This is a genomic window from Haemophilus influenzae (assembly GCF_001457655.1).
GTDB lineage: Bacteria > Pseudomonadota > Gammaproteobacteria > Enterobacterales > Pasteurellaceae > Haemophilus > Haemophilus influenzae.
Map to the genome: position 1 here is coordinate 1,384,118 of NZ_LN831035.1, position 57,671 is coordinate 1,441,788.

Below are 57,671 nucleotides of genomic sequence, written 5' to 3' on the forward strand. Positions count from 1 at the left end.
CATCGCCATCCACCACTAATGTTTCTAATACCAATTCACCACCTTTTACCAATTGATTTTTCAATTGGCTTAAATGATCTAATGGGGATTTACGATGATAGAGTACGCCCATTGAAAATACAGTGTCAAATGCCGCTAATGGTTGCATTTGCTCAATACCAAGTGGGATAAGATTTGCTCGACGATCATTATTAAGCAGTTTGCGTACAGCTTCAAATTGGCAAAGGAAAAGCTCGGTAGGATCAATCCCTACCACCATTTTTGCGCCTTCACCTACCATTCTCCACATATGATAACCGCTGCCACAGCCCACATCTAAAATAGTGCGACCTTGCAGTGGAGCTAAATGAGGAAGAACACGATCCCATTTAAAATCTGAACGCCATTCACAATCTACATGAATGCCGAAAAGATGATAAGGTCCTTTTCGCCACGGCATTAATTGTTTTAAATGATGGATAATTCGTTGTTTTTCACCTTCTGAAAGGGGAAAAGTGCGGTCAGATTTCACCGCACTTTTTAGATCGATTTCATCAGCATGTAAATCTGGTAGAAAATCAACAATTTTGCTCCATTTCGCATAATCGCCATGAGTTTGAGTTTCCCATTCTTTCAATTGGAGTGGTAAGGTTTCTAACCAGTCCGATAAATTTGTAGTAGCAATTTGTTGATAAAAAGGGCGAAAGTCGATCATTTTGCTTCCTTATAAGCCTTTTCTGCTTTATCAAAGGTATTAAGAATATCTTGTTCTGGTTTATTGGAAAGTAATGAAATAACAATAATTGCAAGGCTGGCGAAAGCAAAGCCTGGGATCATTTCATATACTTTAAACCAATCAGTATCAGCTGGAACAACTTCTTTCCAAGCAAATACTGTCACTGCGCCTACAAGCATACCGGCCATTGCGCCCGATGATGTCATTCGTTTCCAGAAAAGAGAGAAAAGTACCACAGGGCCAAACGCACTACCAAAACCAGCCCAAGCAAATTCTACAAGTTTTAATACTTTGCTGTTTTCATCTTGTGCGATCCAGATAGCAAGTGCGGCAATAACTAACACCATTATTCTGCCAAGCCATACGAGCTCTTTTTCTGAAGCCTTAGGGCGAATAAAACCTTTGTAGAAATCTTCTGTGATTGAGCTTGAAGAAATTAATAATTGAGCACTTAATGTACTCATTACAGCGGCTAAAATAGCGGAAAGTAATATGCCCGCGATCCAAGGATTAAATAAAAGTTTAGCTAATTCAATAAATACTTGCTCTGGTTCATTATTGACTGTGCCTGCAATAGCTGGATTGGCAAAGAAATACGGAATAGCGAATAAGCCAATGCCAATTGCGCCTGCTAAGCAAAGCACCATCCAACCCATACTAATACGGCGTGCTTTGATAAGTGATTTGACAGAATCCGCAGCCATAAAGCGTGCTAAAATATGCGGTTGCCCGAAATAGCCTAATCCCCAAGCCGCAAGACTTAATAAACCAAGTGGTGTGGTAGAAGTAAATAAATCCGTGAAATCTTTATTTACGGCAGCCTCAGCTTGTTCTAGTACTGCGGAAAATTGAGCGGTATCGGCGAAACTCAATAACACAAAAACAGGGGTTAAAATTAATGCAAAAATCATTAATGTGGCTTGAATGGTATCTGTCCAGCTTACCGCAAGGAAACCTCCGATGAACGTGTAAGCAATGGTTGCCGCTGCGCCGTACCAAAGTGCGGTGGAATATTCCACAGAAAATATATTTTGGAATAATTTTGCGCCAGCCACGACACCAGAAGCACAATAAATAGTAAAAAACACTAAAATAATAGTGGCAGAAACAAGTTTTAATAATTTGTGTGATGAACCAAAACGATTGTGAAAATATTCTGGGAGAGTGAGCGCATTATTATTTAATTCTGTATAAACACGCAAACGACCAGCCACTAAAAGCCAGTTAAAATAAGCCCCGATAGTTAAACCAATAGCAATCCAGCCTTCAACTAAGCCTGATAAATATACCGCACCAGGTAAGCCCATTAAAAGCCAACCAGACATATCTGACGCACCTGCAGACATTGCAGTAACAAAACTGCCTAAACGACGTCCACCGAGAATGTAATCTGATAAATTATTCGTGTAATAATAGGCGAGTACGCCAATCAGCAACATCCCGAAAATATAAATAGTAAAAGTAATAAGACTTGGGTCGAATCCAAACATTATATAAGTCCAAAATGGGTTAAAAATTTCAGAAAGGGTGCATTTTACCTTATTTCGGGCTATTATTCTATTTAGACTAAATATTTGATGAAATTTAAGAAATTAGGAATATAAAATGGATGCTGTCGAGTTATTGATGAACGTAACGCCTAACGAAACACGCATTGCGCTAGTAGAAACAGGAATGTTGCGCGAAGTGCATATTGAACGCCAAGCTAAACGAGGAATTGTCGGAAACATTTATAAAGGTCGTGTCACTCGAGTGTTACCAGGAATGCAGTCGGCTTTTGTTGATATTGGTTTGGAAAAAGCGGCTTTTTTACACGCTGCGGACATTGTATCCCATACAGAATGTGTAGATGAAAATGAACAAAAGCAATTTAAAGTTAAGAGCATTTCAGAATTAGTACGAGAAGGGCAGGATATTGTTGTACAAGTGGTGAAAGAGCCGCTAGGTACAAAAGGTGCACGTTTAACAACGGATATCACATTGCCATCGCGTCATCTTGTTTTTATGCCTGAAAATAGCCACGTAGGCGTTTCACAACGCATTGAAAGCGAAGAAGAACGCGCCCGTTTAAAAGCATTAGTTGAACCTTTTTGTGATGAACTCGGCGGTTTTATTATTCGTACCGCCACAGAAGGGGCAAGCGAAGAAGAATTACGTCAAGACGCTGAATTTTTAAAACGCTTATGGCGTAAAGTTTTAGAACGTAAATCTAAGTACCCAACCAAATCAAAAATTTACGGCGAGCCAGCACTTCCACAACGTATTTTGCGCGATTTTATCGGCACAAACTTAGAAAAAATTCGTATCGACTCTAAACTTTGCTTTGGCGAAGTAAAAGAGTTTACCGATGAATTTATGCCTGAATTAAGCGATAAACTTGTTCTTTATTCTGGCAATCAACCTATCTTTGATGTGTACGGGGTTGAAAATGCGATCCAAACAGCCTTAGATAAACGTGTTAATCTCAAATCGGGCGGCTATTTAATTATCGAGCAAACAGAAGCCATGACCACCATTGATATTAATACAGGCGCATTTGTGGGGCATCGTAATCTAGAAGAAACCATCTTCAATACCAATATTGAAGCAACTAAAGCCATTGCACAGCAACTCCAACTACGTAATCTTGGTGGCATAATCATTATTGATTTTATTGATATGCAAACAGATGAACATCGCAATCGAGTATTGCAATCTTTATGTGATGCGCTTTCTAAAGATCGTATGAAAACTAATGTGAATGGCTTTACGCAATTAGGCCTTGTAGAAATGACTCGTAAAAGAACCCGCGAAAGCCTTGAACACGTGCTATGCGATGAATGTCCAACTTGTCATGGACGTGGTCGGGTGAAAACTGTTGAGACAGTTTGCTACGAAATTATGCGTGAAATTATTCGGGTGTATCATTTATTCAGTAGTGAACAATTTGTTGTTTATGCCTCGCCAGCAGTTTCAGAATATCTTATTAATGAAGAATCTCACGGTTTACTGCCAGAAGTGGAAATGTTTATTGGAAAACGAGTAAAAGTAAAAACAGAACAGTTTTATAACCAAGAACAGTTTGATGTGGTTGTAATGTAAACTCTATTTCAATAAAGTGCGGTAAAAATTTTTGAGACTTTCACCGCACTTTTTATTTATAAAAACAATATTTCCTTTATATTTTATCTATATGACGTAAAATTAGGCAGCTTTAGTTGATACGCCTCCCTCCACTACATCACATTAAAAAGCGGTATCGCCGTGAATGCAGGCAAAAACAGCAAAATTTCCTATCAAATGGGGGCTGGCTGGGTTTGGTAAGCTAAACTGCCAAAAAACTTACCGCACTTTTTGCATTTATACATCGCCACGATAATTTCGTGGCGGTTTTTTATGGCAAGTTTTTACAATCTTTTATTTAAATCCAGTATTTCTATGGCAAGAACAAGAGATGAACCTTTATTTTCCCTTAGATTTGTATAGAATAGCCAAACATTTTTTTATTTTAACGAGAGAAAATGATGACAGAGACATCTTTGGGTGCTGAAAATACTCGCACTCACAATTTTATTACCCAAATTATTGATGAAGATTTAGCTTCGGGTAAACATAAAAGCGTTCATACCCGTTTTCCGCCAGAGCCGAATGGCTATTTGCATATTGGTCACGCCAAATCGATTTGCTTAAACTTTGGCTTAGCAAAAGAATATCAAGGTTTATGTAACCTACGTTTTGATGACACCAATCCAGTGAAAGAAGATGTGGAATATGTAGATTCCATTAAAGCCGATGTGGAATGGTTAGGCTTTAAATGGGAAGGCGAACCGCGTTATGCGTCTGATTACTTCGATGCACTTTATAGCTATGCCATTGAATTAATTAAAAAAGGCTTGGCTTATGTGGATGAACTTTCGCCAGATGAAATGCGTGAATATCGTGGCACATTAACTGAAGCAGGTAAAAACAGCCCATATCGTGACCGCACTATTGAAGAAAACTTAGCTTTATTTGAAAAAATGAAAAATGGCGAATTTGCCGAGGGTAAAGCAAGTTTACGCGCAAAAATTGATATGGCATCGCCATTTATGGTCATGCGTGATCCTGTAATTTATCGCATTAAATTTGCCAGCCATCATCAAACAGGCGAAAAATGGTGCATTTATCCAATGTACGATTTTACTCACTGTATCTCTGATGCCATTGAGCGTATTACTCACTCGATCTGTACATTAGAATTCCAAGATAACCGTCGTTTATATGACTGGGTGTTGGAAAATATTAGTATTGAACGTCCATTACCGCATCAATATGAATTCTCACGTTTAAATTTAGAAGGCACATTGACGTCTAAACGTAAGTTATTGAAATTAGTAAACGACGGCATTGTAGATGGTTGGAATGATCCTCGTATGCCAACCATTTCAGGTTTACGCCGTCGTGGTTATACATCTGCTTCGTTACGTGAATTCTGCCGTCGTATTGGTGTGACGAAACAAGATAACGTGGTGGAATATTCTGCACTTGAAGCCTGCATTCGTGAGGATTTGAACGAAAACGCACCACGCGCAATGGCAGTGATTGATCCTGTTCGTGTGGTAATTGAAAACTTTGAAGGCGTGGAAGTTTTAACTGCCCCAAATCATCCAAATCGTCCAGAATTAGGCGAGCGTCAATTGCCGTTTACTAAAGAGCTTTATATTGATCGAGCAGACTTCCGTGAAGAAGCAAACAAACAATATAAACGCTTAGTGTTAGGCAAAGAAGTGCGTTTACGTAACGCTTATGTGATTAAAGCTGAACGTGTCGAAAAAGATGCAAATGGTGAAATCACCACGATTTTCTGTACTTATGATCCTGAAACCTTAGGTAAAAATCCAGCAGATGGTCGCAAAGTAAAAGGGGTTATTCACTGGGTTTCTGCTACGCATAATCATCCAGCTGAGTTCCGTTTGTATGATCGCTTATTTACCGTGCCAAATCCAGGGGCTGAAGATGATATTGAAAGCGTATTAAATCCAAATTCTTTAGTGATAAAACAAGGTTTTGTAGAGCAAAGCTTGGCTGCGGCAGAAGCAGAGAAAGGTTATCAATTTGAACGTGAAGGTTATTTCTGTGCGGATAGTAAAGATAGCCGTCCTGAACATTTGGTATTTAACTTAACAGTAAGCTTAAAAGAAGGCTTCTAATTTTAATTAACCAAGTGCGGTCAAAATAAATGTGATTTTGACCGCACTTTTTATTTGTATCAACTATGCAATCCAATATGCAACTTGAACCCAATTTCTGGCAAACAAAATCCCTGCTTGAAATGACTGAATCTGAATGGGAAGCCTTATGTGATGGCTGCGGCAAATGCTGTTATCGCAAATATATTCAAGGGCGAAGTAAACGCCAAAAACTCTATTACACCCGAATTGCTTGTAATCTTTTAGATGTGGAAACAGGAAAGTGCGGTAATTATTCAGAGCGTTTTAACATTGAAACCGATTGCACCAAACTCACCAAAAAGAATTTACCTGATTTTCATTGGCTGCCTGATACTTGCGCCTATCGTTTGCTTTATGAAGGAAAAACACTACCTGAATGGCATCCGCTTATTTCTGGCTCTCCCCATTCTGTAAAAAATGCGGATATTTTGATTAAAAATGGTATCCACGAACGCGATGTGATTGATTGGTTTGAATTTATTATTGACGAAGATCACACTTTTAAATAAAGCCAGTTGTCATCAATTTCAGCTTAGCTATAATCCCTAACAATAGTTATACAGTTGTCATGTGGTGTCTATGCAAATCTCGGATTCTCTCAAACAAAAAGCAGAAAAATGCGGTATCGCGCTTTCTCACTATGATATTGATGGGCATCTTATTTTTGCGGATGAAAAGACGGTTTTAACTTTTGTTGAGCTTTTGCAGCCTCCGCCAAAAGCGAAAGGACAGTTTGACGATGTACTGGCTGCATTTGAAAATGAACCGATTGATTATCGACTCAATCGTCTAGATCTCCCACCATCTGCGGAATATCGTTATCAGCTGATTGATGAATCTAATGCTATTCTGTTAGAAAAAATACTTTCAAATTTATCCGCACTTTCTTTGCCTCCACTTCCTTTTGGCTATTATCAATTATCTATTTTTTCTGACACTGAACAGTATCGCGTTCGTTTACTTATTTCTCCTAAAACAGCTTTTCAACCATCCGTATTAAAAAATAAAAAAGTGTGGGGCGTGAATGTGCAACTTTACAGTTTACGCTCAGAACAAAACTGGGGGATTGGCGATTTTGGCGATTTGGCTGCTTTGATTGAACAAAGTGCAAAACAAGGGGCGGATTATGTGGGAATTAATCCATTACATTTGCCATATCCTGCTGTGCCAAATTGGGCTAGTCCTTATAGTTCATCCTCTCGTCGTTGGTTGAATTTCTTATATTTGGACATTCCTGATTTACCCGAATTTAAGCGTTGCCGTTCAGTACAAAATTGGTTTAAGCGTGAGGATATTAAAGCAAAAATTGCTGCTTTACGTGAAAGTGATTGCGTCGATTATTCTTCAATTTTGGCTTTAAAATTAACCGCACTTGAGTCCCTGTTTTATTTCTTTCAGCGTAGTCAATCCGTTGAAATTGTGACACGTCGAAAAATCTTTGCTGATTATTTAAAAAGCAAAGGGGAACCTTTGTTGTTACAGGGCTTATTTAATGTCTTGGATTTACAAGAACACGCTGACCATCAAGCAGAAGAAAATACCATTGGTTGGCTTGGCTGGCGTAAGGAATGGCAGCATTTAAGTGCGGCAAAAAGAAAAGCCCTATTAAAAATACACCATGAGCAAATCCAATTTTTTGCTTGGTTGCAATGGCTTACAGAAGAACAACTTTCCGCATTACAAAATCTTTGTAAACAGTCTGGCATGAAGTTGGGTATTTATGGCGATTTAGCCGTAAATAGTTCTCGTGGCAGTGCTGATGTATGGAGCGATCCTGATTTATATTGTGTAAATGCCTCTATTGGTGCGCCACCTGATCCGTTAGGCCCAGTCGGGCAAAATTGGAATTTGCCACCTTATAATCCAACAGTGCTAAAAGCACGTGGCTTTACACCATTTATCGATATGCTACGTGCCAATATGCAATATTTCGGTGTGCTACGCATCGATCATGTTATGGGCTTATTCCGTTTGTGGTGGATTCCAAAAGGAAAAACCGCGGCTGACGGTGCTTATGTGCATTATCCTTTTGATGAATTAATGGCGATTCTTGCCATTGAAAGTGTACGCAATGAATGTTTGATTATTGGTGAAGATCTCGGCACTGTGCCTGATGAAGTGCGGTGGAAATTAAACGAGTTTCAAATTTTCTCTTATTTTGTATTGTATTTTGCCCAACGAAATGGCGAATTTCCTCGTATATCTGATTATCCTCGAAATGCTTATGCCACTATTGGTACACATGATGTTCCCTCATTACAAAGTTTTTGGCATTGCCGTGATTTAGAATTATTTAATCAACTCGGTATTCTGAATGGGGAAGTGCTCAAGCAAAAATATGATCAACGTGTTATGGATAAACAAGCCTTATTAAATAGTTTACATCGTGATAATTATTTACCGCCGCATTATGAAGGTGATGCACTTTCTATGGCGATGCACGATTATTTAAATCGAATGATCCATTATTATTTAGCGGAAAGTAACAGCCGATTGATTGGTGTGCAATTAGAAAATTTACTTAGCCAAGAAATCAGTTCTAATTTACCGGGCACCTCAAATGAATACCCAAACTGGTGCAAGAAACTTGCTCAACCGTTAGCGTTTATTTTTAGCAATGAAGCTTTAAAAACGTTCTTTGTGCAAATTAACCAAGGGCGAAATGTATAAGGAGTAAATATGACAACCGCAGTAACACAAGCAACTATTGATGGTTTTTTTGATGCGAGCAATGGTGATCCTTTTGCTACGCTTGGTATGCACGAAACCGAGCAAGGAATTGAAATCCGTACGTTATTGCCAGATGCCAATCGAATGGTGGTGATTGAGCGTGAAAGTGGTAAAGAAATAACGGAACTGGATTGTGTCGATGAGCGTGGATTTTTTGTTGGTGTTATTCCAAATTGTCGTCAATTTTTTGCTTATCAATTACAGGTTTTTTGGGGTAATGAAGCACAAATTATCGAAGATCCTTATCGTTTTCATCCAATGATTGACGATTTAGAACAATGGCTACTTTCTGAAGGATCTATGCTTCGCCCATATGAAGTGCTTGGTGCACATTTTATGGAATGTGATGGTGTGAGCGGGGTGAATTTCCGCTTGTGGGCACCTAATGCAAGACGAGTTTCTATTGTAGGCGATTTCAACTATTGGGATGGTCGCCGCCACCCGATGCGTTTCCACCCGAAAAGCGGTGTGTGGGAATTATTCCTGCCGAAAGCCAGCCTTGGTCAGCTCTATAAATTTGAATTGATTGATTGCTATGGCAATCTTCGTTTGAAAGCGGATCCTTATGCCTTTAGTTCGCAACTTCGCCCTGATACAGCTTCACAAATTAGTGCATTACCAAATGTGGTGGAAATGACGGAACAACGTCGTCAAGCAAATCAAGCAAATCAACCGATTTCTATTTATGAAGTGCATTTAGGATCTTGGCGTCGTAATTTAGAAAACAATTTTTGGCTAGATTACGATCAAATTGCTGATGAATTAATTCCTTATGTAAAAGAGATGGGCTTTACCCATATAGAATTTTTACCGCTTTCTGAATTTCCGTTTGATGGTTCTTGGGGCTATCAACCACTTGGGCTTTATTCGCCAACCAGTCGTTTTGGCTCACCTGAGGCATTTCGCCGTTTAGTAAAACGTGCTCACGAAGCAGGCATCAACGTGATTTTAGATTGGGTGCCAGGGCATTTCCCAAGTGATACCCATGGTTTAGTCGCATTTGATGGCACAGCCTTGTATGAACATGAAGACCCTCGCGAAGGCTATCATCAAGATTGGAATACCTTGATTTATAACTATGGACGCAACGAAGTGAAAAATTTCCTGTCCAGCAATGCCCTTTACTGGCTTGAACGCTTTGGCGTAGATGGTATTCGCATGGATGCTGTGGCTTCAATGATCTACCGCGATTACAGCCGTGCGGAGGGCGAGTGGATTCCAAACCAATACGGCGGACGTGAAAATTTAGAAGCCATTGAGTTTTTAAAACACACCAACTGGAAAATTCACAGCGAAATGGCGGGAGCAATTTCTATTGCGGAGGAATCTACCTCTTTTGCAGGCGTAACCCACCCAAGCGAAGACGGCGGCTTGGGCTTCAATTTCAAATGGAATATGGGCTGGATGAACGATACACTGGCTTATATGAAGCTTGACCCCATTTACCGCCAATATCATCACAACAAAATGACCTTTGGAATGGTATATCAATACAGCGAAAATTTTGTTCTACCACTTTCTCACGATGAAGTGGTTCACGGTAAATATTCACTTCTTGGCAAGATGCCAGGCGATACGTGGCAAAAATTCGCTAACTTGCGTGCATATTACGGTTATATGTGGGGCTACCCAGGCAAAAAATTGCTCTTTATGGGGAATGAATTTGCCCAAGGTCGTGAGTGGAATTATGAAGAAAGTTTGGACTGGTTCTTGCTTGATGAAAATATTGGCGGAGGTTGGCACAAAGGCGTATTGAAGCTGGTTAAAGACCTCAATCAAATTTATCAAAAAAATCGACCGCTCTTTGAGCTCGACAACTCCCCAGAGGGTTTCGATTGGCTTGTCGTTGATGATGCGGCAAATTCTGTGTTCGCCTTTGAACGTCGCAGTTCAAACGGAGAACGTATTATTGTCGTCAGTAACTTTACCCCTGTGCCTCGCCACAATTACCGCATCGGCGTGAATGTTGCAGGAAAATACGAAGAAATTTTAAATACCGATTCGATGTATTACGAAGGTTCAAACGTGGGCAATTTTGGTTGTGTCGCAAGTGAAAAAATCGAAAGCCACGGACGAGAAAATTCGATTTCAGTGTCCATTCCGCCGTTAGCAACAGTTTATTTGAGATTGAAGGCGAAATAATCCGAATAGATAAATTGTAGGGGCGAATTACATTCGCCCTGATAAACCACCGATGTTTTTGGGCAAATGTCATTTGCCCCTACAAAAGCGATAAAAATATGTTCAAAATCTACAACAACGGCAATCCTATTCCAATGGGATACTCACAAGCGGTCGAAAACAACGTGCAAATTACCAATTTCGCCCTGTTTTCCGCTGCGGCAATAGGCGTAGAACTTTGCCTTTTTGACGAACAAAATCAAGAAACACGCTTGCCGATGGTGCGTACTAAAAATGTGTGGCATTTGGCGGTAACTGGCGTGAAAACTGGTACGGAATATGGATTTCGTATTCACGGCGAATTTGCCAACCCGAATAAATTAATGCTCGATCCCTATGCGAAAGCCGTAAATGGTAAACCTGATTTAAGTAGCGAAGAAAGTTGTTCTTGGTTCTTGCTTTCGGATAATCGCGACAACGCGCATCTTGCCCCAAGAGCGGTTGTGATTTCGGAAGATTTTAATTGGGAAAATGATACTTTACCCAATACGCCTTGGGCTGAAACCATTGTGTATGAATTACACGTTAAAGGGTTTAGCCAGTTAAACGAGAAAATCCCTGCGGCGTTGCGTGGTACTTATACTGGATTAGCACATCCTGTGAATTTGGCGTATTTGAAAGAATTAGGCGTAACTGCGGTGGAGTTGCTGCCTGTAAATTTCCATATAAATGAACCGCACTTACAGGCACGAGGCTTACAAAATTATTGGGGATACAATCCCTTAGCGATGTTTGCGGTGGAACCTAAATATGCGGCAACAAATAATCCATTAGCTGAATTTAAAGCGATGGTAAAGGCGTTTCACAATGAGGGTATTGAAGTTATCTTAGATGTGGTGTTTAACCATTCTGCAGAATCAGAGCAAACTTACCCAACATTCTGCCAGCGTGGTATTGATGATCAAACTTACTATTGGCGCAACGATCAAGGGCGTTATATCAATTGGACAGGCTGCGGCAATATGCTCAATTTATCCTCTGATGTAGGGCGAAAGTGGGTGGTGGATTGCCTGCGTTATTGGGTGGAGCAATGCCACATTGATGGTTTCCGTTTTGATTTAGCCTCCGTGCTTGGTCGTGATACACCAGATTTTAATTCGTCAGCTCAGCTTTTTACTGACATAAAAAATGAGCCAAGTTTACAAAATATTAAATTGATTGCCGAGCCTTGGGATATTGGACATTACGGTTATCAAGTCGGCAATTTCCCAAGTTATTTTGCCGAATGGAACGACCGATTCCGTGATGATCTCTGCCGTTTCTGGCTATGGAAAAGTGGCGAAATCGGTGCATTTGCAGAACGTTTTGCAGGCTCTATCGATTTATTTAAGAAAAATGACCGCTTGCCACATACTACACTTAATTTTATTACCGCTCACGATGGTTTTACGCTTAAAGATTTAGTGAGTTACAACCAAAAACATAATGAAGCGAACGGCGAAGAAAATCACGACGGCAGAAACGAAAATTACAGTTACAACCACGGAGTAGAAGGTTCTACAGAATCCCTTTCTGAACCGCAAAAAAGTGCGGTGGAAAATAACCGCACTTTTGCACAAAGTGGATTATTAATGAGTTTATTGCTGGCGAATGGCGCACCTATGCTTTTGGCGGGCGATGAGTTCGGCAACACTCAATATGGTAACAATAATGCTTATTGCCAAGATAACGAGATTACTTGGCTGAAATGGGCAAATTTTAACGAAGAATTATTTGAACTGACCAAGCAAACGATCGCACTCCGCAAAAGAATGGGCAGTTTAAACCAAGATCAATGGTGGTCGGATGAGAATGTGCAATGGCTTAACATTGCAGGCGAACCGATGACAGTTGAAGATTGGCAAAATCAACAAACCAAAGCATTACAGGTGGTTTTAGACAATCGTTGGCTTTTGTTGATTAATGCCAAAGCCGAAGGTCAGGTGTTTCACTTGCCTAATGGGAAATGGAAGCCCCAAATCGGCACACATAATGTAACCCTTGAAGAACAAGCCGAACTTAGTTCAATGGGCTTTTGTATGCTGAATGACGAATAACAATAAGACTATGGAGATCCTTATGAAATCTGGCGACCTTAACAAATATGATTTAGTTAAAAACACTTTGGTGCTTGTACTTGCAGGTGGACGTGGTTCACGTTTACACGAATTGACAGATAAACGTGCAAAACCAGCGCTTTATTTTGGTGGTAATCGTCGCATTATTGATTTCGCACTTTCTAATTGTATTAACTCAGGTTTAAACCGAATTGGGGTCGTGACTCAATATGCGGCACACTCCTTGCTTCGTCATTTGCAAACAGGATGGTCTTTTTTACCACAAGAGAGAGGGGAATTTGTCGATATGTTGCCAGCTCGTCAGCAAATTGACGATTCTACTTGGTATCGTGGCACGGCGGATGCGGTATATCAAAATATGGCTATTATTAAAAATCACTATCGCCCGAAATATATTTTGATCTTAGCGGGCGACCATATTTACAAACAAGATTACAGCGTGATGTTAATGGATCACGTCAATAGTGGGGCAAAATGTACTATTGGTTGCATTGAAGTGCCCCGTTCTGAAGCACACGAATTTGGCGTAATGGCTGTAAACGAAAACTTGAAAGTAAAAGCTTTCGTGGAAAAACCAAAAGATCCGCCAGCAATGGTGGGTAAACCTGATGTTTCGCTTACTTCAATGGGGATTTATGTGTTTGATGCGGATTATCTTTACAAAATGTTAGATCGTGAAGTTGGCACCCCGAACACCAGCCACGATTTCGGTAAAGATGTATTGCCAAAATGTTTAGAAGAAGGCGCGCTTTATGCTCACCCATTTAGCCGTTCTTGCATGGGACGCAACACCGAGGGCGAAATTTACTGGCGTGATGTAGGGACACTTGATAGCTTCTGGCAATCTAATATCGACTTAGTCTCTGAAAATCCACAATTAGATATTTACGACCAAAGCTGGCCAATTCGTGGTAATCCGGTTCAGGCTTATCCGTCTAAATTCTTCTATAAACACTCTAACGTGCACCCAGTAGATAACTCATTGATTGGCGGGGGCTGTGTGATTACCGATGCATCGATCAGCAATTCCGTGCTTTTTGATCGCATTAAAATTGATTCCTTTTCAAAAGTCGATCACTGCGTGGTGTTACCACAAGTTAAAATCGGTAAAAATTGCGTGTTGAAAAATTGTATTATCGACCGCGAATGCGAAATTCCTGATGGTATGCAAATTGGTGTGGATATGGAAGAAGATAAAAATCGCTTCCGTATTAGCTCAACAGGCAAAGTCATTCTTGTAACCCCGAAAATGCTAAAGATACTTGAGGGACACGAGATTGGCGAAGAAGGTCATTTAGATTAGTTAGGAAAAGTGCGGTCAAAATTAACCGCACTTTCTGAATCCCTCTTTAGCAAAGAGGGGGGGCTGATCGAGCATTATTCATATTTATAGGGAAAATAAAAAACTCAATGAAAATACTACACGTTTGTTCGGAACTCTATCCGCTCTTAAAAACAGGCGGGCTTGCCGATGTTTTAGGGGCATTACCCCAAGCACAGAACCAAATTGGGCTAGATGCTCGCGTTTTATTGCCTGCTTATCCCGCAATTATAGCAGGCATTCAGAATACTCAAGTGGTTGCCGAATTTGACAACTTCGCTGGGCACGTGGTGTTGCGTTATGGAGAATATAATGGTGTCGGGATCTATTTGATTGACGCACCGCACTTATACGGTCGCGAAGGCAATCCTTATCACGATGCCTATTACAACGACTACGGCGACAACTACAAACGTTTTGCTTTGCTCGGTTGGGTGGGGGCAGAATTAGCCACAGGTTTAGATAGCTGGTGGCGTGCAGAAGTGGTACACGCTCATGATTGGCACGCAGGTTTGTGTGCAGCATATCTGTTCAACAAAGGTCGCCCTGCGAAATCGGTGTTCACCATTCACAACTTGGCATATCAAGGGCAGTTTTCTTATCATCATTTGTATGAAATCGGCTTGCCGACAGGGATGTTCCACGTAGAAGGCTTGGAATTATTTGGGCAGATTTCTTACTTGAAATCAGGTTTGTTCTATTCTGATGCAAGCACGGCAGTTAGCCCAACTTATGCAGAAGAAATCACGACACCAGAATTTGCCTACGGTTTGCAAGGCTTGCTTTCTGGCTTAAAAGCTCAAGGTCGTTTGGTGGGGATTTTAAATGGTGTGGACGAAAATATTTGGCATCCGAACGTGGATCAATACATTCCGCACCATTACAAGCTCAAATATATGGCAGGCAAAAAGAAAAACAAAGCCGAACTGCAAGCCTATTTCAATTTGCCACAAGATGAATCTGCCTTGGCATTTGTGATGGTTACCCGTTTAACCGAGCAAAAAGGTGTTGATTTATTAATCGAAAGTGCAGACGAAATCGTCAAACAAGGCGGTCAGTTGATGATTTTAGGTTCAGGTGCACCGCACTTTGAACAAGGTATTCGTGAGCTTGCTGAACGTTATCCGCAAAATATTGCGGTAAAAATCGGCTACGATGAAGCCCTTTCGCATTTAATGGTGGCAGGTGGCGATGTGATTTTAGTGCCAAGTCGTTTCGAGCCTTGTGGCTTAACCCAACTTTATGGTTTGCAATATGGCACACTGCCACTTGTTCGTAAAACAGGTGGTTTAGCGGATACGGTGGTGGATAGCACTTCAGAAAGCATCAAAGCTCGCACCGCAACAGGTTTTGTGTTTGAAAGTGCAACGCCTGAAGCTCTCCGCCATTGCTTGCAACGTGCCTTTGCCTTATGGCAAAAACCGCGTGCATGGGCGATGGTTCGTACAGATGCAATGGAACAAGACTTCAGCTGGCGTAAGGCTGCAGAGCAATATAGAACACTTTATGAACGCTTGTAGTTTTATTCGTAAACTTTCTTAACAATCACACCGCTTGTGAAAGAATATTTTGCAAGCGGTGTGGTTGTGCTTGTTTTTTGCAAAGATAAGCATAAAATTCGAACTACTTTTGTAGGCTGTGTAAACAACATTCACGCATTCAAAGAGCGGTCAAATTTTGATTGATTTTTGCAAACGTGCGTGAATTTTGAAAATTCACACACCCTACGTTAATCATTTCTTAGCATTCTAATAGAGGTTTTACCTATGATAATGGATAACTTTGATTCTCCATTCCAATATAATCGTCCTGAAATGACCGTTGAAGCGATTAAAAAATCAATCGTTTACAAACTTATTTTCTTAATCGGTCGCTCTCCACGTGAAGCCAGCCAACGCGATTGGCTCAATGCAACACTTCACGCTGTGCGTGATTTAGTAACAGAGGGTTGGATCACTACTGCTCGCCAAACTCGAGCAGAAGATTCTCGCCGTGTTTACTACCTTTCAATGGAATTTTTAATCGGGCGTACGCTATCTAATGCAATGATTGCAGAAGGCATTTATGGATTAGCACAGGAAGCACTTTCTGAATTAAATGTGGATTTAGAAGAAGTTTTAGAAAAAGAAGTAGATCCTGGCTTGGGCAATGGTGGTTTAGGTCGTTTAGCCGCTTGTTTTATGGATTCTATTGCGACCCTTGGTTTACCGGGTATGGGCTACGGTATTCGTTATGAATATGGTATGTTCCGCCAAAAAATTGAAAATGGTCAGCAAGTCGAGCGTCCTGATGCATGGCTTGAAAAAGGAGCACCTTGGGAATTTATTCGTCCATCTAAACGCTTTACCGTAGAATTTGGTGGAAACATTCATTTCGAAGGCAAAAAATGTATTTGGCAAGATACCGAAAAAGTAACCGCACTTGCTTACGATCAAATGATCCCAGGTTATCAAAATAATTCTGCAGCAACATTACGTTTATGGTCGGCACACGCAGGCGAAGTGTTTAACCTTGCCGACTTCAACCGTGGCGAACATTTAGCCGCATTAGAAGAGCACTCCGCAAATAAAAATTTATCACGTGTACTTTACCCTGATGATTCTACTTGGAATGGTCGCGAATTGCGTTTACGTCAAGAGTATTTCTTAGTCTCTGCATCGCTTCAAGATATTTTACGCCGTCACAAACGCACCCACGACAGCCTTGAAAACTTGGCGGATAAAGTGGCGATCCACTTAAATGATACCCACCCAGCGTTAGCGATTCCTGAATTAATGCGTATTTTAGTGGACGATGAAGGTTTCGAGTGGAAAAAAGCGTGGGAGATGACGCGTAACATTTTCTCTTACACCTGCCATACTTTAATGTCCGAAGCGTTAGAAACTTGGCCTGTGGAAATGATGGCAAAAATCTTGCCACGTCATTTACAGATGATTTTTGAAATTAACGATCACTTCTTAGAATATGTCCGCACTTATGTAACGACTGACAACGATTTTATCCGCCGTGTTTCTCTTATCGAAGAAGGCTACCAACGCAAAGTGCGTATGGGATGGCTATCCGTAGTAGGTTCACACAAAATCAACGGGGTTGCCGAAATTCATTCCGATTTAATGGTAACTTCAACCTTTGCAGATTTTGCTCGTATTTTCCCAGAACGCTTTACCAACGTAACAAACGGTATCACACCGCGTCGTTGGTTAGCCGTGGCGAACCCACAATTAGCCGCATTGTTTGATAAATATATCGGTTCAGAATGGCGTTGTGATTTAAGTCAAATCGAAAAACTTAAACCATTTACGCAAGAAAAAGCATTTAAAGAGGCTGTTGCTGACATTAAATTTGCTAATAAAGTGAAATTAGCGGAATACGTAAAACGCGAGTTAGGGGTAGAGCTTGATCCGCACGCCTTATTTGACGTGCAAGTAAAACGTATTCACGAATATAAACGCCAAATGTTGAACGTATTACATATTATCGCTCGCTACAATGAAATGCTTGCCAGCCCTGAAAAAGATTGGCAACCGCGCGTATTTATTTTAGCAGGTAAAGCAGCTTCGGCTTACTATGCTGCGAAACAAACGATCCATTTAATTAATGATGTTGCTAATGTCATCAATAATGATGAGCGTTTGAAAGGCCGTTTAAAAGTTGTATTTATTCCAAATTACAGCGTAAGCCTTGCGCAGTTGATTATTCCTGCAGCAGATATTTCTGAGCAAATATCCCTTGCTGGTACTGAAGCATCAGGCACCAGTAATATGAAATTTGCCTTAAATGGAGCATTGACACTCGGTACACTTGACGGTGCGAACGTAGAGATCTTGGAAAACGTGGGTGAAGATAACATCTTTATTTTCGGTAACACAGTGGAACAAGTTGAACAACTTCGTCGAGAAGGGTATCGATCATTTGAATACTATCAAAACGATGCTCAATTACGCACAGTCGTGGATCAAATTATTGAGGGTAAATTCTCACCCGAAGATCCTCAACGTTATCATCAATTATTACAAGGCTTGCAATACCACGATTATTATCAAGCTTTTGCTGATTTCCGTAGTTATGTAGAAACTCAAAAAGCCGTAGATGAAAAATACAAACAACGCGACCAATGGATTGAAAGCACTATTCAAAATATCGTGAATATGGGCTTCTTCTCGTCTGATCGCACAATTAAAGAGTATGCGGAGAGAATTTGGAAAGTTGAGCCTGTTCAATTAGATGATTAATAATAAAATTAAAAACACCACAAGTTTTTTACTTGTGGTGTTTTTTTATGGAAAGTGCGGTAAATTTTTGAGATGTTTTTATGTGGGATTTTTCGTGATCCCTATCACAATATCTTGTAAAACCACTTAAAAACGTTACCTATTTTCATTCAATTAATGATACATTTGCATCCGTTTGACTTTTTGTCATTTTAACGATGAATAGGCGAAGGTTTGTTCATTAATTTCATTAACCCAATCATCAATCAGAGGGAAACAGTATGTTAATTGGTGTACCTAGAGAGCTGCTTGAGAATGAGAGCCGTGTGGCGGCAACGCCGAAAACGGTTCAGCAAATATTGAAATTGGGCTTTGACGTGATCGTGGAACACGATGCAGGTTTTAAAGCTAGTTTTGAAGATCAAGCATTTTTAGACGCGGGCGCGAAGATCGGTACGTCGGCTGAAATTTGGCAATCGGATATTATCTTCAAAGTAAATGCACCGACAGATGAAGAAATCGCTCAAATGAAGGAAGGCGCAACGCTTGTGAGCTTTATTTGGCGCATGCAAAATCCTGAGTTAATGAAAAAACTCACCGCGAAGAAAATTAATGTGTTAGCAATGGATGCGGTGCCTCGTATTTCTCGTGCGCAAGCATTGGATGCGCTTTCTTCTATGGCGAATATTTCTGGTTATCGTGCTGTCATTGAAGCTGCGCATGAATTCGGTAGCTTCTTTACTGGGCAAATTACTGCTGCAGGTAAAGTTCCACCAGCAAAAGTGTTGGTTATTGGTGCGGGTGTGGCTGGTTTGGCGGCAATTGGTGCAGCAAATAGCCTTGGGGCGATTGTTCGTGCTTTTGACTCTCGTCCTGAAGTGAAAGAGCAAGTTCAGAGTATGGGCGCGAGCTTCTTAGAAATTGATTTCAAAGAAGAAGGTGGCAGTGGCGATGGTTATGCGAAAGTGATGTCGGAAGAATTTAACCGTCGTGCGATGGAGCTTTATGCAGAACAAGCTAAAGAAGTCGATATTATTATTACTACGGCAGCCATTCCGGGTAAACCAGCGCCTCGTTTAATCACCAAAGAAATGGTGGATTCAATGAAACCAGGTTCGGTGATTGTGGATTTAGCAGCTGCAACTGGCGGTAACTGTGAATATACACAAGCAGGGAAAGTTGTTACAACTGAAAACCAAGTGAAAGTGATTGGTTATACAGATTTCCCAAGCCGTTTACCGACGCAATCTTCTCAACTTTATGGCACAAACTTAGTCAATTTATTAAAACTTTTGTGTAAAGAGAAAGATGGCAATATCAATATTGATTTTGAAGATGTGGTTCTTCGTGGTGTAACTGTTGTTCGTGATGGGGAAGAAATTCCACCAGCACAAATTCAAGTGTCTGCACAACCAAAACAAGAAACCAAAGCTGCACCAGTGGCAGAGAAAAAAGAGTCTAAACCAACAGATCCTCGTGTGAAATACGGTGTGATGGCTGGTGTTGGCGTGTTATTCCTTTGGTTAGCTTCTGTGGCGCCCGCTGCATTTTTATCACATTTCACCGTATTTGTTTTAGCTTGTGTGGTAGGTTATTACGTGGTTTGGAATGTTAGCCATGCACTTCACACACCATTAATGGCAGTAACAAATGCAATTTCAGGCATTATTATTGTAGGTGCATTATTACAAATTCGTCAGCCAACAGGCAATCTATTTATCGATGCGTTAGCTTTTGTGGCGATTTTGGTGGCAAGCATCAATATTTTTGGTGGTTTCCGTGTCACACAACGTATGTTAGCAATGTTTAGAAAAGGTTAAGGAGCGCACAATGTCTGAAGGTTTAGTACAGGCTGCGTATATTTTAGCAGCATTACTTTTCATTATGAGCTTGGCAGGACTTTCTAAACATGAAACTGCTAAAGCAGGTTGTTGGTTCGGTATTGTTGGTATGACCATTGCCCTTATCGCAACCATTTTTGGCCCTCATTCTGAAGGAACATTTTGGATCATTATTGCGATGATCATTGGTGGAGTAATCGGTGTTCAACGTGCATTAAAAGTAGAAATGACTGAAATGCCAGAACTTGTGGCGATTCTTCACAGTTTCGTTGGTTTAGCGGCTGTACTCGTTGGCTTTAATAGCTATGGTTTACACCATGAGGCATTAATGCCAGAAGGGTTAGATGCAGCAGCACAAGCCGCATTTGTAGCTGAACAAGCAGTATTAACGAATATTCATAATGTCGAAGTATTTTTAGGTATTTTTATCGGTGCAGTCACTTTCACTGGTTCTGTTGTCGCATTTGGTAAATTAAGCGGAAAAATTAATTCAAAAGCATTAATGTTACCGCATCGCCATAAATTAAATTTAGCCGCACTTGTGGTATCTGCATTATTGATGGTTGCATTCTTGAATAATCCAGAAAGCATTTTCCCTGTGTTATTAATGACAGCGATTGCGCTTGCATTTGGATGGCACTTAGTGGCATCAATCGGTGGGGCAGATATGCCAGTTGTGGTATCAATGCTTAACTCATATTCTGGTTGGGCAGCAGCTGCAGCAGGTTTTATGTTGAATAATGATTTGCTCATCGTTACAGGTGCGCTTGTTGGTTCTTCTGGTGCAATTCTTTCTTACATTATGTGTAAAGCGATGAACCGTTCATTTGTGAGCGTCATTGCTGGTGGTTTTGGTAACGATGTTCAAGTTTCTTCAAGCGAAGAACAAGGCGAACACCGTGAAACTACAGCGGAAGAAGTGGCTGAATTGTTGAAAAATGCAAGTTCTGTGATTATCACGCCGGGATATGGTATGGCTGTTGCACAAGCACAATATCCAGTCGCTGATATTACGGCAAAATTGCGTGAACGTGGTGTGAACGTTCGTTTTGGTATTCACCCTGTTGCAGGACGTTTACCGGGCCACATGAACGTGCTTTTAGCTGAAGCGAAAGTACCTTACGATGTTGTACTTGAAATGGATGAAATCAATGATGATTTCGCTGATACCGATGTGGTATTGGTTATAGGTGCGAACGATACGGTAAACCCAGCGGCGATGGAAGATCCAAATAGCCCAATCGCGGGAATGCCAGTGTTGGAAGTATGGAAAGCACAAAATGTGATAGTGTTCAAACGTTCAATGGCAGTGGGTTACGCTGGCGTACAAAACCCATTATTCTTCAAAGAGAATACGCAAATGCTCTTTGGTGATGCAAAAGATCGCGTTGAAGATATCTTAAAAGCATTATAAAAAACACGCATAAAAATAACCGCACTTTGGGTTGCTTAAGTGCGGTATTTTTATTTATAGCATTTAAATATTATCTTCATGATTTTCCAAAATTTCTGAACACAAGCCCAATCCAGATAAAAATTCAATAAATGCCCGTACTTTTATTGGTAAATGTCTTCTGTTTGGATAGACCACATGAATTTCTAATTTTTGTTGTTTATATTCTGGCAATATTTCAATAAGCTCGCCTTTTTCAAAGGCTCTACCTAAAATAAATTTTGGTAAATTAGCAATACCGAGTCCCGCTTTTGCCATATTTAATAAGGCAAAACCGCTATTACTTACCACTTTGGATTGGATTTTGAAACGTTGGGTTTGATTTATACGTGAACCAACCCAATTTACCTGATTCATTGCATTTTTATAAAGTAAGCCATTGTGATGTTCTAAATCATCAGGCGTTTGTGGAATACCATTCGTTTCAAGATAATTAGGCGACGCTGCAAAATGAACAGTAGTAGTTCCTATTTTACGTGAAACCAACGAGCTATCTTCCATATAACCAATACGAAGAGCAAGATCATAGCCTTCGGATAATAAATCGATTTTCTTATCATTAAATTCAACTTCAATATGCAAATGAGGATGCTTAGCCATAAAAGTGGGTAAATTTGGTGCAATAAAAAGTAAACCAAAATCACGAGGAACGGAAATCAGTAAATTTCCTTGTAATGAACTGGTAAGCTGAGTAATGCTGGAATCTGCTTCATCTAAATCAAGCAAAATGCCTTGACAGCGTTGGTAATACATCATTCCAGCTTCAGTAGGCATAATTTTTCTGGTGGTACGTTGTAACAATCGTGTTTTTAAATGTTCTTCTAATTGTGAAACTAATTTGCTTGCCATCGCCACAGAAATATTTTGTTGCTTTGCTGCCAATGTAAAACTTTGGGTTTCAATGACTTTGCAGAAAATAGAAATCGCGTTGAGTTTATCCATTTATAGACCTTTTTTGAAAAAATGCTTGATTTTGCCAACATAACTTTGCACTATACCGCCAATTTTACAAAATTCTAGTAATATTAGGTAATCAAATGAGTAAATCCTTGGTGATTGTGGAGTCGCCAGCAAAAGCAAAAACTATTAATAAGTATTTAGGTAGCCAATATGTCGTGAAATCGAGCGTGGGACATATTCGTGATTTGCCGACGGTTGGTTCTAGTACAGGTGAAAAAGCTAAACCAATTTCAACCAAAGGTATGGATGCCGAAGAAAAAGCAAAAATTAAGGCAGAAAAGGAACGTAACGCCTTAGTTAAACGTATGGGGATTGATCCTTATCACGATTGGAAAGCAAATTATCAGATTCTGCCTGGTAAAGAAAAAGTGGTTTCCGAATTAAAGTCGCTTGCTAAAAAAGCAGATCACATTTATCTCGCAACCGACTTGGATAGAGAAGGGGAAGCGATTGCGTGGCATTTACGTGAAGTGATTGGTGGTAACGATGATCGTTTTAGTCGCGTGGTGTTTAACGAAATCACTAAAAATGCCATTAAACAGGCTTTTGAAAAGCCTGAACAATTAAATATGGATCGTGTTAATGCTCAACAAACTCGTCGTTTTTTAGATAGAGTAGTGGGCTTTATGGTGTCGCCATTACTTTGGAAAAAAGTGGCACGCGGGCTTTCTGCTGGTCGAGTTCAATCAGTTGCGGTTAAATTATTAGTCGAACGCGAGCGTGAAATTAAAGCTTTCCAGCCTGAAGAATATTGGGAAGTTGCCGTCCTTACGAATAATCAAAATAAACAAGCTATACGCTTGGATGTTACGGATTATAAAGGCAAGAAATTTGATCCAAAAAATCAAAAAGAAGCACAAAGTGCGGTAGATTTTCTGAATGTTTCAGATTACGTTGTCACAGATTTAGAAACTAAGCCAACAAGTTCTCGCCCTCGCGCACCATTTATTACATCAACACTTCAACAAACTGCAAGTACTCGTTTGGGATTTGGCGTTAAGAAGACAATGATGTTAGCCCAACGTTTATATGAAGCGGGTTACATTACTTATATGCGTACGGATTCAACCAATTTGAGTCAAGATGCGCTTAATATGGCGCGTAGCTATATTGAAAATCATTTTGGTGCACAATATTTACCAGAAAAACCAAATTTCTATTCTAGTAAAGAAAATGCGCAAGAGGCTCATGAGGCTATTCGTCCATCAGATATTCGAGCATTGCCTGAATCCTTAGAGGGAATGGAAAAAGACGCAGTACGCCTTTATGATTTAATTTGGCGTCAATTTTTAGCATGTCAAATGCCGCCAGCACAATATGATAGTAGTACATTGACAGTTACCGCTGGCGATTATACCTTGAAAGCAAAGGGAAGAATTTTACGTTTTGATGGTTGGACAAAAGTATTGCCACAGATAGGTAAAAATCCTGAAGATCAAGAATTGCCTTCAGTTACTGTGTCAGAAAAACTTGCTTTAAAAGAAGTGCAACCAACACAACACTTTACCAAACCACCTGCTCGTTTTACTGAAGCGGCTTTAGTAAAAGAATTGGAAAAACGTGGTATTGGCAGACCTTCCACTTATGCGGCAATTATTTCCACCATTCAAGAACGTGGTTATGTTCGTACTGAAAATCGTCGTTTCTATGCAGAAAAGATGGGCGAAATTGTGACTGATCGCCTCAATGAGTCTTTTGGCGAATTAATGAATTACGATTTCACCGCGAATATGGAAGATACTTTAGATAAAATTGCCTCTGGTTCAGTAAATTGGAAAACTGAATTGAATCAATTCTTTAAGGATTTTTCTAGCCAGCTTTCTAAAGCTGAATTAGATGAACTTGAAGGCGGTATGCGTCCGAATAATCTCGTGGAAACCGATATTAAATGCCCAACCTGTGACAGAAATATGGCCATTCGTACGGCAAGTACGGGGGTATTTTTAGGATGCTCGGGTTATGCATTGCCGCCAAAAGAGCGGTGCAAAACAACGATTAATTTAATTCCTGAAGCGGAATTATTAAATGTTTTAGATGAATCTTCAGAAACTAAAGCATTAATGGATCGTAAACGTTGCACAAAATGTGGAACGGCAATGGACAGCTATGTAATCGATGCACATCGTAAAATCCATATTTGCGGTAATAATCCAAATTGTGATGGATATTTAATTGAAGAAGGCTCATTCAAAATTAAAGGTTATGATGGCCCTGTTGTTGAGTGTGATAAATGCGGTGCGGATATGCATTTAAAACTTGGTCGTTTTGGCAAGTATATGGGATGTACAAATTGTGATAACACGCGCAAAATTTTGAAAAGTGGCGAGGTCGCACCACCGAAAGAAGAGCCAGTACATTTCCCTGAGTTAAAATGCGAAAAATCTGATGCATATTTTGTATTGCGTGATGGTGCGAGTGGGGTATTTATGTCAGCACATAACTTCCCAAAATCCCGCGAAACACGCCCAGTTAAAATCGCTGAACTTGTGCAATATCGCGAGCGTTTACCTGAAAAATTAGCTTATTTAGCCGATGCTCCACAAAAAGACCCAGAAGAGAATGAAGCGATTGTTCGTTTTAGTCGCAAAGAGAAAAAACAATATGTCACTTCTGAAAAAGAGGGAAAAGCGACTAAATGGATTGTTGATTTCACCAATGGAAAATGGGTTGAACGAAAGAAATAAGAAGAAAAGTGCGGTAAAATCACCGCACTTTTTTGTTTTTAATACATTTTCTTATATTTTTTAGATTATCTGAGGATTAAAGGGCTGCTACAATTTCATTAATTTTATTTTTTGCGGACGCTTGGGCTTTTTCAATCGCCTCTGGCCCGAATCCAATGCCTTGTGCATAAACAAATTGCACATCTGTGATGCCAATAAAACCTAAAATTGATTTCATATATTGTGTCACTAGATTTTCTTCATCATACAATCCACCAAATGCACATAACACAATGGCTTTTTTGCCTTTTAATAAACCCTCAGAGCCGTTTGCTGTATATTGGAAAGTAACGCGCGGACGTGCGATAAAATCAAAATAGCTTTTTAATTGTGTTGGAACGTTTAAATTATACATCGGCGCACCAATTATCAATGTTTGTGCGTTTTTTAATTCTTCGATTAGTTTATCAGACAACGCCAGAAGTTGTTTTTCTTCTGTTGTTTTTGGTTCTCCACGCACAGCAATTGCAGCTGCGGTATCAAAATATGGAAGAGGTTGTTGGGATAAATCGCGTACTACAATGTTATTACCTTGTAATTTTTCGATAACATAATCAGCTAATTGATTAGTTTGCGAGTTATTTCCTGAAATGCTAGATTTTAATACTAATACGTTGCTCATTTTTATTCCTTGCTACCTAGTTAAAAGTGCGGTTATTCTAGTCTTTATTTTTAAGAGATAAAGCCTTTAGTCAGAAAAACATTATTTCCTTTTTGTAAAATATGGGCATTTATTTAACAATACTTCAAGAAAGTGATAGAATTCGCCACGCATTTTTTGCCTAATTTCGCTCGTTCAATGGTAGGAATGAAGCCAAGTAGGGCAAAAGTGCGGTTAATTTTGATAGAATTTTAAATGAACACGTCACCTTTCGTATGGGTGACCACTGTATAAGGAAAAAACAATGCCAATTATTACTTTACCTGACGGTTCCCAACGTCAATTCGATCGTCCTGTTTCTGTTCTTGAAGTCGCACAAGATATTGGTGCGGGTCTTGCTAAAGCCACTATCGCAGGCCGTGTAAACGGAGAACGTCGCGATGCGTGCGATGTTATCGAGCAAGATGCAACGTTAGAAATTATTACTGCAAAAGATGAAGACGGTTTAGAGATTATCCGCCATTCTTGCGCTCACTTGCTCGGACACGCTATTAAACAATTATTCCCAGATGTAAAAATGGCAATTGGTCCAACTATTGAAAACGGCTTCTATTATGATGTAGATTTAGATCGCTCTTTAACCCAAGAAGATATTGATGCAATCGAAAAACGTATGTTGGAATTGGCAAAAACAAATTATGACGTCGTGAAAAAACGTGTTACTTGGCAAGAAGCGCGTGATACCTTTGAAAAACGCGGCGAGCCATACAAAATGGCAATTTTAGATGAAAACATTGAACGTACTGCAACGCCTGCGTTATATCATCACTTAGAATATATTGATATGTGCCGTGGACCACACGTGCCAAATATGCGTTTCTGTCAGCATTTCAAATTACAAAAAGTCGCTGGTGCGTACTGGCGTGGCGACAGCAAAAACAAAATGTTACAACGTATCTATGGTACGGCTTGGGCGGATAAAAAACAACTTGCTGAATATTTAACACGCTTAGAAGAAGCGGCAAAACGCGATCACCGTAAAATTGGTAAAGCATTAGATTTATATCATATGCAAGAAGAAGCACCAGGTATGGTGTTCTGGCACAATGATGGCTGGACAATTTTCCGTGAGCTTGAAACGTTCGTGCGTACTAAATTAAAACAATACGATTATCAAGAAGTAAAAGGCCCATTTATGATGGATCGCGTATTGTGGGAAAAAACAGGTCACTGGCAAAATTACGCAGATTTAATGTTCACAACTCAATCTGAAAACCGTGAATACGCAATTAAACCGATGAACTGCCCTGGCCACGTTCAAATTTTTAATCAAGGTTTAAAATCTTACCGTGATTTACCAATCCGTATGGCGGAATTTGGTTCTTGCCATCGTAATGAACCATCAGGTTCTTTGCACGGTTTAATGCGTGTTCGTGGCTTTACTCAAGATGATGCGCACATTTTCTGTACTGAAGATCAAATTGAGAGCGAAGTAACTAGCTGTATCAAAATGGTGTACGACATTTATAGCACCTTTGGTTTCACTAATATCGCAGTGAAACTTTCTACTCGTCCGGAAAATCGTATCGGTTCAGATGAGATGTGGGATCGAGCGGAAGCAGGTCTTGCAGCAGCATTAGCACACAACGGTCTTGAATATGAAATCCAAGAAGGTGAAGGCGCATTCTATGGTCCGAAAATTGAGTTTGCACTACGAGATTGTTTAGGTCGTGAATGGCAATGTGGTACAGTGCAATTAGACTTCGCATTACCAGGTCGTTTAGATGCAACTTATGTGGCAGAAGATAATAGCCGTAAAACCCCTGTCATGATTCACCGTGCGATTTTAGGTTCTATTGAGCGTTTCATTGGTATTATTACTGAAGAATATGCAGGTTTCTTCCCTGCATGGTTAGCACCAACCCAAGCGGTTGTAATGAATATTACCGATAGCCAAGCTGACTATGTACAGAAAGTTGCAAAACAGCTTTCCGATGTAGGTTTACGCGTGAAAACTGATTTACGTAACGAAAAAGTGGGCTTCAAAATTCGTGAGCATACTTTACGCCGTGTGCCTTATATGCTCGTTTGTGGCGATAAAGAAATCGCAGAAGGCAAAGTGGCAGTACGTACCCGTAAAGGTGCTGATTTAGGTACATTTACAGTGGAAGAATTTGCGGAAATCTTGAAAAATCAAGTAAGAAGCCGTGAATTAACGTTATTGAATGAAGAGTAATACTTTTCGAAAATAACCAATATAATTTACTGTTTAAATAGTGAGTTCAAACGGTGATCGTTTAAGCGATCACCGTTCTTTTTATCTATTTCATATCTATTGAGATTTAATTTATTTTCTAATAAGAAGCTGCTTTTAATATGCTGACAAATCTGCCTGATTTTTTTAGAGCTTTTTGCGCCAACGCATCTATTGTGGCTTTTGTCGCTAACTGATCTAAATGTTGATAGGTATAAATGGCATCTGGATTATCTTGTTGCCAGTAACTTTCTTCAATAATCGAAGCAACTGAAACTAAAGAATCAAATTCACGTCGAATCTGAGTATGTTGTTCCGCTAGTTTTTTACGTAATAAATTTTCATCAATGCCATTTTTTACAATATCATCTAGCACCTGATTTGTAAGATGCGTAAGTTCTTCTACTCGCTTAGGATCGCAACTAAATTCAATTTTTCCCTCAATTTGTGGTGTATGAACATCTTGCATAAACCAACTATTTACAGAATAAATCCCTGAAACTTTTTCACGTAGAATTAAGCGTAATTTTTCTTGCACAATATCAGCAAGAATATTGAATAAATATTTTTGTTCCGCTCGCCAAGTATTATCTGCGGTAAGGTATATTTCTACATCAGCTCTCGGTTCTTTCAAGCCATTCATAATAAATGATTGAGTTGGTGTATGAATAATAGTTGGGACAAAGTGACGTATCTGAGTTTTTGATTCAACTGAAGCTAAATAACGTTCTGCCAATTTCTTTACTTGATTAAGTTCAATATCGCCAATAATAAAATAGGTAAAATCTGTTTTATTTAAAATATAACGTTGATAAGCGTTACTTAATTGGTTTTTATCAAATGCTAATTGCTGTGCTTGTTTTTGACTATAGACAGTTTCAATATTTGGAAAGCGTAGTTTTGAAACGGCTTGCATAAATTGTGTTTCTAAATCAATTTGTTTGAAATAATCACGGGTTTCACGTCGATATTTTTCTAAGGCAAGATCGGATATAGGCGAAGAACGTAATTTTAAGCGGAACAATGTCAGTAAATTTTCCAAATCTTTAGGTTTAGATACACCAGTAAAACCTTGTTTATCATCATCAATCACAGTTGCAATTACCAATGGATCACGCGAAAAAATTTGATTAACTGCAGAAAGAGAAAGTTCTCCAACACCTGTTTCATCAACTACACTAACGGCAGCACGCAATAAGTGATAGTCCTTATCTGGGATAGAACGTAAACCACCTTTAGTAACAGCACGAAAATGTACTTGATTTGGAGTTTTGTCACTATAGTGATAGATCAATTTACTTCCGTTACTTAAACGAAATTCATAAATATCGCCGCGATCCCAGTATTTTTCTTGGGAAAGTGAGCCTGTGTTAAATGTTAAGTGCGGTAATTTTTCGAGTTGTTTTTTTTCATCCCATTGATGTTGTTGCATTTTCATTGCATTGTTCCAACGAGTTTCTATTTCTACTACATCAAAAGGCAAGGCTTTTTGTGGCAAAGGTTGAGTGATTAATAATAATTTTGCTTTTAATACTAAGGTTTGATTTAACGTTCGTTGTAAATCAGCTAATGTAATTTGAGATAAAAAACGTTTATTGAGTTCATAACGATCATTTACGCTCAATACTACTTGCTTATTTGCCACAGAAGTAATGAGATCATCGGCAATTTTTAAACTACCAGAACGAATATTTAATTGTTTTTCATTGAGTTGAGTTAAGCGTTTAATCTCGCCGTTTAATTCATTTTGAGTAAAACCTTGTTGTTTTATACTGGCAATAAAGGCAAATAATTTATCTATCGTTTTTGAATATTGTGTATCTATAAGCTGGAGAGAAAAAATGCTTTGTAGTGTTTCTTTACCTAAATGAGTACGATAAAAATTTGCAGAATCTACGCCATTTTCTGTTTCCTTTTCCCATTTCTGTAAACGTAAGTTAAGCAATCGAGTGGTAATTTGCTGAATTAATTCTTGTTTATAACTCGCTAATGTATTGGTTTCAATTGTATTTTCAAAAAAACTTAATTCAATACTTGGAATTGTTGTGCCTTGTTCAGAAATAGAATCTAATCGCCACTTGTTGATAAGCGGAATATTAAAATCAATTTTTTCCAATGTTGTTTTAGTAATTGGGTTTTCTTGGGATAGGTTTTGTTTTAATAGTTTTACTACTTGTTTTGTATCAATATCGCCTACAATAATTACTGACATATTATCTGGTCGATACCATTTGTGGTAAAAATCAGCGACGCGTTTAGCTGAAATTGTTTTAATAATATCCATATCTCCAATAGGATCACGCAATACATAACGAGATCCTGCCATTTCAATAGCACTTTTCTTATTGCCAATACGTAACATTGGGCTTAAACGTCTCCGCCATTCTTCTTGTACTACACCACGTTCGCCATCCACATCTTTAGGTAAAAAAGTAATATTATTCATCCATTCATTGATGACATCAAAAGCTAATTCTAATTTTTGCTGATTATTGCTATCTAAATTTAAAGTATAGACTGTATTTTCAAAATCGGTGAAAGCATTAATATCTCGTGCAAATTTCATTCCAAGTTTTTCTAACGCATTAATAATTTGATTTTCTGGATATTTCTTTGAGCCATTAAATGCCATATGTTCAACTAAATGGGCAATGCCTTTTTGATCATCATCTTCGTGCATTGAGCCTGCATTAATTACTAATCGAATATAAACGCGTTCTTTGGGTTCAGTATTTTTTAATACAAAGTATTGCAAACCATTTGATAGTTTACCGTGCTGAATATTTGGATCAAAAGGTAAATCACTATTGGGCGATAGTTCCAAGGATTGACAAGCAATTAGTGAAAAGATAAGCAAAAAAAATGCGGTTGTTTTTTTCATTATTTTTACCTAGAAAAAAGAAAACTCTACGCTAAATAAAATAAGCGTAGAGTAGGGCTGGTGGATATTTCAAAAGCCCACAAGCCCTATACATTGAAAAAAATTAGAATTGATAGCCAATTTCTAGCCAAAATTCACGCCCAGGCGTATAAACACCATATTCATCGTTGGTGGAAATAGTAGTGACTTTATTTTTACGTGTTTTATTGAGAACATTTAAAATATCTACTTGCAAATAGACACTATGTTTACCACGAATGGTGGGTTGCCAACGAATGCTACTATCCCATTGTGTATGTCTGCCATAGTGATAGCTACGGAAACGTGAAATATCATCATTATTATTATCGCTATCAAGTTCTTCATAGCTACGAATTGGTGCTTTCATATACACTTTATTTGACCAAGTAATATCGTAATCTGGTATCGTCATATCAATACCTAGACGAGCAATCCAATCTTCCGTGTTACTATTAACTTGTTGTAGCATTTGACTACGAGTCATTAATTTTCCGTCTAAATAGACGGGTTCATTTGGATTAAATTCATTACTTACATCAGCTCGTTTTGTATTTAACCAATCAAAACCAAGTGACGTAGTCCAATAAGTTTTACCTAATTTCCAAGGTTCTATATTGTTAAGCTGGAAAGTATAAATATCAACACCGAATGGACGCCCATTAATATAACTACTTTTCTTTATTCCCCTTACAGTCTCTCCTCGTTTCAATATGATACGATTTTTATTATCACGATGAATATAACCGAGTTTCAGTGCTAAATTACCCATATTTTGGTCAAAACTTAAACTTAATTCATCTGCATAAGGGCTTTTTAGAGATGAAAAGTTTTGATGCTGACGTGTTGAATCATCATTAATCTTTAAGATTCTATTGGCTAATTTTAAAGAAGCAAAAGAACGACCATAATAACGATTTAAACCTAGTGTAAATCCTGTATCATCCCAAGGGTGATAACGTGCAACAAAGCGCGGGGCGATATTATTATTTTTTAAATAATCATCACGTTCAATGCGAATGCCTGGTCGAAACTCAAATTTACGCCATTTAATTAAATCTTCAGCGTAAATACCGATATTTTGATAGCTGGTTTTAACACGACCTTTTGATGTTGTGCTTTCTGATAAAGAAAAAGGATCTATAGTCCCATCATTTTTCAAAGTAGATAATATTATTTTTGAATGAACATCCTGTGGACGATAGAATTGATATTTAGTTGCCTGATAAATTCCACCAATAGAAATAGAATGCTCGGTAGAAGCTAAATAAAAAGGATCCATCACATATTCAGTAGAAAAATGTAAATTATCTTGGGTTAAACGGCTATTACCATACCCGCCTTTTTCGAAATTATACAGTGGCTCACCATCTTGATTTGACACAGATGTTGTTTCAACATTATTTGAGGATGATTTACGCTTATCTTTAAAACGATCGTATGCTAAAGTATTTGTCCAAACGCCAGAGTCAAATGAATGCACCCAAGCAAGCGTTGATCCCAATGCTTGATGATAATCGCTTACATTGTTACCTATATTTTCCTTGAAATATTTCAATTCTTTATAATTTGAATAACGTAAACCGAGTTCAATACGTTCTTTTTCTTGCGGTGTCCAATTGAAATTTAATAAAAGATTATCGGAAAGTCGTTGATGATTTTGTTTGTCTAGTTGCGCTTTGTTATTGGCATTTTTATCAAAGCCAATTAAACGATTTTGTTCAATAGATGATGTTCTGCGACTATAGCCAAAAACCATTCCTAAATTATCATTTAGTCTTTTTTCAGCCAAAATATTGAATGTTTGTTTATTGTATTTAGGTTGTAACTCTGCCGCACCAGAATCATCGGGTCTTACTTGTTTAAGTATTTTTTGTACTGAGTCTCCAGCTTCCATTTTTGCCCAAGAGGAATTTGTCGTGCGATATTTAAGTTTTATGCTATCAGTGCCGCTATATTGTTTTGTTTTGGCGATAACTGCCCCTCCCATAAATCCCCCTAAGCTAGCAGAAATATTACTATCTTGTACTTCTACTTTAGAAAGCATAGTCGCATCAAAAAAATAAGCTTGAGTGTGACTAATTCCTGGCACAACTTGCATAGCACCGTCAAAAATACTGCTATCAATAGCAAGATCATTATTTATATTGACATTATCAACAAAGTAGGCGGTTTGATTTGGATCGGCGCCGTTAATTGAAATATTTTCAGGCTTGATTTCACCACGTTGAAAACCATTTTGGTCGCTATTTTCATAACGAATATGGGGATTAGAACGAAGGTAATCAGTGATATTACCATTTGATGTAGGCGTTTTACTTATCTCGTCAGAAGAGAGCGTTTTAACGGAAGAAAGCGATTTATTATTGTCGCCATAAACAACAATTTCGGGCAATATATTTTTGTTGGTTGTTGGTTGTTGGTTGTTGGTTGTTGGTTGTTGGTTGTTGGTTGTTGGTTGTTGGTTGTTGGTTGTTGGTTGTTGGTTGTTGGTTGTTTCAGCAGTTTGCCCCATAATAAATGGACTGGCAAATGTTGAGCAGAATAACAACATTAATGGCTTTTTTTGATACATAGTATAGTTCCCTAAAATAAAAGATAGAAATAAGAATGATTATCATTATATTTTTAAAATTTATGAATACAAGGGGGATTCGACTTAAAATAGGTATCAAAGAAATAAAAAAACCGCACTTTTAAAAGTGCGGTTATATTCAATTCTGTTTTATGGAAGAAATTATTCTACCCCAACCATTACAGAAGTTGCTTTGATGATCGCGTATGCTTCTTTACCAACTTCTAAGTTTAATTCTTTAACTGCTGCTAAAGATACAGTAGAAGAAAGCACGTTACCGCCACCGATATCAATGTGAACGATTGCATTTACCGAACCGTTTCCGATTGAAACAACTTTACCTTTTAATTGGTTTCTTGCACTAATTTTCATAACATTTCCTTGTTAGTTAGGGTTTAAAAGAGCCTGTGTTTTACCTTACAAAAAACAAGTCGTAAATAAACTAAGCGTTTAAAACTTTTAAAAAATTGACCGCACTTTTATAGGCATTTTGCAGGTTTCGGCAAACCTGCTAATTTTGTGGCTTGTTTTGCAGGGCCTTCAGGAAATAAGCGTTGCAAATAACGACTGTTACCTTTATCTGCACCCAGTTTTTCAGCCATGGCTTTTACCAACATACGGATGGCTGGGGAGGTGTTATATTCTTGATAAAAGTCTCGTACAAAGTAAATCACTTCCCAATGGGCATCTGTTAATTCGATACTTTCCAGCTGTGCAATAGAGCGAGCGACATCTTCGTTCCATTGTTGGCTATTAAGCAAATAACCGTCTTTGTCAGTTTCAACTTCAATTCCATTGATATTCAACATATTAATTCACTTCTTTAAAGTTAATCATTTCGTTGTTTGAAAAATCAGTTTGATCTTCGTCCTCAAATTGCATTGGCGTGATTTGTTCTTCATCAAATGCGGTATCGCCTTCAATCCCATTAATCATTTGTCCGTGTTTGATTCCTTTGAAATCAAATAATTTTGGATCACTCATATGTGACAATGTAATGTTTTGCATTGCGCTGAACATAGTTTCTAAGCGTCCAGGATATTGGCGATCCCAAGTATTGAGCATTTCTTTTACAACTTGGCGTTGAAGATTTGGTTGTGAGCCACATAGATTACAAGGAATAATCGGAAATTCTTTCGCGATGGCATATTTCTCAATATCTTTTTCTTTGCAGTAAGTAAGCGGACGAATCACAATTTGTTTGCCATCGTCAGAAATTAATTTAGGTGGCATTGATTTCATTTTGCCGCCATAAAACATATTTAAAAATAGCGTCGCTAACATATCGTCTCGGTGGTGTCCTAAAGCGATTTTGGTTGCACCAAGTTCTGTGGCAGTACGGTATAAAATTCCACGGCGTAGGCGAGAGCAGAGCGAACAAGTGGTTTTTCCCTCTGGAATTTTTTCTTTCACAATGCCGTAAGTATTTTCTTGTACAATTTTGTAATCTACGCCAATACTTTCCAAATATTCAGGCAATACGTGTTCTGGAAACCCTGGTTGTTTTTGATCAAGGTTCACCGCAACAATATCAAATTTAATCGGCGCACTTTGCTGTAAATTCAACAAAATATCGAGAAGCGTATAACTGTCTTTGCCTCCGGATAAACACACCATGACTTTATCGCCATCTTCAATCATCCCAAAATCCGAAATAGCGTTGCCTACGTTACGGCGAAGACGTTTTTGTAATTTATTGAAATTATAGCTTTGTTTTTTCTCTTGTTGGGCTAACTGGGTTAATTCGCTCATTCTGTTATCTTTGGTTATTCATGAAAGGCGCACATTATACGTGAAAAATAGGAAAAGTGCGGTCAATTCAAAAGAAGATTTTTAAGATCCGTAAAAAATCCTGTATAATCTTTCCAATTTTTTGTTCAATTTTAACGCTTTGCAATTCAATGATTGAAACATCCCAAACTATTCCTGAACTCGTCTCTTGGGCAAAAGATCGCGAGTTTTCTTTGAATTTACCTACCGAGCGCTTGGTTTTCCTGCTGGCGATTGCAATTTATAACAACGAACGTTTAGACGGCGAAATGTTAGAAGCCGATCTTGTGGATATTTTCCGCCACACGATGAATGCTTTTGAGCAATCCACGGATGCCATTGCAACACGAGCGAATAATGCAATTAATGAATTAGTGAAACAACGTTTGTTAAACCGTTTTAGTAGCGAATTTACTGAGGGCTTGGCGATTTATCGTTTAACGCCATTAGGTGTTGGCGTATCTGATTATTACATTCGTCAGCGTGAATTTTCCGCATTGCGTCTTTCTGTACAACTTTCCATTGTGGCAGATGAAATTCAACGCGCTTCTGATTCAGCAGAAGAGGGCGTGGAGAATAACGAAAGCGAACATTTTTGGCGTCGTAATGTGTTTGCACCATTAAAATATTCCGTTGCAGAGATTTTTGATAGCATCGATCTTTCACAACGCATTATGGATGAAAACCAGCAAAGTATTAAAGATGAAATTGCAGAGCTTCTTACTAAAGATTGGCAAGCGGCAATTTCAAGCTGTGAACGTTTATTAGATGAAACATCTGGGAATTTGCGCGAATTGCAAGATACGCTAAATGCGGCAGGGGATAAACTTCAAGCGCAATTATTGCGTATTCAAGATTGTGTGATTGGGCGTGATGACTTGTACTTTATCGATCAGTTGATTACGGATTTACAATCTAAACTTGACCGTATTATCAGCTGGGGGCAACAAGCCATTGATTTATGGATTGGTTATGACCGCCATGTGCATAAATTTATTCGTACTGCCATTGATATGGATAAAAATCGCGTGTTCTCACAACGTTTACGTAATTCTATTCATCATTATTTTGATCATCCTTGGTTCTTGTGGACGGCGCAAGCCGAGCGTTTAGTTGATCTGCGCGATGAAGAAATGGTGTTGCGTGAAGATGATGCTTTAGGTGAATTACCAGAAGAATTGCAATACGAATCCCTTTCTGATTTACACGATCAAATTGTAGAGCATATGCAAGGCTTACTGATTGCTTATCGTGAAAATAACCGTCCGATTGATTTGAGTTTAGTGTTAAAAGAACAACTGGAAAATTATCCACTTTCTCGTCATTTTGATGTGGCTCGAATCATTGTTGATCAAGCAGTACGCCTTGGTATGGCGAATGATGATTTATCGGGTATTTATCCAGATTGGCAAGCAATTAATAAACGTGGTGCTGAAGTGCAAGCGCATGTGATTGATAAGTATTAATTAGTAATAAGTATGAAAGAATATAAAACAATAGATTTGTTTGCTGGAATTGGTGGCATTCGTCTAGGTTTTGAAGCATTTGGATGTAAAAACGTATTTTCATCAGAATGGGATAAGTATGCTCAAAGTATGTATGAAGTAAATTTTGGCGAAAAACCTTTTGGAGATATTAATGATATATCTCCTAGCGATATACCAGATCATGATATTTTACTTGCTGGATTTCCTTGCCAACCATTTAGTATTGCTGGTAAAGGATTGGGCTTTGCTGATACTAGAGGAACATTATTTTTTAATATAGAAGCAATTTTGAAAGCTAAAAAACCAAAAGCTTTTTTGCTGGAAAATGTAAAAATATTAACAACACATGATAATGGTAATACATTTAAAGTTATTAACGATAAATTAAATAAGTTAGGATATACGGTATATCATAAAGTATTAAATACCCTTGATTTTGGATTACCACAAAAAAGAGAGCGAATTTACATTGTGGGTTTTTTAGATAAATTGCATTTTGAATTTCCAAAGCCTATAGGAAAGTATGAAGAACTTTCTAATATATTAGAGAGTGATGATGTTGTTCCTAATAATTATTTTCTTTCAGATGAACTAAAACGGAAAAGATTAAGTTCAATTACTAAAGATGTGCCTTATCCTTCAATTTGGCATGAAAATATTTCAGGAAATGTTTCTGCTCTTCCATACTCTTGTGCATTAAGAGCTGGGGGAAGTTATAATTATCTAGTTGTAAATGGGGTACGTCGATTAACTGGGCGAGAAATGCTAAGATTGCAAGGATTTCCAGATACTTTTGAAATTAATATACCTTATTCTCAGGTACGTAAAGTTGCTGGCAATTCAGTTAGTATTCCTGTAATTAGGGCTATTGCTGGTTCAATGATTAATAGTTTAAATATGGCAACGCCTAAAATAAATCAAGCAATTCAACTTTCATTATTGGACTAAAAATGAACGATATTCAAGTAGCAAAAGAATCTTTAGATAAAATTATAAAGAAAGCAAGAGTACATTTATACAAGCCTATACAAATTGCTGAAATTCTTTATCAAGATAGAGTTAATAAAAATATTAATTTATTAGATAAAGAAACATATCGAAATATTTCTAAAAAATGGCGGGATGTTATTTGTATCCGTTTTTTAGGAAGAGTATCAACATCGTCAGCTAAATATCAAGACGATTTATTTAATGATAACGCTATGCCTCCCAAACATTTAAATATATTAGGAGAAATGAATAGAAAAACAAATGGTGGAGTAGAAAGTTATATTTATAAAAAGTTTTTTGAACGCTTTAATCAGATGTCATCAGCCTTAGAGTATAGTTATTCTCGTACTCCAGATAATTTTCATCTAAGTGAATTTCTTGCTCTTTTTTGGTTAGAACCCGGTTTAAAACGAAGTATTGATAAAGTTTATGAAATAGTTGTTTATGCGTTGTTTTCATCTTTAATAGAGGCTTTAGGCGTTAAAGTAAAAATTGATTTAGATTTATCGAATATTGATTTGTTAAAGGAGTTTGAAGATTTTACTCGTCAAATTATTTCTCTTGATAGTGAGAATACTAGTTTGGAACTTAATGCAAAAATTAATAGAGTTGGTGTAACAAATGCTTCAGATCGGGGTTTGGATATGTGGGCTAATTTTGGTATGGCAATTCAAATAAAACATTTATCATTAACTGAAGAATTAGCTGAAAACATTGTATCTTCAGTTTCATCTGACCGAATAGTTATTGTATGTAAAGAGAGTGAAGAAAAACTTATTTTGTCTTTATTAAATCAAATTGGTTGGCGTTCTAAGATTCAGAGTATTATCACTGAGGCAGATCTAATAAAATGGTACGATAAAGCATTGCGCGGGAAATCTGCATATTTAGTGGGAAGCAAGATATTAGAACATATCAGAAATGAAATAAGTTTAGAATTTCCTGCAACCGATATAGTAGATTTCAATCACTTTTTTCATGAATGTGAATACAATAAAGCATTAGATATTGAGAAATAACCTATGACAGACAACCTTCAAGATGTAATTTCCCCAAAACTCGCTGTGGCGATTGCAAATCCAATATTTCCAGCGGTAGATAGTCTATTGCGCTCGGGTCGCCATATCAGCACGGAGCATTTAGATAATCACGCATTTTTAATGGATTTCCAAAATGAATTAGACGGATTTTATCGTCGCTATAACGTGGAACTAATTCGTGCGCCAGAAGGATTCTTCTATCTTCGCCCGAAAGCAACGACATTAATTGCACGTTCAGTACTTTCTGAGTTGGAAATGCTTGTTGGTAAAGTGCTTTGTTATCTTTATTTAAGCCCAGAACGTTTAGCCCAACAAGGTATTTTTAGCACGCAAGAAGTGTATGATGAATTATTAAATCTTGCTGATGAAGGAAAATTATTAAAAGCAGTTAATCAGCGTTCAAGTGGTTCTGACTTAGATAAACAAAAATTGGCAGAAAAAGTGCGAGCTGCAATTGGTCGTTTACGTCGTTTAGGTATGATTCAAACCGTTGGCGAACAAAATAGTGGGAAATTTACTATTTCTGAATCTGTATTTCGTTTTGGGGCGGAAGTGCGTAGCGGAGATGATCCATTAGAGGCCCAAGCTAGACTCATTCGTGATGGGGAAGCGGCAACACCTGAATCCTTATCGTTGGAAAAACAAGCACAATTAGTGGAAAACGATACAGAAAGTGCGGATGAAATTGACGAAGAATTTGACGGAGAACAAGAATAATGTCTGATGTTTTTGAATTAGAAAATGAAATCGAATTAGAGAGCGATGAAGTCATTATGGAAAATGAAAACGTCGAAGAAATCGTTGACGCACCTATGCCTTTTAGCATGACGACAAATAATGGTGTAGAGCGTGGTAAATTCCGTTCTTTAACCTTAATTAACTGGAATGGTTTTTTTGCCCGTACTTTCGATTTAGATGAATTAGTTACCACGCTTTCTGGTGGTAACGGTGCAGGTAAATCAACCACAATGGCTGGATTTGTGACCGCATTAATTCCCGATTTAACCCTTTTACATTTCCGTAATACAACAGAGGCTGGCTCCACAGGCGGTTCTCGCGATAAAGGTTTACATGGTAAATTGCGTCCAGGTGTTTGTTACGCGGTATTAGATACCATTAACTCACGTCATCAACGTATTCTTGTCGGTGTGCGTCTGCAGCAAATTGCGGGTCGTGATAAAAAGGTTGATTTAAAAACGTTTTCAATTCAAGGTGTAGAATTATCTCAAAATCCGACCGCACTTTTCACAGAAACCGTGGGCGAACGTCAAGCTCGCGTCCTTAATTTAAACGAACTCAAAGATAAAATTGAAAATATCGGTGCACAATTTAAACAATATCATTCCATCACCGATTATCACGGCATGATGTTCGATTTAGGTATTATTCCGAAACGTTTACGTTCAGCATCAGACCGAAGCAAATTCTATAAACTTATCGAAGCATCTTTATACGGCGGTATTTCCAGTGCAATCACACGCTCTTTACGTGACTATTTATTGCCAGAAAATTTAGGTGTGCGCAAAGCTTTCCAAGATATGGAAAGTGCATTGCGTGAGAACCGTATGACTTTAGAGGCGATTAAGGTCACGCAATCAGATCGCAATTTATTTAAACATTTAATTACTGAAACCACTAATTATGTTGCTTCGGATTATATGCGTAATGCGAATGAACGCCGTGGCAATATTGAGGCTGCATTAGAATCTCGTCGCGAGTGGTATAAAGCAAAAGCAGAGCAGAATTTATCTCAACATCGTTTAGTTGATTTAAGTCGAGAAGCGGCTGAATTGGCAGAAAATGAACGTACTTTAGAAGTTGATCACCAAAGTGCGGTTGATCATCTTAACTTAGTGTTAAACGCTTTGCGTCACCAAGAAAAAATCACGCGCTATCAAGAAGATATTGCAGAACTCACCGAGCGTTTAGAAGAACAAAAAATAGTGGTTGAAGATGCGAATGATGCGTTAGAAGAAAGCCAAGCCCAATTTGAGCAAACTGAAATTGAAATTGACGCTGTACGAGCGCAATTAGCAGATTATCAACAAGCATTAGATGCCCAACAAACTCGCGCACTTCAATATCAACAAGCCATTACTGCACTCGAAAAGGCTAAAACCTTGTGTGGCTTAGCTGATTTAAGTGTTAAAAATGTAGAAGATTATCACGCAGAATTTGAAGCCCATGCTGAAAGTTTAACGGAAACTGTGCTTGAACTTGAGCACAAAATGTCTATTTCTGAAGCGGCAAAATCTCAGTTCGATAAAGCGTACCAATTAGTATGCAAAATTGCCGGCGAAATTCCACGCTCGAGCGCGTGGGAAAGTGCGAAAGAATTATTACGTGAATATCCAAGCCAAAAATTGCAGGCACAACAAACGCCACAACTTCGCACAAAATTACATGAACTTGAGCAACGTTATGCACAACAACAAAGTGCGGTCAAATTACTTAATGATTTTAATCAACGTGCTAATTTAAGTTTACAAACGGCAGAAGAATTAGAGGATTATCACGCAGAGCAAGAAGCGTTGATTGAAGATATTTCAGCAAGACTTTCAGAACAAGTGGAAAACCGTTCTACGCTTCGTCAAAAACGTGAAAATTTAACCGCACTTTATGATGAAAATGCGCGTAAAGCACCAGCATGGCTGACAGCTCAAGCTGCATTAGAACGTTTAGAGCAACAAAGTGGCGAGACGTTTGAACATAGCCAAGATGTGATGAACTTTATGCAATCACAACTTGTGAAAGAACGTGAACTCACGATGCAACGTGATCAACTTGAACAAAAACGTTTGCAATTAGATGAGCAAATTTCTCGTTTAAGTCAGCCAGATGGTTCAGAAGATCCGCGTTTAAATATGCTGGCAGAACGTTTTGGTGGTGTACTGCTTTCAGAGCTTTACGATGACGTAACCATTGAAGATGCGCCTTATTTCTCCGCACTTTACGGACCTGCACGTCATGCTATTGTTGTGCGTGATCTCAATGCAGTGCGTGAACAACTTGCGCAATTAGAAGATTGCCCTGATGATTTATATTTAATTGAAGGCGATCCTACCGCATTTGACGACAGCGTATTATCCGCACAAGAACTTGAGCTAGGTGTTGTCGTGCAAGTTTCAGATCGTGAATTACGCTATTCAAGATTCCCTGAAATCCCGTTATTTGGACGCGCAGCACGTGAAAAACGTTTAGAAGAATTACAAATTGAACGTGATGAAGTGGCAGAACAACATGCCCAAATTGCATTTGATGTACAAAAATGCCAACGTTTACACGAACATTTCAGCCAATTTGTTGGGTTGCATTTGTCACTTGCGTTCCAGCCAAATCCAGAAGCGTTAATGTCTGAAATTAATCGCGAACGCAATGAAATTGATCGTGAATTAAATCAATTCAATAACGGCGAACAACAATTACGCATTCAATTAGATAATGCAAAAGAAAAACTACAGTTACTCAACAAGTTAATTCCACAGCTCAATGTATTGACTGATGAAGATTTAATTGATCGTATTGAAGAATGTCGCGAGCAATTAGATATTGCAGAGCAAGATGAATATTTTATTCGTCAGTATGGCGTAACGTTGTCACAATTAGAGCCGATTGCCAATAGTTTACAAAGTGATCCAGAAAATTACGAAGGCTTAAAAAATGAATTAACTCAAGCGATTGAGCGTCAAAAACAAGTTCAACAACGTGTATTTGCGTTAGCTGATGTTGTACAACGTAAACCGCATTTTGGTTATGAAGATGCAGGGCAGGCTGAAACTTCTGAACTTAACGAAAAACTTCGCCAACGTTTAGAACAAATGCAGGCTCAGCGAGATATGCAACGTGAGCAAGTTCGCCAAAAACAAAGCCAATTTGCTGAATATAACCGCATATTAATTCAGTTACAAAGTTCTTACGATAGTAAATATCAGCTTTTAAATGAATTGATTGGTGAGATTAGCGATCTTGGCGTGAGAGCTGATGATGGTGCTGAAGAACGCGCGCGTATCCGTCGTGATGAATTACATCAACAACTTTCAACGAGCCGTCAGCGTCGGTCTTATGTAGAAAAACAACTGACATTAATTGAAAGCGAAGCGGACAACTTAAATCGTCTAATCCGCAAAACTGAACGCGATTATAAGACTCAACGTGAATTAGTGGTGGCAACGAAAGTGAGTTGGTGTGTAGTTTTACGTCTATCACGTAATTCTGATATGGAAAAACGCCTCAATCGTCGAGAGCTCGCTTATTTATCTGCAGATGAATTACGTTCAATGTCGGATAAAGCCTTAGGGGCATTGCGTACAGCGGTGGCAGATAATGAATATCTACGTGATAGTCTAAGAGTGTCTGAAGATAGTCGTAAACCTGAAAATAAAGTGCGGTTCTTTATTGCGGTGTATCAGCATCTACGTGAACGTATTCGTCAAGACATCATTAAAACCGATGATCCAATTGATGCCATTGAACAAATGGAAATTGAGCTTTCTCGTTTAACGGCTGAATTAACTGGCCGTGAGAAAAAATTGGCTATCAGTTCTGAAAGTGTTGCAAATATTATGCGTAAAACGATTCAGCGTGAACAAAATCGTATTCGTATGCTCAATCAAGGTTTGCAAAACATCTCGTTTGGTCAAGTAAAATCTGTTCGTTTGGTAGTGAATATTCGTGATACCCATGCCATGTTGTTGGACGCACTTTCTGGTCAGCAAGATGAATATCAAGACTTATTTAACGACAACTGCATCACCTTTTCTGAAGCTATGGCGAAGCTCTATCAACGTATCAATCCACATATTGATATGGGACAACGCACAGCACAAACAATCGGCGAAGAATTGTTAGATTACCGTAATTATCTTGAACTTGAAGTGGAAGTATTCCGTGGCGCTGATGGTTGGTTACGCGCTGAAAGTGGCGCTCTTTCTACTGGTGAAGCTATCGGTACAGGTATGTCAATTCTCTTAATGGTTGTTCAAAGCTGGGAAGAAGAAAGTCGTCGAATTCGAGGCAAAGATATTGTGCCTTGTCGCTTGTTGTTCTTAGATGAAGCAGCGCGTTTAGACGGTAAATCTATTTCTACCTTATTCGAACTTTGCGAACGTTTGGATATGCAGTTGCTTATTGCTGCGCCAGAAAACATTAGCCCGGAAAAAGGAACAACCTATAAACTCGTGCGTAAAATCGCAGGCAACCAAGAGCATGTACACGTTGTTGGTTTACGAGGATTCGGTGCGACAGAATAAAAAATAGAAGGGAAGTGCGGTTAAAATTTTAAGATTTTTGACCGCACTTAAGCCTTTAAGGAAGGAATAATGAAAATCTTTACATCAAAAAAAGGACAATTATCACAGCTGAAGCAGCAAAAATTTAAGCTGGAAAAGGATATTCAGCGTTTATTTGAAGAAAATCTTACCTTATTAAGTGGCTATATTTTTATTCGCTCAGAATTTTCTATTAAAAATTCGCGTATTGATACCTTAGCTTTTGATCCTGAAACTCAAGCCTTTGTCATTATTGAATATAAAAGACAACAAAATTCTAGTGTGGTTGATCAAGGGATTTCTTATCTTAATTTGATGCTTGAATATAAAGCTGATTTTATTGTGGAATATAATGAAAAGCAAAAAGCCCCACTTAAAAGAAATGATGTGGATTGGTCACAATCTAAGGTGATTTTTGTTTCACCTACTTTTAATGATTTCCAAATTCAAGCCACAAATTTTAAAGATTTACCTATTGAATTATGGGAAGTTAATCGCTTTGATAATGATATTATTACGCTCAATATTATTAATAAATCAAAATCAGCACCGAATATTAAAGCTGTTTCTATTGAAAAAAATGAAGAATTTTCTACATTAAAAGAAATAAAAGTTTATCAAGAATCTGATCACTTAAGTGATAAATCAGATTTTATTCAAGAACTATACGAAGATTTTAAACAAGGCATTTTAAATTTAGATCCTAATATCGAAATTAATACTAGAAAACTTTACATTGCATTCAAAAAAGATCGAAATATTGCAGATATTCGTATCCAACAAAAGAATTTAAAAATTTGGATTAATCTTCCTTATGGAGAGTTAGACGATCCTAAAAATTTAGCAAAAAATGTATCTAATACTGGTCACTGGGGGAATGGAGATTATGAAATCACCATTGAAAGCACCCAATATCTTGAATACATTATGAGTTTAATTAAACAAGCTATTAAGGATTAATAAATGCACAATCTTATTTTTGCCATTCTTTGCAGCGTAGCAGTTTCAGTTTTACTGAAAATTGCCCGTAAAAAAAATATCATTATTGAACAAGCTATCGCATTCAACTACATTACAGCCATCACTTTCAGTTATTTCTTACTTAAACCTGATTTTAAAGGCTTAGAGTTTACTGATTACATTGCACAAAGCGAAAATTCACCCATTTTTTTAGCACTAGGTTTATTGCTACCTAGCGTATTTATTATTATGTCAAAAGCAGTGGAGTTTGCTGGAATTGTACGTTCAGATGCAGCGCAACGTCTTTCGTTATTTCTTCCCATTTTAGCAGCGTTTTTAATTTTTCATGAAACACTAAGCCAATCTAAAATCATTGGCGTTGTATTAGCCTTTATTGGTTTATTTTGTTTATTAACTAAGCCAACTCAAGGGCAAAGTGCGGTCAATTTTAAAGGTGTTTTAGGATTAATCGGCGTCTGGTTTGGTTACGGCATCATTGATATTTTATTCAAACAAGTAGCGAAAAGCGGTGGTGCATTTCCTGCAACATTGTTTATTTCTTTCTCGCTTGCAGCTTGCGTTATGTTTATCTATTTATTCTTAAAACGTGCGCAATGGACATCATCAAGTGTAATTGGCGGCATCGTTTTAGGTGTATTGAATTTCTTTAATATTTTATTCTATATAAAAGCACATCAAAGTTTTGCTGGAAATCCGACGCTTGTTTTCGCGGGAATGAATATCGGGGTAATTTGCCTAGGTACGATAACTGGCGCATTAGTTTTTAAAGAAAAAATCAGTAAGCTAAATTGGCTAGGTATTATTTTTAGTTTATCGGCTATTTTCTGCCTATATTATTTAGATAAACTTATCGCGTAAAAGAGAGTAGTCATGGCAAAAGATTTCAGCTTTTTTATTTACGATTATGAAAGTTTTGGTGTAAATCCAGCAACAGATCGCCCTGCGCAATTTGCGGGTATTCGTACAGATGCTGATTTTAATATCATTGGTAAACCAATAATGTTTTATTGTAAACAAACCAACGATTATTTACCGGCTCCTGAAGCCGTAATGGTCACAGGAATTACGCCTCAAGAATGTAATGAAAAGGGGCTTTCAGAGCCTGAATTCGCCGCAAATATCTTAGCAGAATTTTCCCAACCCAATACTTGTGTCATGGGTTATAACAATATTCGCTATGATGATGAAATGACGCGTTATACGTTTTATCGTAATTTTATTGATCCTTATGAATACAGCTGGAAAAATGGGAATTCACGCTGGGATTTGTTAGATTTAGTGCGAGCCTGTTATGCCTTGCGTCCAGAAGGAATTAATTGGGCTTATGACGATGATGGAATGCCAAGTTTCCGCTTAGAAAAACTCACTAAAGCAAATGGTATTGAGCATGAAAATGCTCACGATGCCATGGCGGATGTATATGCAACTATTGCTATGGCGAAATTAATTAAAGAAAAACAGCCTAAATTATTCCAATATTTCTTTGAAAATCGCGGTAAAAAAGAAATCGAAAAATTAGTTGATACAGGCGCAATGACACCTTTAGTGCATGTTTCTGGAATGCTAGGGAATTATCGTGGAAATTGCACTTGGGTTGCACCTTTAGCTTGGCATCCGACAAATCAAAATGCACTCATTGTTTGTGATTTAACTGGCGATATCGATAATTTATTAGCCAAAAGTGCGGATGAATTACGGACAGATTTATATACCAAAAAATCTAAATTAGAAGAAAGAGGAGTTTCATCTGTTCCGTTAAAGCTTGTGCATATCAATAAATGTCCTATTTTAGCACCAGCTAAAACTTTGTTACCAGAAACAGCAAATCGATTGGGTATTGATCGACAATTATGCTTGGATAATCTTGCAAAATTACGAGCATCTTTTGATATTCGTGAAAAAGTGGCGGATATTTTTAATGAAGAACGTCAATTTGCATCGAATGATAATGTAGAAACTGAGTTATACAATGGCTTTTTTAGCAATGCTGATAAAAATAATATGGCTATTTTACGTAGTTTACCTGCAGAAAAATTATCTGAACATGGTTTAGCTTTTGAAGATAAACGTATCCTTGAATTATTATTCCATTATCGCGCTCGTCATTTTTATAAAACCCTCACACGCGCTGAACAAATTAAATGGAAAAAATACCGACAGAATAAACTTGAAAAAAGTGCGGTAGAGTTTGAATCAAGTTTACAACGTTTAGCTGAGGAACATTCAGATAATTCTGAAAAACTATCTTTGCTACAACAAGTATATGAATATGGTATAAAATTACTAGGTTAGTCGATACGTTGTCACATTTTGTCAAAAAGCACGTTTTAATAAAAACGTGCTTTTTTTTGTTGTTTTTCAGGGAAGAAAATATCCAAGAAATTCTCCAGATTTCACTTTACATTTTCTTTACATTTAAATTCATCCGTTCAATAACTCTATAAAATGACTCGTTACAACGTGTTATCTAGCCTTATTTTGTCTTGTTTTGCTAGTGCCTGTGACTTGTGTATAACTCTGTGATTTATTTAGTCCGTAGTTTTTGCTAACCCGATAACTAATTTCGCATAATGTATATTATGTTAAATTGTAAAAATGCAAAGTAACTTTAATTATAGGTTATAAAGAGATTATTTCTCCTCTCTTAATTAGTTATACTTAATCAAATAAGATGAACGAGTAAATTAATTTAGAGCCATACTATGATGTTTATTTACAGTGTTCGATTCATGGGTGTGAAAGTACTGCAGCATTTAAAGATTTATGCTTGATTGATAAAGATTTAGGTGATTTAGCAACTGCTACATAATCTAAATAATATAAGTTTAGATGGGTGAAAAACTACCAAGCTGTGTTTTTTATGTATCTAAGCTCTCCACTAGCCCGCTATTTTCGATTTTCTGATGTGTTATTTACTACCGTGTCAGCTAATACTTGCAACGCGTATTATCATTGAATTTCTTTATTATTTTTTGATATGACAAAGCGTTTAGGTATGATAAACGAAAAACTACTCCCCTTCGTTTCAGTACTTTCAATATTTAAATGAGAATGATATTGTAATAAAGTATGCTTCACAATAGCTAGTCCTAAACCACTTCCACCAGTTAAATGGCTACGAGATTCATCAACTCTATAAAAACGTTCTGTTAAATGTGGAATATGCTGTGGTGATATGCCAACACCATTATCTATCACGTTAAATTTAATACCCTGTTCACAAGTTTCCCATTGAATTTGAATATGACACTGTTTACCAGAATGCTTAATAGCATTATAAATTAAATTTGAAACGGCACTTCTTAGTTGAGATTCATTTCCAAAAATAATGATATTAGGCTGAATAATAAATTCAATATGATGATTATAAGTATTTAATATATCTGTATCTTTTCTTAAAGAATTTATCATGGCTGACATATCAAATTTACGAAAATCCTTATCTGAAGTTGTTTCTATTTTTGCTAAAAAATTAAATTGTTGTAATAGATGTTCCATTCGTTGGCTTTGCTCTTGCATTGCAAAAATAGCCTTTTTTTGTAGAGGGTTCTGAATATTATTATCTGCAAGAATTTCTAAGTAACCTTGTAATACGGTTAATGGAGTACGTAGCTCGTGATTAATATTACTCAAGAATTTTTGGCGTGAATTAAGTAAATGAATCATATCTGTAATATCTCGAGCGATAACTAAAATCATATGAGAATTATAAGCGTGCGACTGCACCTCAATATAACGTTGATTATAAGTTAATAGTACTAACGGTCGTCTTTTTTTTTGACTGAAAAAATAATGTTTAAATTGTTCATAAAAAATAACATCAAAAATATTTTTCTGGACTTTTTTATTCCAACAAAAATCAAACATCTGTTGCGCAATTGAATTACACCAAGAAATATTACCATTATGCTGACAGATAATAATTGCATCTGGTAAATACTTAATATTTTTATTTATTTGAGATAACAAACGTAAACTTGCACATTTTTCTTTGTAAATTTGATGACGATGGTAGGCTTCAGTTTGAGAGAATGTTCCTAATTGTAATAAAGAGAATTTATTATCTTGCTTTAAATTGAGATATTTGAGTAAACGATATTCATTAATATGATGCCAAGCTAAAATTAATAAAAGTATTATTGCAAACCAAAGAATAAAATCAGAAGTAAATAAGGAAATAATGATTGCCAAATTTATTTCAACAATAAAATTCAATATTTTTTTCATTGTTTATCTCGTAAATAACTAGAAAATCGATAACCAGATCCTCGAACTGTTTGGATATAATGTTCACATTGAAAAGGAGCTAAATTACGGCGTAAACGGCGAATATAGCTATCAACAGTGCGATATTCAACTTCTAGATCATTATGCCAAATACGATTTAACAATTGTTCTCTAGAATAAACTTTTTCAGGGTGCCTCATAAAAAAATGTAACAATTTAAATTCTGTACTACTTAAATTAATTTCCTGCTGTTGGAAAAACACTCTCTGAGCATTTTCATCAATGGAAAGTTCATCGATTTGTATAAATTGACTTTGTTGTTCATAAATTCTCCTCCATACTGCCTCAATGCGAGCTAATAAAATTTGAGGTGAAAAGGGTTTAGTGATGTAGTCATCAGCCCCTGCATTTAAACAGGCAATACAATCTTCTTCTGTACTTTTAGCTGTAAGCATAATAATGGGAATCGCAGCATAGCTTTCTTGCTTTTTAATATACTGTATAAATTGTATACCTGAACGACCAGGTAGCATCCAATCCAATAATATTAGTTTAGGATTTTCTTTTATCTTGTTTATCGCTGTTTTGAAATCGCTCGCTTCAATCACATCATAGTATTTTTGAGATAAAAACAGTGCGATCATTTCACGGATTGCACATTCATCTTCAACTATCAGAATTTTTCTCGTCATAATACTCCTTCATTTGATTTATGGCATAAAAGTGAAGTGAGAAATAATACATTCTCACCAAACTTTTACTTTTTAATAAGAGTGAGCTCAAAATAACTACCCCATTTTACCGCGAATATAATCTTCTGTACGTTGTATCTTGGGTCTATCAAAAATTTGTTGTGTTTGACCAAATTCAACTAATTCACCCAAATACATGAATGCCGTATAGTCGGAGCAACGTGTAGCTTGTTGCATATTATGAGTTACTATAACCACAGTATAATCTTGTTTTAACTCCGTAATGAGTTCTTCAATTTTCATAGTCGAAATAGGATCTAATGCCGAACAAGGTTCATCTAACAACAACACACTAGGTTTAATAGCAATCCCTCGAGCAATGCACAAGCGTTGCTGTTGTCCGCCAGATAAACTATCTCCGCTTTTATGTAATTTATCTTTCACTTCATTCCAAAGAGCGGCCTTAGTCAATGCCCATTCTACTCGTTCATTCATCTTTTCTTTTGATAATTTTTCAAACAAACGAACACCGAATGCAATATTATCATAAATCGACATTGGAAATGGCGTTGGTTTTTGGAAAACCATACCAACCTTAGCACGAATCAGAGAAATATCCATCTTTGTTGTGAGTAAATTTTCACCGTCTAAATTAATTTCACCAGTAGCTTTTTGATTTGGATATAGTTCAAACATCCGATTAAAACTCCGCAATAAAGTAGATTTACCGCAACCTGAAGGACCAATAAAGGCGGTCACTTTATTCTTAGCGATACGTAAATTAATGTTTTTTAATGCATGAAAATCCTCATAGTAGAAATTTAGATTTTGCACAGCTATTTTGGTTTCTTGTAGACTAATCATATTGCCTCATTATTTTTTATGTTGAAAGAAGAGTCGAGTGAAAATGTTTAAGCAAAGCACAAATAATGTTATTAGAGCTGCACCTGCCCAAGCTAGATTATTCCAATCTGTAAAAGGACTTGCTGCATATTGATAAATAACTACAGGTAAATTTGCGATAGGTTCATTCATATTCCAAGATAGAAATTGATTAGACAGAGCGGTAAATAATAGCGGTGCAGTTTCTCCTGAAATTCGGGCAACTGCTAATAGCACGCCAGTTAAAATCCCTGATTTAGCTGCTCGATAACAAATCATCATAATAACTTGCCATTGAGAGCAACCAAGAGCTGCCGCTGCTTCACGTAAATTATTTGGTACAAGTAATAACATATTGTCCGTAGTGCGTACCACGATAGGAATAAGCAATAAAGCTAATGCGAATGCTCCAGCCCACCCTGAAAAATGCTCGATTTTTGATACATATAAGCTGTAAACAAACAAACCAATAATAATAGAAGGGGCAGAAAGAAGAATATCATTAAGAAAACGGGTAATTTGTGCGAAACGGCTATAACGACCATATTCTGCCAAATACGTTCCTGCCAATACCCCTATAGGCGTGCCTATCAATGTACCCGCACCGACAATAAAAAACGAACCAATCAGTGCATTTAACAATCCCCCTTTTTCATTAGGGGCAGGGGTAGATTGTGTGAATAAATCAATTGATAAAGCTGGAATGCCTTTGGTAATTAGAGTGAATAATATCCAACACAACCAAAATAAGCCGATAATGACTGAAATATAGGAAAGCCCTAACATTAATTTATTGTGTGTTTTACGCCAATAAAAACGCAAGTTTTGATTAGTTTTCATCTTATTTCCCTTTTGTTTGTTGCATTTTTGTAATCATTAATCTTGATAAAATCAATACCATAGTTGTGATAACAAAGAGAAGTAATCCTAATTCCATCAATGCAGATTTTTGTAATCCACCTGCTTCATTAAATTCGTTAGCAATAGCAGATGCGATTGAGGTAGAAGGTGAAAATAAGGAATTAGGCAATTGAAACGAATTACCTATAATAAAAGTGATAGCCATTGTTTCGCCCAATGCTCTTCCCAATCCTAGCATCACACTCCCAACAAGCCCTATTCTAGTGTGTGGTACAATCACTTGTCGAACCACTTCCCAAGTGGTTGCACCTAATCCATAAGCACCTTCTTTTAACATTGGTGGTACTATACTAAAGACATCCCGCATTACGGATGCAATAAAAGGAATGATCATTATGGCAAGCACTAATCCTGCCGTAAATAAACCAACACCAAAAGGTACGCCAGAAAAAAATAATTCTAATCCAGGTAAATTCCCCAAATTGTCAATTAGTACTGGCTGAATATGTTCTTGAAATAATGGAACGAAAACAAACAACCCCCACATTCCGTAAATAATAGAAGGAATTGCAGCTAGCATTTCAATTGCAATGCTTATAGGACGTTTTAGCCAATTGGGAGCTAGCTCCGTTAAAAAAATAGCAATACCAAATGAAATGGGTACTGCGATAAATAATGCGATACCCGCCGTAATAAGCGTACCTAAAATAGGAATAATTGCCCCATATTGTTCTTGTACAGGATCCCAATATGTTTCTAATAGAAAACTCCCACCAAAACGTTTAATACTTTCCCAGCTTCCTATGACTAAAGAAATTAAAATAGCAGCAAGTAAAATAAACACAAGCAAAGCAAACAATGCCGTAGTCTGTTTGAATAATGATTCAATCCATGTTTGATTAAAATATTTCCGACTTTTTGTGAGCATAAGTATTTTCCAAAATTATTTAAGATAACCGCACTTTATTAATGTTAAGTGCTAGGTTTTGTATAAAGTGCGGTATAAAATAAAGAGATTTTTATTGTTTTAGCTCTGTTTTCCATTGACTTTTAATGGTAGACACCACATCAGCTGGAATTGGCACATAATCTAATTCAGTTGCCGCATCTTGCCCTCTTGAGAATGCCCAATCAAAAAAGGCTAATACATTTTTAGTTGTTTCAGGATTGTCAGAATATTTATTTAATAAAATAAAACTCGCCGCCGTAATTGGCCAAGATTTTTCCCCCGTTTCATTGGTTAATATAACACCCATTCCTGCCTTTTCGTGCCATTTTGCGTGACTTGCAGCTGCCATGAAACTTTCATTAGAAGGCTGTACAAATTGCCCTGCTTGATTTTGTAATGAAATCCAAGCAAGCTGATTTTGTTTGGCATAGGCATACTCTACATAACCAATGCTGTATTTCATTTGGCGAACATAAGAAGCAACTCCCTCATTCCCCTTTCCACCTTGACCTGTTAACCACTTCACTGATTTACCTTCACCAACTTGATTTTTCCAATCGTTCGAAACTTTAGATAGATAATTAGTGAAGCCAAATGTTGTTCCAGAGCCGTCTGAACGATGAATCACAATAATGTTTTTATTTGGTAAAGGAAGCGTTGGATTTAATGCAACTAAGTCAGGATCGTTCCATTTTTTAATCTTACCAAGGAAGATTTCTGCTAACAGCTTACCTGATAACTTTAATTTACCAGGTTTAATTTCAGGCAAATTAACAACAGGCACTATACCACCGATAACCGCAGGGAATTGGACTAGTTGGTGTTGTTGTAATAATTCGGATTTCATTGGATCGTCAGAGGCACCAAAATCAACCGTTTTTGCAATAATTTGCTGTTGTCCGCCGCCCGAACCGATGGATTGATAATTAACTTTATTCCCAGTTTCTTTCTCATATAAAGATGCCCACTTCGCATAAATTGGATAAGGGAAAGACGCTCCAGCACCAGTGATGCTATTAGCTTGAGCAAAAGGTAACGTACCTAAGGTTAAAACGATAATAAGATTTTTTTTCATTTTATGCATAAACATAACAAATTCTCCTTGAGTGTTATTTAGATTGCGTAGCGAAGTGTAGAAAATAATTGTGACAGTTTGATGACAATATGAAAAATTTTAAATGGATAATCAAAAGAAAGTAGTTATAAGAAAAGTACAGGTAAATTTGACCGTGTTTTTCTAGCAGAATGATATTACATTTGTCAATTAATTGATAACGATCTTTAGGTTTAATAAAAGTTGGTAAGTTTTCATGTTTACTCGATAATCTAAATTTTCATCCAAATCTAAGGAGGAAAGTAAAGACATATCTAATACTAATTTAAAATTTGTTAGTTTTATTGTGACAACGTCATATTTAATTTATAGAATTATGTAAATGATAATAATTGTTTTTTATTTTTCTTTTTAAAATTAATTAGTTATATCAAAATTTTTGATAAAAAAACTTGCAATTATCATTTGTGAATTTAAAATGATTGCCGCAAATTACGCTTTATTGCATTTTATCAATCAAAATGGAAAGGAATTAGTTATGCTTAATCAAATAATCATAAACAAGCTGAACGACCAAATTAACTTAGAGTTCTACTCTTCTAATGTTTATTTACAAATGAGTGCATGGTGTTCAAAACACGGTTATGAGGGGGCTGCTACCTTCTTACTTCGTCATGCTGATGAAGAATTAGAACATATGCAAAAACTGTTTAATTATGTAAGTGAAACTAGTGGTATGCCTATTTTAGGAAAAATTGATGCACCTAAACATGATTATTCTTCATTAAGAGAAGTTTTTGAAATAACTTTAGAACATGAAAAATTAGTCACGTCAAAAATCAATGAATTAGTTGAAGTTACTTTTGAAAGCAAAGACTACTCTACTTTTAACTTCCTACAGTGGTATGTAGCAGAACAGCATGAAGAAGAAAAATTATTTAGTGGAATTATTGATAGATTTAATCTTGTTGGCGAAGATGGTAAAGGATTATTCTTTATTGATCGTGAACTCGCAACTTTGGAATAGATAGGAGAAAATAGTATGTTATCAGAAAATGTAGTAAAACTATTAAACGATCAAATGAATTTAGAGTTTTATTCTTCTAATTTATATTTACAAATGAGTGCTTGGTGCGATCAGCAAGGCTTTGAAGGCACTGCAAAATTCTTATCAGTTCATGCTGCTGAAGAAATGCAACATATGCGTAAATTATTTACTTATTTAAATGAAACTGGCTCACTTGCTGTAATTTCTGCAATTGAAGCACCTGCACATGAATATAAATCATTAAAAGAAGTAATTGAAGCTACCTATGAGCATGAAAAATTAATTACCAGTAAAATCAATGAATTAGTAGGTAAAACCTTTGAAGAAAAAGACTACTCTGCATTTAATTTCTTACAATGGTATGTGGAAGAACAACATGAAGAAGAAAAATTATTTAGTAGTATTTTAGATAAATTAAATTTTCTTGGAGAAGATGGCAAAGGCTTGTTCCTAATTGATAAGGATTTAGGTAATCTCTCTACTAAAGCCTAATTATAGATTATCAAATCTGGCAGATCTTTTATTTAAAATAATGTGTCTGCCAGATTATTTTATTCCAAATTTTCCAAAATATTTTCTATTGCATATTTTGAGTTAATCAAGGTATTATAAAAATGAAAAGGATTTATACTGATGAACCAACCAACCAACCAACCAACCAACCAACCAACCAACCAACCAACCAACCAACCAACCAACCAACCAACCAACCAACCAAAATAATAAAACCGTTGCGGTAGTAACTTCAACAATAGGTCGTCCAGAATTATCTTTGGCTATTAAAAGCGTACAAAATCAAACTTATCCATGTAAGCATTATGTATTTGTTGATGGCAATATTTTCTGGGATAAAGCCAAATCTATATTGGAACAATTTCCTGATGTAATTCCTATTTATTTGCCAATGAATACAGGAAAAAATGGAATACTTAACGGTGCAATTAACGCAGTAGCAGCTTTTCTTGTTGAAGAAGACATTATTTGTTATTTAGATGATGACAATCAGCTACGAGAAGATCACGTGGAAAGCTTAGTAAACGTGATTGAGCAAGGTGCTGATTTTGCTTATTCCTTGCGATCTTTTTACGATTCAAATCATCAATTTATTTGCAATGATGATTTTGACTCTCTCGGAAATTGGAATACAAAAAGCGATATTTTCGTAGATGTTAAAATAGAAGATATTCAGAAACAAATACATTTTACTTTTAATGAAGTTAATGGACATATTGATACTAATTGTTACGCCGTACCTCGTGAGATTGCACAAAAAACTTCATATAGTTGGAACACACCATTAATTGGTGATCGCAGCTTTTTATCTGCCTTAAAAAGTTTGGGGTTAATAGGTCAAACTTCAGGAAAATATACCGTTAAATACAGAGCTGATTTCAATAAACTAATTGCTGTTCGTCGTGTTTTTCCTCAATTATCCTTGTCAGATGAAGATAACAATAATATTTCTGCAAAAATATTAGAAGTGATAAATCAGCAAAATATAGAATATTATGGAGGTCGCCCTTGGGCAAAGGAATAAAAAATACAATTTTTAATCAAAAAGTATAAAAAATAAAAATCAGGCTTGACTTATTTCTTTTGTACTAGTTTAATAGTACAAAATTTTCCAAAAGGATAAATATGAACATTCAAACTCAAGCCTTTATTGCGGTGACAGCTCAATCAATTCCCTATTATGCTGATACCACCGCTATTTTTAATACACTTTGCCAACCTAATTCAAATTCTCTTCTACTCGACTCTGCCGAAATAGGGAGTAAAAATAGTTTACAAAGTCTTATTTTAGTTAATGCTGCGGTTAAAATAACGTGCTTAGGTCACAACGTCACATTTAAAGCTTTAAATAAGAATGGAAAACAAGTTTTAAAAGAAATTCATCCAAAATTAACCGCACTTGGAAAAATAAGTGCGGTCAATTTTGAAGACGAATTTTCTGTACAATTTTCGCCACTTGATAATCAACTCGATGAAGATAATAAATTACAGTCTGCTACTATTTTTGATGGGTTGCGTGTTGTTTCTACTCTTTATCAACATAGCCAAACGCCTATTTTTTTAGGCGGATTATTTGCTTACGATCTCGTCGCAAATTTCATTCCAATGGATGGCATTACATTAAAAAATGATGGTATCAACTGCCCTGATTACAGTTTCTATCTTGCCGAACACTTAATTACTATCGACCATCAAAATCAACAAGCGACACTTAAAAGTTTCTGTTTTGCTCAAGAAGAACAAGTCAATATTGCGAAAACCTCGCTTTCTATCGCACAAAAACTAAAAAATATTGATCACGTTCTTTCTATTAAATCGGCAAGTGATGAAGTTAAAACAAACTTTGACGATCCTGAATTTACTGGTATCGTAAAAGCCTTAAAACACCATATTAATATTGGAGATGTTTTCCAAATTGTGCCTTCTCGTCGTTTTTCCCTTGCTTGCCCTAATACATTAGCCAGTTATGCTCAACTCAAACAAAATAATCCAAGCCCTTATATGTTCTATATGAATGATGAAGACTTTATTTTGTTTGGTGCATCGCCAGAAAGTGCGCTGAAATATGCGCCAGAAAATCGTCAGTTAGAAATTTACCCAATCGCAGGTTCACGCCCTCGTGGTTTTGATGCTCACGGCAACATTGATCCTGAATTAGATGCACGTTTAGAACTGGAACTTCGTCTTGATCATAAAGAAC

The 57,671-nt window shown here is 37.2% G+C and carries 41 protein-coding genes (2 of these 41 running past the window's edge); 26 read left to right on the forward strand and 15 right to left on the reverse strand.

Going from position 1 to position 57,671, the window contains the following annotated elements:
• Both cmoB and putP read right to left on the reverse strand, forming a co-directional pair.
• Window positions 1–694 carry the 5' portion of a tRNA 5-methoxyuridine(34)/uridine 5-oxyacetic acid(34) synthase CmoB gene (cmoB, locus tag AT683_RS06825; protein ID WP_011272649.1) on the reverse strand. It extends 272 nt beyond the left edge of the window, so only the first 694 of its 966 coding nucleotides appear in the window; it begins with the start codon at window positions 692–694; its stop codon lies off the left edge, out of view.
• Window positions 691–2,205: a sodium/proline symporter PutP gene (putP, locus tag AT683_RS06830; RefSeq protein ID WP_011272648.1), complete on the reverse strand. Its 1,515-nt coding sequence runs from the start codon at window positions 2,203–2,205 to the stop codon at window positions 691–693. The genes cmoB and putP overlap by 4 nt, the downstream gene beginning before the upstream one ends.
• Window positions 2,206–2,320: 115 nt before the next feature.
• On the opposite strand from putP, the gene rng reads away from it, so the two are divergent.
• The 11 genes from rng to pntB all read left to right on the forward strand — a co-directional run bounded on the left by rng (window position 2,321) and on the right by pntB (window position 21,659).
• Window positions 2,321–3,796: a ribonuclease G gene (gene rng / locus AT683_RS06835; protein WP_005694007.1), complete on the forward strand. Its 1,476-nt coding sequence runs from the start codon at window positions 2,321–2,323 to the stop codon at window positions 3,794–3,796.
• A 419-nt stretch (window positions 3,797–4,215) separates the two neighbouring features.
• Window positions 4,216–5,883, forward strand: coding sequence for a glutamine--tRNA ligase (gene glnS, locus AT683_RS06840; protein ID WP_038441120.1), 1,668 nt, complete (start codon window positions 4,216–4,218; stop codon window positions 5,881–5,883).
• Between the two features lie 77 nt (window positions 5,884–5,960).
• On the forward strand, window positions 5,961–6,413 hold the full coding sequence (locus AT683_RS06845) for a YcgN family cysteine cluster protein (RefSeq protein WP_005656793.1): 453 nt from the start codon (window positions 5,961–5,963) through the stop codon (window positions 6,411–6,413).
• A gap of 70 nt (window positions 6,414–6,483) precedes the next feature.
• Entirely contained in the window at window positions 6,484–8,574 is a 2,091-nt protein-coding gene (gene malQ / locus AT683_RS06850) for a 4-alpha-glucanotransferase (RefSeq protein ID WP_038441122.1), read from the forward strand.
• A 9-nt stretch (window positions 8,575–8,583) separates the two neighbouring features.
• Entirely contained in the window at window positions 8,584–10,776 is a 2,193-nt protein-coding gene (gene glgB / locus AT683_RS06855) for a 1,4-alpha-glucan branching protein GlgB (RefSeq protein ID WP_011272644.1), read from the forward strand.
• A gap of 98 nt (window positions 10,777–10,874) precedes the next feature.
• Window positions 10,875–12,851, forward strand: coding sequence for a glycogen debranching protein GlgX (gene glgX / locus AT683_RS06860; protein ID WP_058222218.1), 1,977 nt, complete (start codon window positions 10,875–10,877; stop codon window positions 12,849–12,851).
• A gap of 22 nt (window positions 12,852–12,873) precedes the next feature.
• On the forward strand, window positions 12,874–14,175 hold the full coding sequence (gene glgC / locus AT683_RS06865; RefSeq protein ID WP_038441126.1) for a glucose-1-phosphate adenylyltransferase: 1,302 nt from the start codon (window positions 12,874–12,876) through the stop codon (window positions 14,173–14,175).
• Window positions 14,176–14,282: 107 nt separating this feature from the next.
• On the forward strand, window positions 14,283–15,713 hold the full coding sequence (gene glgA, locus AT683_RS06870) for a glycogen synthase GlgA (protein WP_005656779.1): 1,431 nt from the start codon (window positions 14,283–14,285) through the stop codon (window positions 15,711–15,713).
• Window positions 15,714–15,959: 246 nt separating this feature from the next.
• Entirely contained in the window at window positions 15,960–18,425 is a 2,466-nt protein-coding gene (locus AT683_RS06875) for a glycogen/starch/alpha-glucan phosphorylase (RefSeq protein WP_038441135.1), read from the forward strand.
• A 260-nt stretch (window positions 18,426–18,685) separates the two neighbouring features.
• Window positions 18,686–20,224 (forward strand): Re/Si-specific NAD(P)(+) transhydrogenase subunit alpha, encoded by a 1,539-nt coding sequence (gene pntA / locus AT683_RS06880; protein ID WP_038441137.1) that lies wholly within the window; start codon window positions 18,686–18,688, stop codon window positions 20,222–20,224.
• 10 nt (window positions 20,225–20,234) lie between these two features.
• Window positions 20,235–21,659 carry a Re/Si-specific NAD(P)(+) transhydrogenase subunit beta gene (gene pntB, locus AT683_RS06885; protein WP_015702241.1) on the forward strand — a complete coding sequence of 475 codons (1,425 nt, stop codon included), beginning with the start codon at window positions 20,235–20,237 and terminating at the stop codon, window positions 21,657–21,659.
• A 63-nt stretch (window positions 21,660–21,722) separates the two neighbouring features.
• Here pntB and AT683_RS06890 read toward each other — a convergent pair whose 3' ends face one another.
• Window positions 21,723–22,640 carry a LysR family transcriptional regulator gene (locus AT683_RS06890; protein ID WP_005691976.1) on the reverse strand — a complete coding sequence of 306 codons (918 nt, stop codon included), beginning with the start codon at window positions 22,638–22,640 and terminating at the stop codon, window positions 21,723–21,725.
• A 95-nt stretch (window positions 22,641–22,735) separates the two neighbouring features.
• Between AT683_RS06890 and topA the strand changes: the two genes are divergently transcribed.
• The gene (topA, locus tag AT683_RS06895; protein WP_038441141.1) at window positions 22,736–25,342 is read left to right on the forward strand and encodes a type I DNA topoisomerase; all 2,607 of its coding nucleotides are present in this window, start codon (window positions 22,736–22,738) and stop codon (window positions 25,340–25,342) included.
• A 76-nt stretch (window positions 25,343–25,418) separates the two neighbouring features.
• Here topA and AT683_RS06900 read toward each other — a convergent pair whose 3' ends face one another.
• Window positions 25,419–26,003: an FMN-dependent NADH-azoreductase gene (locus AT683_RS06900; protein ID WP_011272638.1), complete on the reverse strand. Its 585-nt coding sequence runs from the start codon at window positions 26,001–26,003 to the stop codon at window positions 25,419–25,421.
• Between the two features lie 283 nt (window positions 26,004–26,286).
• Here AT683_RS06900 and thrS point away from each other — a divergent pair, with 283 nt between their 5' ends.
• Window positions 26,287–28,218, forward strand: coding sequence for a threonine--tRNA ligase (gene thrS / locus AT683_RS06905; protein ID WP_005662218.1), 1,932 nt, complete (start codon window positions 26,287–26,289; stop codon window positions 28,216–28,218).
• 118 nt (window positions 28,219–28,336) lie between these two features.
• Here thrS and AT683_RS06910 read toward each other — a convergent pair whose 3' ends face one another.
• The 5 genes from AT683_RS06910 to ttcA all read right to left on the reverse strand — a co-directional run bounded on the left by AT683_RS06910 (window position 28,337) and on the right by ttcA (window position 35,462).
• Window positions 28,337–31,117: a M16 family metallopeptidase gene (locus AT683_RS06910; protein ID WP_038441144.1), complete on the reverse strand. Its 2,781-nt coding sequence runs from the start codon at window positions 31,115–31,117 to the stop codon at window positions 28,337–28,339.
• A gap of 103 nt (window positions 31,118–31,220) precedes the next feature.
• Window positions 31,221–33,710, reverse strand: a complete 2,490-nt coding sequence (locus AT683_RS06915; RefSeq protein WP_058222219.1) for a TonB-dependent receptor plug domain-containing protein — start codon at window positions 33,708–33,710, stop codon at window positions 31,221–31,223.
• A 162-nt stretch (window positions 33,711–33,872) separates the two neighbouring features.
• Window positions 33,873–34,082 carry a TOBE domain-containing protein gene (locus tag AT683_RS06920; RefSeq protein ID WP_038441148.1) on the reverse strand — a complete coding sequence of 70 codons (210 nt, stop codon included), beginning with the start codon at window positions 34,080–34,082 and terminating at the stop codon, window positions 33,873–33,875.
• 107 nt (window positions 34,083–34,189) lie between these two features.
• On the reverse strand, window positions 34,190–34,519 hold the full coding sequence (locus tag AT683_RS06925) for a TusE/DsrC/DsvC family sulfur relay protein (RefSeq protein WP_038441149.1): 330 nt from the start codon (window positions 34,517–34,519) through the stop codon (window positions 34,190–34,192).
• A gap of 1 nt (window position 34,520) precedes the next feature.
• Window positions 34,521–35,462, reverse strand: coding sequence for a tRNA 2-thiocytidine(32) synthetase TtcA (gene ttcA / locus AT683_RS06930; RefSeq protein ID WP_038441151.1), 942 nt, complete (start codon window positions 35,460–35,462; stop codon window positions 34,521–34,523).
• Between the two features lie 149 nt (window positions 35,463–35,611).
• On the opposite strand from ttcA, the gene mukF reads away from it, so the two are divergent.
• From mukF to sbcB, 8 genes are all read left to right on the forward strand, one after another.
• Window positions 35,612–36,946, forward strand: coding sequence for a chromosome partition protein MukF (gene mukF / locus AT683_RS06935; RefSeq protein ID WP_005666957.1), 1,335 nt, complete (start codon window positions 35,612–35,614; stop codon window positions 36,944–36,946).
• 12 nt (window positions 36,947–36,958) lie between these two features.
• Entirely contained in the window at window positions 36,959–37,915 is a 957-nt protein-coding gene (locus tag AT683_RS06940; protein ID WP_058222220.1) for a DNA cytosine methyltransferase, read from the forward strand.
• Window positions 37,916–37,917: 2 nt separating this feature from the next.
• Entirely contained in the window at window positions 37,918–38,976 is a 1,059-nt protein-coding gene (locus AT683_RS06945; RefSeq protein ID WP_011272631.1) for a HaeII family restriction endonuclease, read from the forward strand.
• A gap of 3 nt (window positions 38,977–38,979) precedes the next feature.
• Window positions 38,980–39,714, forward strand: a complete 735-nt coding sequence (gene mukE / locus AT683_RS06950) for a chromosome partition protein MukE (protein WP_011272630.1) — start codon at window positions 38,980–38,982, stop codon at window positions 39,712–39,714.
• Window positions 39,714–44,246: a chromosome partition protein MukB gene (mukB, locus tag AT683_RS06955; protein ID WP_038441154.1), complete on the forward strand. Its 4,533-nt coding sequence runs from the start codon at window positions 39,714–39,716 to the stop codon at window positions 44,244–44,246. Before mukE ends, mukB begins: the two co-directional genes overlap by 1 nt.
• Before the next feature lie 69 nt (window positions 44,247–44,315).
• Entirely contained in the window at window positions 44,316–45,224 is a 909-nt protein-coding gene (locus AT683_RS06960) for a DUF5655 domain-containing protein (protein ID WP_011272628.1), read from the forward strand.
• A 3-nt stretch (window positions 45,225–45,227) separates the two neighbouring features.
• Window positions 45,228–46,103 (forward strand): hypothetical protein, encoded by an 876-nt coding sequence (locus tag AT683_RS06965; RefSeq protein ID WP_011272627.1) that lies wholly within the window; start codon window positions 45,228–45,230, stop codon window positions 46,101–46,103.
• Window positions 46,104–46,115: 12 nt separating this feature from the next.
• Window positions 46,116–47,537: an exodeoxyribonuclease I gene (gene sbcB / locus AT683_RS06970; RefSeq protein WP_005687198.1), complete on the forward strand. Its 1,422-nt coding sequence runs from the start codon at window positions 46,116–46,118 to the stop codon at window positions 47,535–47,537.
• 657 nt (window positions 47,538–48,194) lie between these two features.
• Here the strand turns inward: sbcB and phoR are convergent.
• The 6 genes from phoR to pstS form a co-directional block, all read right to left on the reverse strand.
• Window positions 48,195–49,472: a phosphate regulon sensor histidine kinase PhoR gene (gene phoR, locus AT683_RS06975; RefSeq protein WP_005653955.1), complete on the reverse strand. Its 1,278-nt coding sequence runs from the start codon at window positions 49,470–49,472 to the stop codon at window positions 48,195–48,197.
• Window positions 49,469–50,164: a phosphate regulon transcriptional regulator PhoB gene (gene phoB, locus AT683_RS06980; RefSeq protein ID WP_005650606.1), complete on the reverse strand. Its 696-nt coding sequence runs from the start codon at window positions 50,162–50,164 to the stop codon at window positions 49,469–49,471. Before phoB ends, phoR begins: the two co-directional genes overlap by 4 nt.
• A gap of 96 nt (window positions 50,165–50,260) precedes the next feature.
• On the reverse strand, window positions 50,261–51,028 hold the full coding sequence (pstB, locus tag AT683_RS06985) for a phosphate ABC transporter ATP-binding protein PstB (RefSeq protein WP_005650603.1): 768 nt from the start codon (window positions 51,026–51,028) through the stop codon (window positions 50,261–50,263).
• Window positions 51,029–51,037: 9 nt separating this feature from the next.
• Entirely contained in the window at window positions 51,038–51,886 is an 849-nt protein-coding gene (gene pstA, locus AT683_RS06990) for a phosphate ABC transporter permease PstA (RefSeq protein ID WP_005650601.1), read from the reverse strand.
• A 1-nt stretch (window position 51,887) separates the two neighbouring features.
• Complete coding sequence (gene pstC / locus AT683_RS06995; protein ID WP_005656744.1) at window positions 51,888–52,835, reverse strand: phosphate ABC transporter permease subunit PstC; 948 nt, start codon at window positions 52,833–52,835, stop codon at window positions 51,888–51,890.
• A gap of 91 nt (window positions 52,836–52,926) precedes the next feature.
• The gene (gene pstS / locus AT683_RS07000; protein ID WP_074031221.1) at window positions 52,927–53,931 is read right to left on the reverse strand and encodes a phosphate ABC transporter substrate-binding protein PstS; all 1,005 of its coding nucleotides are present in this window, start codon (window positions 53,929–53,931) and stop codon (window positions 52,927–52,929) included.
• A gap of 517 nt (window positions 53,932–54,448) precedes the next feature.
• Here pstS and ftnA (AT683_RS07005) point away from each other — a divergent pair.
• The 5 genes from ftnA (AT683_RS07005) to trpE all read left to right on the forward strand — a co-directional run.
• Complete coding sequence (ftnA, locus tag AT683_RS07005; RefSeq protein ID WP_005650594.1) at window positions 54,449–54,937, forward strand: non-heme ferritin; 489 nt, start codon at window positions 54,449–54,451, stop codon at window positions 54,935–54,937.
• A 15-nt stretch (window positions 54,938–54,952) separates the two neighbouring features.
• Entirely contained in the window at window positions 54,953–55,450 is a 498-nt protein-coding gene (gene ftnA / locus AT683_RS07010) for a non-heme ferritin (RefSeq protein WP_005656740.1), read from the forward strand.
• Window positions 55,451–55,572: 122 nt separating this feature from the next.
• Window positions 55,573–55,698: a PT domain-containing protein gene (locus tag AT683_RS10055; RefSeq protein ID WP_105892583.1), complete on the forward strand. Its 126-nt coding sequence runs from the start codon at window positions 55,573–55,575 to the stop codon at window positions 55,696–55,698.
• Between the two features lie 32 nt (window positions 55,699–55,730).
• Window positions 55,731–56,495: a glycosyltransferase family 2 protein gene (locus tag AT683_RS07015; RefSeq protein WP_005688459.1), complete on the forward strand. Its 765-nt coding sequence runs from the start codon at window positions 55,731–55,733 to the stop codon at window positions 56,493–56,495.
• Between the two features lie 101 nt (window positions 56,496–56,596).
• Window positions 56,597–57,671: the 5' portion of an anthranilate synthase component I gene (gene trpE, locus AT683_RS07020; protein ID WP_005687196.1), read on the forward strand. 482 nt of this gene lie beyond the right edge of the window; only the first 1,075 of its 1,557 coding nucleotides appear in the window; the start codon lies at window positions 56,597–56,599; its stop codon lies off the right edge, out of view.

Bases quoted from the DNA above. Each gene is read 5' to 3' on its own strand.
- putP (WP_011272648.1), bottom strand. From the start codon at position 2,205: ATGTTTGGATTCGACCCAAGTCTTATTACTTTTACTATTTATATTTTC.
- rng (WP_005694007.1), top strand. From the start codon at position 2,321: ATGGATGCTGTCGAGTTATTGATGAACGTAACGCCTAACGAAACACGC.
- glnS (WP_038441120.1), top strand. From the start codon at position 4,216: ATGATGACAGAGACATCTTTGGGTGCTGAAAATACTCGCACTCACAAT.
- AT683_RS06845 (WP_005656793.1), top strand. From the start codon at position 5,961: ATGCAACTTGAACCCAATTTCTGGCAAACAAAATCCCTGCTTGAAATG.
- malQ (WP_038441122.1), top strand. From the start codon at position 6,484: ATGCAAATCTCGGATTCTCTCAAACAAAAAGCAGAAAAATGCGGTATC.
- glgB (WP_011272644.1), top strand. From the start codon at position 8,584: ATGACAACCGCAGTAACACAAGCAACTATTGATGGTTTTTTTGATGCG.
- glgX (WP_058222218.1), top strand. From the start codon at position 10,875: ATGTTCAAAATCTACAACAACGGCAATCCTATTCCAATGGGATACTCA.
- glgC (WP_038441126.1), top strand. From the start codon at position 12,874: ATGAAATCTGGCGACCTTAACAAATATGATTTAGTTAAAAACACTTTG.
- glgA (WP_005656779.1), top strand. From the start codon at position 14,283: ATGAAAATACTACACGTTTGTTCGGAACTCTATCCGCTCTTAAAAACA.
- AT683_RS06875 (WP_038441135.1), top strand. From the start codon at position 15,960: ATGATAATGGATAACTTTGATTCTCCATTCCAATATAATCGTCCTGAA.
- pntA (WP_038441137.1), top strand. From the start codon at position 18,686: ATGTTAATTGGTGTACCTAGAGAGCTGCTTGAGAATGAGAGCCGTGTG.
- pntB (WP_015702241.1), top strand. From the start codon at position 20,235: ATGTCTGAAGGTTTAGTACAGGCTGCGTATATTTTAGCAGCATTACTT.
- AT683_RS06890 (WP_005691976.1), bottom strand. From the start codon at position 22,640: ATGGATAAACTCAACGCGATTTCTATTTTCTGCAAAGTCATTGAAACC.
- topA (WP_038441141.1), top strand. From the start codon at position 22,736: ATGAGTAAATCCTTGGTGATTGTGGAGTCGCCAGCAAAAGCAAAAACT.
- AT683_RS06900 (WP_011272638.1), bottom strand. From the start codon at position 26,003: ATGAGCAACGTATTAGTATTAAAATCTAGCATTTCAGGAAATAACTCG.
- thrS (WP_005662218.1), top strand. From the start codon at position 26,287: ATGCCAATTATTACTTTACCTGACGGTTCCCAACGTCAATTCGATCGT.
- AT683_RS06910 (WP_038441144.1), bottom strand. From the start codon at position 31,117: ATGAAAAAAACAACCGCATTTTTTTTGCTTATCTTTTCACTAATTGCT.
- AT683_RS06915 (WP_058222219.1), bottom strand. From the start codon at position 33,710: ATGTATCAAAAAAAGCCATTAATGTTGTTATTCTGCTCAACATTTGCC.
- AT683_RS06920 (WP_038441148.1), bottom strand. From the start codon at position 34,082: ATGAAAATTAGTGCAAGAAACCAATTAAAAGGTAAAGTTGTTTCAATC.
- AT683_RS06925 (WP_038441149.1), bottom strand. From the start codon at position 34,519: ATGTTGAATATCAATGGAATTGAAGTTGAAACTGACAAAGACGGTTAT.
- ttcA (WP_038441151.1), bottom strand. From the start codon at position 35,462: ATGAGCGAATTAACCCAGTTAGCCCAACAAGAGAAAAAACAAAGCTAT.
- mukF (WP_005666957.1), top strand. From the start codon at position 35,612: ATGATTGAAACATCCCAAACTATTCCTGAACTCGTCTCTTGGGCAAAA.
- AT683_RS06940 (WP_058222220.1), top strand. From the start codon at position 36,959: ATGAAAGAATATAAAACAATAGATTTGTTTGCTGGAATTGGTGGCATT.
- AT683_RS06945 (WP_011272631.1), top strand. From the start codon at position 37,918: ATGAACGATATTCAAGTAGCAAAAGAATCTTTAGATAAAATTATAAAG.
- mukE (WP_011272630.1), top strand. From the start codon at position 38,980: ATGACAGACAACCTTCAAGATGTAATTTCCCCAAAACTCGCTGTGGCG.
- mukB (WP_038441154.1), top strand. From the start codon at position 39,714: ATGTCTGATGTTTTTGAATTAGAAAATGAAATCGAATTAGAGAGCGAT.
- AT683_RS06960 (WP_011272628.1), top strand. From the start codon at position 44,316: ATGAAAATCTTTACATCAAAAAAAGGACAATTATCACAGCTGAAGCAG.
- AT683_RS06965 (WP_011272627.1), top strand. From the start codon at position 45,228: ATGCACAATCTTATTTTTGCCATTCTTTGCAGCGTAGCAGTTTCAGTT.
- sbcB (WP_005687198.1), top strand. From the start codon at position 46,116: ATGGCAAAAGATTTCAGCTTTTTTATTTACGATTATGAAAGTTTTGGT.
- phoR (WP_005653955.1), bottom strand. From the start codon at position 49,472: ATGAAAAAAATATTGAATTTTATTGTTGAAATAAATTTGGCAATCATT.
- phoB (WP_005650606.1), bottom strand. From the start codon at position 50,164: ATGACGAGAAAAATTCTGATAGTTGAAGATGAATGTGCAATCCGTGAA.
- pstB (WP_005650603.1), bottom strand. From the start codon at position 51,028: ATGATTAGTCTACAAGAAACCAAAATAGCTGTGCAAAATCTAAATTTC.
- pstA (WP_005650601.1), bottom strand. From the start codon at position 51,886: ATGAAAACTAATCAAAACTTGCGTTTTTATTGGCGTAAAACACACAAT.
- pstC (WP_005656744.1), bottom strand. From the start codon at position 52,835: ATGCTCACAAAAAGTCGGAAATATTTTAATCAAACATGGATTGAATCA.
- pstS (WP_074031221.1), bottom strand. From the start codon at position 53,931: ATGAAAAAAAATCTTATTATCGTTTTAACCTTAGGTACGTTACCTTTT.
- ftnA (WP_005650594.1), top strand. From the start codon at position 54,449: ATGCTTAATCAAATAATCATAAACAAGCTGAACGACCAAATTAACTTA.
- ftnA (WP_005656740.1), top strand. From the start codon at position 54,953: ATGTTATCAGAAAATGTAGTAAAACTATTAAACGATCAAATGAATTTA.
- AT683_RS10055 (WP_105892583.1), top strand. From the start codon at position 55,573: ATGAAAAGGATTTATACTGATGAACCAACCAACCAACCAACCAACCAA.